The sequence below is a fragment of the Mesorhizobium sp. WSM4306 genome (assembly GCF_007003975.1).
GTDB lineage: Bacteria > Pseudomonadota > Alphaproteobacteria > Rhizobiales > Rhizobiaceae > Mesorhizobium.
The window spans coordinates 1-56,253 of record NZ_VFTC01000011.1 but is presented as its reverse complement, the minus strand read 5'-3'; the positions used below and the strand labels follow the sequence as shown (position 1 = coordinate 56,253).

General features: G+C 63.7%; 53 protein-coding genes (1 of these 53 only partly in view). 19 read left to right on the top strand and 34 right to left on the bottom strand.

All coding sequences use genetic code 11. From position 1 onward, the window contains the following. Positions 1-992: the 5' portion of a propionyl-CoA synthetase gene (locus FJV77_RS15095; protein WP_142867590.1), read on the bottom strand. Its footprint begins 910 nt before the window's first position; only the first 992 of its 1,902 coding nucleotides appear in the window; the start codon lies at positions 990-992; the stop codon falls past the left edge of the window. Positions 993-1,163: 171 nt separating this feature from the next. Here FJV77_RS15095 and FJV77_RS32925 point away from each other — a divergent pair, with 171 nt between their 5' ends. The 4 genes from FJV77_RS32925 (at position 1,164) to FJV77_RS15075 (ending at position 3,721) form a co-directional block, all read left to right on the top strand. Further along, on the top strand, positions 1,164-1,703 hold the full coding sequence (locus FJV77_RS32925; RefSeq protein ID WP_246691267.1) for a DUF2259 domain-containing protein: 540 nt from the start codon (positions 1,164-1,166) through the stop codon (positions 1,701-1,703). Between the two features lie 310 nt (positions 1,704-2,013). Further along, complete coding sequence (locus FJV77_RS15085; RefSeq protein ID WP_142867589.1) at positions 2,014-2,301, top strand: PqqD family protein; 288 nt, start codon at positions 2,014-2,016, stop codon at positions 2,299-2,301. Further along, positions 2,301-2,735 (top strand): lasso peptide biosynthesis B2 protein, encoded by a 435-nt coding sequence (locus tag FJV77_RS15080; protein WP_142867588.1) that lies wholly within the window; start codon positions 2,301-2,303, stop codon positions 2,733-2,735. The genes FJV77_RS15085 and FJV77_RS15080 overlap by 1 nt, the downstream gene beginning before the upstream one ends. Next, the gene (locus FJV77_RS15075; protein WP_142867587.1) at positions 2,732-3,721 is read left to right on the top strand and encodes a serine kinase; all 990 of its coding nucleotides are present in this window, start codon (positions 2,732-2,734) and stop codon (positions 3,719-3,721) included. The genes FJV77_RS15080 and FJV77_RS15075 overlap by 4 nt, the downstream gene beginning before the upstream one ends. Before the next feature lie 7 nt (positions 3,722-3,728). On the opposite strand, the gene FJV77_RS15070 is transcribed toward FJV77_RS15075, so the two are convergent. Beyond that, positions 3,729-4,736, bottom strand: coding sequence for a formyltransferase family protein (locus tag FJV77_RS15070; RefSeq protein ID WP_142867586.1), 1,008 nt, complete (start codon positions 4,734-4,736; stop codon positions 3,729-3,731). Beyond that, entirely contained in the window at positions 4,726-5,751 is a 1,026-nt protein-coding gene (locus tag FJV77_RS15065; protein WP_142867585.1) for a nucleotidyltransferase family protein, read from the bottom strand. The genes FJV77_RS15070 and FJV77_RS15065 overlap by 11 nt, the downstream gene beginning before the upstream one ends. Before the next feature lie 434 nt (positions 5,752-6,185). Here FJV77_RS15065 and FJV77_RS15055 point away from each other — a divergent pair, with 434 nt between their 5' ends. Beyond that, positions 6,186-6,278: a putative RiPP precursor gene (locus tag FJV77_RS15055; protein WP_142867583.1), complete on the top strand. Its 93-nt coding sequence runs from the start codon at positions 6,186-6,188 to the stop codon at positions 6,276-6,278. Between the two features lie 12 nt (positions 6,279-6,290). On the opposite strand, the gene dhaK is transcribed toward FJV77_RS15055, so the two are convergent. From dhaK to FJV77_RS14985, 14 genes are all read right to left on the bottom strand, one after another. Further along, positions 6,291-7,277, bottom strand: a complete 987-nt coding sequence (gene dhaK, locus FJV77_RS15050; RefSeq protein WP_142867582.1) for a dihydroxyacetone kinase subunit DhaK — start codon at positions 7,275-7,277, stop codon at positions 6,291-6,293. 22 nt (positions 7,278-7,299) lie between these two features. Beyond that, positions 7,300-7,725 carry a hypothetical protein gene (locus FJV77_RS15045; RefSeq protein WP_142867581.1) on the bottom strand — a complete coding sequence of 142 codons (426 nt, stop codon included), beginning with the start codon at positions 7,723-7,725 and terminating at the stop codon, positions 7,300-7,302. A gap of 11 nt (positions 7,726-7,736) precedes the next feature. Continuing rightward, a complete protein-coding gene (gene ptsP / locus FJV77_RS15040) occupies positions 7,737-9,323 on the bottom strand; it encodes a phosphoenolpyruvate--protein phosphotransferase (protein ID WP_142867580.1) in 1,587 nt (528 codons plus the stop codon). Continuing rightward, entirely contained in the window at positions 9,307-9,609 is a 303-nt protein-coding gene (locus FJV77_RS15035; protein ID WP_142867579.1) for an HPr family phosphocarrier protein, read from the bottom strand. The genes ptsP and FJV77_RS15035 overlap by 17 nt, the downstream gene beginning before the upstream one ends. A gap of 21 nt (positions 9,610-9,630) precedes the next feature. Next, positions 9,631-10,020 carry a dihydroxyacetone kinase phosphoryl donor subunit DhaM gene (gene dhaM / locus FJV77_RS15030; protein WP_142867578.1) on the bottom strand — a complete coding sequence of 130 codons (390 nt, stop codon included), beginning with the start codon at positions 10,018-10,020 and terminating at the stop codon, positions 9,631-9,633. Then, entirely contained in the window at positions 10,017-10,619 is a 603-nt protein-coding gene (gene dhaL, locus FJV77_RS15025) for a dihydroxyacetone kinase subunit DhaL (RefSeq protein WP_142867577.1), read from the bottom strand. Before dhaL ends, dhaM begins: the two co-directional genes overlap by 4 nt. A 70-nt stretch (positions 10,620-10,689) precedes the next feature. Further along, entirely contained in the window at positions 10,690-12,333 is a 1,644-nt protein-coding gene (locus FJV77_RS15020; RefSeq protein ID WP_142867576.1) for a dihydroxyacetone kinase subunit DhaK, read from the bottom strand. 60 nt (positions 12,334-12,393) lie between these two features. Then, positions 12,394-13,407 carry an ABC transporter ATP-binding protein gene (locus tag FJV77_RS15015; RefSeq protein WP_142867575.1) on the bottom strand — a complete coding sequence of 338 codons (1,014 nt, stop codon included), beginning with the start codon at positions 13,405-13,407 and terminating at the stop codon, positions 12,394-12,396. Beyond that, entirely contained in the window at positions 13,400-14,512 is a 1,113-nt protein-coding gene (locus FJV77_RS15010) for an ABC transporter ATP-binding protein (RefSeq protein ID WP_142867574.1), read from the bottom strand. The genes FJV77_RS15015 and FJV77_RS15010 overlap by 8 nt, the downstream gene beginning before the upstream one ends. Positions 14,513-14,514: 2 nt before the next feature. Further along, the gene (locus tag FJV77_RS15005; RefSeq protein WP_142867573.1) at positions 14,515-14,712 is read right to left on the bottom strand and encodes a hypothetical protein; all 198 of its coding nucleotides are present in this window, start codon (positions 14,710-14,712) and stop codon (positions 14,515-14,517) included. Positions 14,713-14,998: 286 nt separating this feature from the next. Then, positions 14,999-15,949 (bottom strand): carbohydrate ABC transporter permease, encoded by a 951-nt coding sequence (locus tag FJV77_RS15000; protein WP_112560588.1) that lies wholly within the window; start codon positions 15,947-15,949, stop codon positions 14,999-15,001. Next, positions 15,946-16,893 carry a sugar ABC transporter permease gene (locus tag FJV77_RS14995; protein WP_142867682.1) on the bottom strand — a complete coding sequence of 316 codons (948 nt, stop codon included), beginning with the start codon at positions 16,891-16,893 and terminating at the stop codon, positions 15,946-15,948. The genes FJV77_RS15000 and FJV77_RS14995 overlap by 4 nt, the downstream gene beginning before the upstream one ends. Before the next feature lie 105 nt (positions 16,894-16,998). Then, on the bottom strand, positions 16,999-18,330 hold the full coding sequence (locus FJV77_RS14990) for an ABC transporter substrate-binding protein (RefSeq protein ID WP_142867572.1): 1,332 nt from the start codon (positions 18,328-18,330) through the stop codon (positions 16,999-17,001). Between the two features lie 234 nt (positions 18,331-18,564). Further along, a complete protein-coding gene (locus tag FJV77_RS14985; protein WP_142867571.1) occupies positions 18,565-19,263 on the bottom strand; it encodes a PIG-L deacetylase family protein in 699 nt (232 codons plus the stop codon). 26 nt (positions 19,264-19,289) lie between these two features. Between FJV77_RS14985 and FJV77_RS14980 the strand changes: the two genes are divergently transcribed. The 5 genes from FJV77_RS14980 (at position 19,290) to nhaA (ending at position 26,500) form a co-directional block, all read left to right on the top strand. Then, entirely contained in the window at positions 19,290-20,180 is an 891-nt protein-coding gene (locus FJV77_RS14980) for a DMT family transporter (protein WP_142867570.1), read from the top strand. Positions 20,181-20,367: 187 nt separating this feature from the next. Then, complete coding sequence (hrpB, locus tag FJV77_RS14975) at positions 20,368-22,941, top strand: ATP-dependent helicase HrpB (RefSeq protein WP_142867569.1); 2,574 nt, start codon at positions 20,368-20,370, stop codon at positions 22,939-22,941. Between the two features lie 32 nt (positions 22,942-22,973). Next, complete coding sequence (locus FJV77_RS14970) at positions 22,974-24,299, top strand: ActS/PrrB/RegB family redox-sensitive histidine kinase (protein WP_185970330.1); 1,326 nt, start codon at positions 22,974-22,976, stop codon at positions 24,297-24,299. 86 nt (positions 24,300-24,385) lie between these two features. After that, positions 24,386-24,949 (top strand): ActR/PrrA/RegA family redox response regulator transcription factor, encoded by a 564-nt coding sequence (locus FJV77_RS14965; RefSeq protein ID WP_023672848.1) that lies wholly within the window; start codon positions 24,386-24,388, stop codon positions 24,947-24,949. 363 nt (positions 24,950-25,312) lie between these two features. Then, positions 25,313-26,500 carry a Na+/H+ antiporter NhaA gene (gene nhaA, locus FJV77_RS14960; protein ID WP_142867567.1) on the top strand — a complete coding sequence of 396 codons (1,188 nt, stop codon included), beginning with the start codon at positions 25,313-25,315 and terminating at the stop codon, positions 26,498-26,500. Here nhaA and FJV77_RS32920 read toward each other — a convergent pair. The 4 genes from FJV77_RS32920 to FJV77_RS14945 form a co-directional block, all read right to left on the bottom strand. Next, positions 26,497-26,847 carry a nuclear transport factor 2 family protein gene (locus FJV77_RS32920; protein ID WP_246691266.1) on the bottom strand — a complete coding sequence of 117 codons (351 nt, stop codon included), beginning with the start codon at positions 26,845-26,847 and terminating at the stop codon, positions 26,497-26,499. The genes nhaA and FJV77_RS32920 overlap by 4 nt on opposite strands. Next, positions 26,811-27,413, bottom strand: coding sequence for a sigma-70 family RNA polymerase sigma factor (locus FJV77_RS32915; RefSeq protein WP_246691265.1), 603 nt, complete (start codon positions 27,411-27,413; stop codon positions 26,811-26,813). The genes FJV77_RS32920 and FJV77_RS32915 overlap by 37 nt, the downstream gene beginning before the upstream one ends. Positions 27,414-27,569: 156 nt before the next feature. Next, complete coding sequence (locus FJV77_RS14950; protein WP_142867566.1) at positions 27,570-28,316, bottom strand: SDR family NAD(P)-dependent oxidoreductase; 747 nt, start codon at positions 28,314-28,316, stop codon at positions 27,570-27,572. Between the two features lie 188 nt (positions 28,317-28,504). Next, the gene (locus FJV77_RS14945; RefSeq protein WP_142867565.1) at positions 28,505-29,005 is read right to left on the bottom strand and encodes an MmcB family DNA repair protein; all 501 of its coding nucleotides are present in this window, start codon (positions 29,003-29,005) and stop codon (positions 28,505-28,507) included. Positions 29,006-29,174: 169 nt separating this feature from the next. On the opposite strand from FJV77_RS14945, the gene FJV77_RS14940 reads away from it, so the two are divergent. Then, on the top strand, positions 29,175-29,519 hold the full coding sequence (locus tag FJV77_RS14940) for an antibiotic biosynthesis monooxygenase family protein (protein WP_142867564.1): 345 nt from the start codon (positions 29,175-29,177) through the stop codon (positions 29,517-29,519). Between the two features lie 1,679 nt (positions 29,520-31,198). On the opposite strand, the gene cueR is transcribed toward FJV77_RS14940, so the two are convergent. Next, positions 31,199-31,615 carry a Cu(I)-responsive transcriptional regulator gene (gene cueR / locus FJV77_RS14935; RefSeq protein WP_142867563.1) on the bottom strand — a complete coding sequence of 139 codons (417 nt, stop codon included), beginning with the start codon at positions 31,613-31,615 and terminating at the stop codon, positions 31,199-31,201. A 239-nt stretch (positions 31,616-31,854) separates the two neighbouring features. Between cueR and FJV77_RS14930 the strand changes: the two genes are divergently transcribed. After that, positions 31,855-32,472, top strand: coding sequence for a L,D-transpeptidase (locus FJV77_RS14930; RefSeq protein ID WP_142867562.1), 618 nt, complete (start codon positions 31,855-31,857; stop codon positions 32,470-32,472). A gap of 176 nt (positions 32,473-32,648) precedes the next feature. Here FJV77_RS14930 and FJV77_RS14925 read toward each other — a convergent pair whose 3' ends face one another. The 6 genes from FJV77_RS14925 to FJV77_RS14900 all read right to left on the bottom strand — a co-directional run bounded on the left by FJV77_RS14925 (position 32,649) and on the right by FJV77_RS14900 (position 40,664). After that, the gene (locus FJV77_RS14925) at positions 32,649-33,218 is read right to left on the bottom strand and encodes a NifU family protein (protein ID WP_142867561.1); all 570 of its coding nucleotides are present in this window, start codon (positions 33,216-33,218) and stop codon (positions 32,649-32,651) included. Positions 33,219-33,494: 276 nt separating this feature from the next. Further along, positions 33,495-33,986 (bottom strand): universal stress protein, encoded by a 492-nt coding sequence (locus FJV77_RS14920; RefSeq protein WP_023672856.1) that lies wholly within the window; start codon positions 33,984-33,986, stop codon positions 33,495-33,497. Positions 33,987-34,143: 157 nt separating this feature from the next. Then, complete coding sequence (trpS, locus tag FJV77_RS14915; RefSeq protein ID WP_142867560.1) at positions 34,144-35,211, bottom strand: tryptophan--tRNA ligase; 1,068 nt, start codon at positions 35,209-35,211, stop codon at positions 34,144-34,146. Between the two features lie 115 nt (positions 35,212-35,326). Continuing rightward, positions 35,327-36,934, bottom strand: coding sequence for a murein biosynthesis integral membrane protein MurJ (gene murJ / locus FJV77_RS14910; protein ID WP_142867559.1), 1,608 nt, complete (start codon positions 36,932-36,934; stop codon positions 35,327-35,329). 58 nt (positions 36,935-36,992) lie between these two features. Then, positions 36,993-39,788, bottom strand: coding sequence for a [protein-PII] uridylyltransferase (locus FJV77_RS14905; RefSeq protein WP_142867558.1), 2,796 nt, complete (start codon positions 39,786-39,788; stop codon positions 36,993-36,995). A 33-nt stretch (positions 39,789-39,821) separates the two neighbouring features. Then, positions 39,822-40,664 (bottom strand): glycosyltransferase family 25 protein, encoded by an 843-nt coding sequence (locus FJV77_RS14900; protein ID WP_142867557.1) that lies wholly within the window; start codon positions 40,662-40,664, stop codon positions 39,822-39,824. Positions 40,665-40,851: 187 nt separating this feature from the next. Between FJV77_RS14900 and FJV77_RS14895 the strand changes: the two genes are divergently transcribed. The 3 genes from FJV77_RS14895 (at position 40,852) to FJV77_RS14885 (ending at position 44,740) form a co-directional block, all read left to right on the top strand. Further along, on the top strand, positions 40,852-43,365 hold the full coding sequence (locus FJV77_RS14895) for a heavy metal translocating P-type ATPase (protein ID WP_142867556.1): 2,514 nt from the start codon (positions 40,852-40,854) through the stop codon (positions 43,363-43,365). 43 nt (positions 43,366-43,408) lie between these two features. Beyond that, positions 43,409-43,795, top strand: a complete 387-nt coding sequence (locus tag FJV77_RS14890) for a DUF305 domain-containing protein (protein ID WP_142867555.1) — start codon at positions 43,409-43,411, stop codon at positions 43,793-43,795. Between the two features lie 99 nt (positions 43,796-43,894). Continuing rightward, positions 43,895-44,740 carry an aldo/keto reductase gene (locus FJV77_RS14885; RefSeq protein ID WP_142867554.1) on the top strand — a complete coding sequence of 282 codons (846 nt, stop codon included), beginning with the start codon at positions 43,895-43,897 and terminating at the stop codon, positions 44,738-44,740. 1 nt (position 44,741) lies between these two features. Here the strand turns inward: FJV77_RS14885 and FJV77_RS14880 are convergent, their stop codons facing one another. From FJV77_RS14880 to FJV77_RS14870, 3 genes are all read right to left on the bottom strand, one after another. After that, a complete protein-coding gene (locus FJV77_RS14880) occupies positions 44,742-45,302 on the bottom strand; it encodes a TetR/AcrR family transcriptional regulator (RefSeq protein WP_142867553.1) in 561 nt (186 codons plus the stop codon). An 8-nt stretch (positions 45,303-45,310) separates the two neighbouring features. Beyond that, a complete protein-coding gene (locus FJV77_RS14875) occupies positions 45,311-45,775 on the bottom strand; it encodes a nuclear transport factor 2 family protein (RefSeq protein ID WP_185970324.1) in 465 nt (154 codons plus the stop codon). 101 nt (positions 45,776-45,876) lie between these two features. Further along, entirely contained in the window at positions 45,877-46,467 is a 591-nt protein-coding gene (locus FJV77_RS14870) for a TetR/AcrR family transcriptional regulator (RefSeq protein WP_142867552.1), read from the bottom strand. Positions 46,468-46,739: 272 nt separating this feature from the next. Between FJV77_RS14870 and FJV77_RS14865 the strand changes: the two genes are divergently transcribed. Together FJV77_RS14865 and FJV77_RS14860 are read left to right on the top strand one after the other, a co-directional pair. Continuing rightward, positions 46,740-47,540 (top strand): DUF3313 domain-containing protein, encoded by an 801-nt coding sequence (locus FJV77_RS14865; RefSeq protein WP_246691264.1) that lies wholly within the window; start codon positions 46,740-46,742, stop codon positions 47,538-47,540. A gap of 70 nt (positions 47,541-47,610) precedes the next feature. Beyond that, positions 47,611-48,201: an isoprenylcysteine carboxylmethyltransferase family protein gene (locus FJV77_RS14860; protein ID WP_185970323.1), complete on the top strand. Its 591-nt coding sequence runs from the start codon at positions 47,611-47,613 to the stop codon at positions 48,199-48,201. Here FJV77_RS14860 and mutS read toward each other — a convergent pair whose 3' ends face one another. Then, complete coding sequence (gene mutS, locus FJV77_RS14855) at positions 48,202-50,931, bottom strand: DNA mismatch repair protein MutS (RefSeq protein WP_142867549.1); 2,730 nt, start codon at positions 50,929-50,931, stop codon at positions 48,202-48,204. 258 nt (positions 50,932-51,189) lie between these two features. Between mutS and FJV77_RS14850 the strand changes: the two genes are divergently transcribed. Then, a complete protein-coding gene (locus tag FJV77_RS14850) occupies positions 51,190-53,469 on the top strand; it encodes an NADP-dependent malic enzyme (protein ID WP_142867548.1) in 2,280 nt (759 codons plus the stop codon). A gap of 207 nt (positions 53,470-53,676) precedes the next feature. Continuing rightward, a complete protein-coding gene (locus FJV77_RS14845; RefSeq protein ID WP_142867547.1) occupies positions 53,677-54,750 on the top strand; it encodes a sensor domain-containing diguanylate cyclase in 1,074 nt (357 codons plus the stop codon). A gap of 98 nt (positions 54,751-54,848) precedes the next feature. Here the strand turns inward: FJV77_RS14845 and FJV77_RS14840 are convergent, their stop codons facing one another. Further along, a complete protein-coding gene (locus FJV77_RS14840) occupies positions 54,849-55,856 on the bottom strand; it encodes a porin (RefSeq protein WP_142867546.1) in 1,008 nt (335 codons plus the stop codon). Further along, a partial coding sequence (locus FJV77_RS14835; RefSeq protein ID WP_142867545.1) for a transposase occupies positions 55,816-56,253 on the bottom strand: 438 nt, incomplete at its 5' end. The genes FJV77_RS14840 and FJV77_RS14835, both read right to left, overlap by 41 nt.

The following is a 56,253-nucleotide window of genomic DNA, read 5'->3' as shown; positions in this document are numbered from 1 at the left end:
TGTTCGGCGATCACCCGCCAATAAGTGCCGGCGTCGGGCGTGCCGATCGGCTTGCCCTCGAACAGCACGCTTGTCGCGCCATGCAGCAGCGGCCCGTAGACGATGTAGGAATGGCCGACCACCCAGCCGACATCGGATGCCGCCCAGAACACCTCGCCCGGCTTGACGCCGAACTCGTTTTCCATCGTCCATTTGAGCGCGACCATGTGGCCGCCATTGTCGCGCACGATGCCTTTCGGCTGGCCGGTCGTGCCGGAGGTGTAGATGATGTAGAGCGGGTCGGTGGCGAGCACCGGCACGCAGTCGACATTGGCGCCTGCCGCGCGCTCGCGCGCAACCGCGTCGGCAAAATCGATGTCGTAATGGTCTTTTAGCTCGCAGCGCAGCTGGTCGCGCTGCAGGATCAGGCACGCGTCCGGCTTGTGGCGGGACATCTCGATCGCCTTGTCGAGCAGCGGCTTGTAGGCGACGACGCGTCCCGGCTCCAGGCCGCAGGACGCCGAAATGATCAGCTTCGGCTTGGCGTCGTCGATGCGGGTGGCAAGCTCGTGCGAGGCAAAGCCGCCGAACACGACCGAATGCACCGCGCCGATGCGGGCGCAGGCGAGCATGGCGATCGCCGCTTCGGCCACCATTGGCATGTAGATGATGACGCGGTCGCCCTTGACGATGCCGCGGTTCTTCAGCACCGACGTCAGCGCCACCACTTCCCGCTTCAGCTCGGCATAGGTCAATTTCTTGACCGTGCCGGTGATGGCGCTGTCATGGATCAGCGCGATCTGGTCCGCGCGGCCGCCGGCGACATGGCGGTCGATGGCGTTGTAGCAGGTGTTGCAGGTGGCGCCATTGAACCAGCGCCCGTAAACGCCGGCACTGGCATCGAACACGCTGGTCCACGGCGAATACCAGTCGATCGCCTCGGCGGCAGCGGCCCAGAACTGTTCCGGGTCGCGTTTCCAGCCGTCATAGACCTCGTGGTAGCGTGACGCCATTCATCCCTCCTCGGGAAAATTCCCTGTCTTGCAATAGCCTATGTGGGTTTTCGCGGCCATGTCTTCCCCCAAATGCCATGTGGCTGCCGAAATTCGGCGGATAGTCGCTCTCGCCTTGACCACAAATTGCAGGGACGATTGCCTGGGTTTGAAATCGGGGCATTGCGCGCAATGATGGTGCGATACGGGGTTGGATCTGCCGTTGGAGCAGCGCTGCTGTCGACGATCGTTTCCGCCGCCCAGGCCGGCGATGCCGCGGCGCGGCGCATGATCGGCTTTTCGCCCGACGGCAATTATTTCGCCTTCGAGCAATATGGCGAACTCGACGCCGCCGTCTCCGGCTGGTCGCAGATCGATATCATCGACACAAGAACCGACGAATTCGTCGGCGGCAAGCCGATCCTCGTCGTCGACGAATCGGAAGAGGCGACCACGACGGTGGACCAGGCACGGGCGCAGGCGGCAAAGCAGGCCGCGCCCATCCTGGCCACATATGCCATCGCCGCGGCAGGCAGCAACGGCTTATGCGCCCCGGTGGGCTCGTTTCGGATATCAGCTCTTAAAGCGGCAAGGCCGCCAGCATCAGGCCGACGCCACCTGCAATCAATATGGCGGCTGCCAATGCCTTCCGGTGGCGTTCGAACGCCGTCGGAGCACGCTCCCAATTGTAACGCATACCCAATGCTCTCCCAAAACCCCGGCGACTCCTAGCTTACTTAAGGTAAGGAAAGCAAGATCTTGACCTTGTCCGATAGCCGGCTTGACGGTTTGCGACAGTGATTTTCAGGTGCAACCACCGACTATTTCTGGAGTGCTTTCCTCTTTCTAGACCTTGTGGAACTTACCACAACTCAGGATTGGGTGTCCCCACCATGTTTTGGTTGCGTGTGTCATAAAGGTGTTGCCGTTGCCGGATTGCCACACATCGTTCGGACTGGCTTGTTCTGCCTCTCATCCGCGCAATGGACAGCGCCGCATCGCCGCGCTATCTGCTCTCGAGCAAAATGGTCTGGAGGGCGCCATGGCCCAAATCGCTTCTGAAATGGTCCTGCGGCTGGCGGACGACGCCTCGGTCCAGCATGTCGGCGACGGCGCTGTCGTGCTCTTGGCGCGCAGCGGCCAGCTTTACACCTGCAATGGCACCACCGAAGCCTTTCTCGACAAGGTCGACGGTGCCCGCAGCCTCGACCAGATCGTTGTCCTGCTTTCCGACGAGTTCGAGGTCGACAAGGATACGCTCGACCAGGACATGGCGGCGCTGGCCGCCGAACTGGTGAGCGAAGGCATTCTCGCCGACCCGGCTGTGTGATGGCGGACGGTATTCTCCTGCGCACCCTGTTTCGCGTCCATTTGTGGACAAGCGCGCGGCTGATGCCGGTCCTGATCGGCCGCCGCAGCTTCGAATCGGTGTTGAAATGGGCGCCGCTCAGCGCGCCTACCCCGTATCGCGGCCTGTCGTCCGCCTACATCGTGGCTGCCGTCAACCGCACCGTGCGGCACCCCTGGCTGATGCGCGATCGCAGATGCCTCAGGGAAGGCCTGCTCGCCCACCGCTTCCTGCGCCTTGCCGGCTTCGATCCGGATCTGCGCTTCGGCGTCGATCCAAAGTCGATGCAGGCGCCGCGCATGTCCGCCCATTGCTGGGTTTGCCTCGACGGCCGGCCGGTGGTCAGCGACAGCCTCCCCGGCATGGTGCAGATCTATCGCCATCACGCCGATGCCGGAAAGGCGCACGCTGCTTGACCGGTTCGGCGGCCACTTTCTGCTATGACCTCAAGGGCCAGGTCATCAGCATATCGGCCTCGCGGGCCGATCTCTGGCCGAGCTTCGACCTCATGCTCGGCACGTTGCGTGTGGCCGAACCCGTCGAGCCGGCTTTCCGCGTCAACATCGTCAAGACGTCGGCGCTGCAGGAATCACCTGCCGGCAACCTCGCTTTCGACGGCGAGGTGCCGGAGGAAGGTCATTGTCGGATGATCGACGGCGGCGGCATCGTTCACCTGATCTTTCCCGGCCTGCAGACCGCCTCGATCAACGCCGATGAGGGCTGGGCCGAAATCCGCGTTCATCCCGACGCCAAGGTCAAATGGACGTTGCTGATGATGGTGCTGGATGCCGCCCTCGATGCCGGCGGCCAGCATATGTTCCATACCGCCGGCCTGACATTGCCCGACCGCGAGGCGCTCGTGCTGATCCATGCGCCGAGCGGCACCGGCAAGTCGACGACCTCGCTGGCGCTGGCATCGCAAGGCTTCGGCCTGTGCTCGGACGACGTCATGATCCTCAAGCTTGCGTCCGACGGCGGTATCACGGCCTGGGGCTTGCCGCGCAAGGTGAAGGTCCACCGCAACACGGCGGCGATGCTGCCCTTCGTGGCCCCCTGTCTCGCCAACAAATGGGACGCCAATGGCGAGCAGGCAGTCTCGCTGGAACGTCTCGCCGAGATCATCCGCATCGAGGAGACAGTCGACCGGCCGGTCGTAGCATTGCTTCATCTCGCCCGCTCGGCGGACGCGCAAACCCGGCTGGTGCCGATGGCCAGAACCGACGCCATGGTGGCGCTCGCCGCCGACAATGTCAGGACCGGCATGACCGGCCTTTTGCCGGCGCAGAAGCGCCGCATGTCAACGATCGCGATGCTGGTCAAAGCCGTTCCGACATTTACGCTGGAAGTCGGTGCGAACCCGGCCGAGGCGTCAACATTGATCCGTGCCGCTCTGGTCGACTGAGCCGCACTCAATCCTCAGATCCAAATTTTCGTATCGGAAGCGCCGGCCTTCGCTGGCTCACGGACCCGAGCTTTCGCTGCAGTCGCATAAGCAGTCGGGTTAGCCGGTTGTAGGCCAGGTGAACAACGCGCCCGTCTGCGCAATCAAATGCCACAAGTCCCCATCGGTGCATCGACGCCTTGCCGGTCACGGGTCGGGGCCGCAGAACAGGCTGCGCCAGGCGAACCGGTTTTCCGTCTACCAGCACGTTGACCGCAACGCTGGGCCCTACGATGCGGCATAGCCTGGCGACATGGGCGCTCGACGAGTCGCCGCCAACGATCAGCGGGCTTCGCTCCAGCTGCGCCCAAACATACTCGCCGCTGGGCTGGGGCATACCGGTTAGCTTGCCACGGCAATGCTCCGGTGCGGCGTCCGCCACCAGCCTGGCCATTGCGCTGGCGGTAGCGGCTGAGACTGTCGCTGCCGAATGCCAATCCTCTGGGGATAGCGCGATCTGCGCCAGAATATCACCCTGGTCGAATGCCGGCGTCATCTTGTGAAGGGTCACACCGCCGTGGATTTCGTGATTGCCGTCGATGACCAGCCTGTGAATTGGATGAGGGCCGCGATAGTGCGGCAGCAGCGCCGGATGCAGGTTCAAGCCGCCTTTTGGAAACACTGTCAGCACCGTCTGCGGGATCAGCCCACGAAAACCGAAGCAGATCAGGAGATCGGCCTCGAGCGCAGCTAGCTGCCGCCCTAGCTCCGCCCAATCATAGGGCGGAGCGAATTCGATCAGCGCTGGGTGTCTGTGACTGAGATAGCGTCTTAAGATCGGCCCACGACGCCGGCGCCGCCGCCATGTGCTGAAGCTCGACTGCTTGCCCGACCGCGGGCCGGGAACGACAACGGCTGCAATGCGATGACCTTTCTCAACCCAGGCGGCCAGCATCGGTGCGGTGACAGAGGATATTTCGCTGACAAAGACAGCTGAGAGCGATGCGCCCGGATCCACAGCCTGCTCAGGCCGCATGGGGCTTGGATCGGGCAAGCCGCTGAACCCAGCGGAAGGCGTCGCGGCGCAGACGCGAATGCATCTTGTCCCTGGAATTGACGCCGAGCAGCGTATCGCCGGTGATGAGCCATTTGGCCAGACGTATCGGGAGATCGGGTTTGATGCGGTCGGCCAGTTCGATCGCGTGCGGTGCATTAAACAACCGCCCCGTCACATTGAGAACCGTCGCCAGTTCGAGCTCGATGCCGCTCACGCGCGCCGCCTCGAACAGCCGGTCCTCGTCCGCAGGCCAGCGCAGCGCGCGCACGCCTTGCAACACGTCCACGCAAAGCTGCAGCCGGTGGAACTTGTGCCCGCCCGCGGCATGCACGATGGCGATGGTCAGCAGCGCGGCCGGCGTGTCGACCTCGCCACCGTCGATGATCTGCAATTGGCGAAAACCTAGTGACAGCCGCCGCCGCATGCCGGAATCATGCACCAGATTGCCGTGCAGTTCGATCAGCAGGCTGGTATTCTCCCTCTCCAGCCATTTGAACTCCTGCAGATCCTGCGACTGCGCCTCGCCGCTCCAGAGCTCGAAGCCACATCCGGCAATCACAGTGTTGGCCTCGGCGATGCTGGCCGGCTCAACCAGAATGTCGATGTCGGTGAACGGCCGGTCGGCGGGGTGGCGATAAAGTTTGCGCGCGAAGACCGGCCCTTTGACGATGCGGGCAGGAACGCCCTTCGCCGCCAATGCCTTCATGATGCGATCGCCATGATACTGCAACAGCATCGACTGGCCGGTCGCCAGCGTCGACTGGTCGCGCAGTTCCGACAATTTCTGCTGCAAGGCGGCGTCCGCCGGCAGCTGGGCGTCGCCGATTTCCCGGAGCTTGCGCAGCATGATCGGCAGCACGCCGTGGAACTCGGCATTGGCGAGCAGTGCCAGCAAGGTTTTGGCAGCAACGTCGCCGCCAACAGCAGCCGACGCCTCCGGGTCAGCGAAGGTCAGCAGCAGTTTTTCATCGGCAGGCGCAAGAGATGGCAGCATTAATCCGGATGACGTTAGCCCACTGGAGCAATTCCAGGAAAAGTGTGAAGCGGTTTTCCGTCCGGAATTGCGTCAAAACAAGAAGCCAGAGCAGTTCGCCGTTTCGGTGAACTGCTCTGGGAGGGCGTATGTTGCAGAAAAGCATGCATGAAGCCAGCGCATGGTGCAGAACCGGCTCATGAATTGACTTTCCGCGGTTTCCATCCATTCTTTTGCATTGGAATCTGGAGGGTACTGGAATGACCAAGAAAAAGTATGAGGCGCCTGTGCTGCGCAAGGCGGGAAAATTGTCCAGTCTGGTGGCCGGCGGGCCGTCAAAGGCGGCTTAAGACTTCTGAGACTTAGGTGGGCCGAAGCAACGGGCCGGGTGTAGGCAGGTCACCAACAGGTCGCGGCAGCGCCCATATCGGGTTGGCGGCAAAGGGGGAACTGCGATGACCAGGAAACAATACGAGAAGCCGGTGCTGCGCAAGGCTGGCAAGCTGTCCAGCGTCGCCGCTGGCGGTCCGTCTGGCCCGGCCGGCTGACCCTTCTTTAGCCTATAACCCCCAGCGCAGCGCGGCCGTGTGCACGGGCGCGTCCCACAAGCCCGTCGTTTCGCCATCCAGCATGGTCAGCGTGATCGAGCAGCCGGCCATGTCGAGCGACGTGACATAGGACCCGACGAGCGAGCGGGTCACCGTCACGCCCTGCGCCTCGAAGATTTTGCGGGCGCTGTTGTACATCAGACAGAGCTCCATCAGCGGCGTGCCGCCAAAGCCATTGATGAACAGCAGCGCCGGGCCCTTCGCCCTGTCGCCGAGATCGCCCAGAATCGCGGCGCAGATCTCTTCGGCGATAGCATCGGCGCTTTTCAACGTGTCGCGACGCCGGCCGGGCTCGCCATGGATGCCGACGCCGAATTCCATCTCGCCATCGCCAATGTCGAAGGTCGGCCTGCCGGCCGCCGGCACGGTGCAGCTGGTCAGCGCCACGCCCATTGAACGCGTTGCAGCGTTGACGCGATCGCCGAGCGCCTTGAGATCCGCCAGCGCCATGCCTTGCTCGGCGGCGGCGCCGACGATCTTCTCGACCACCAGCGTTCCGGCAACGCCGCGCCGGCCGGTCGTATAGGACGAGTTTTCGACCGCGACGTCGTCATTGGTCACCACTTGCAGGATGCCGTCGGCCATCTCGGCCGCCATGTCGAAATTCATCACGTCGCCTTCATAGTTCTTGACGATGAACAGGCAGCCGGCGCCGGCATCGACGGCTGCGGCCGCCGCCAGCATCTGGTCCGGCGTCGGCGAGGTGAAGACCTGGCCGGGGCAAGCGGCGTCCAGCATGCCGTGGCCGACAAAGCCGGCATGCAGCGGCTCATGTCCCGAGCCGCCGCCCGAGATCAGCGCCACCTTCCCCGGCTTTAGCACCTTGCGGCGGATGAATTTGTGCTCGTCACCGAGCACTAGAATGTCGGCATGGGCGGAAACGAAGCCATCAAGGCTTTCGCTCAGCACCGTGTCGACGGAATTCATAAACTTCTTCATGTGTCCTCCCGACACGAGACGATCAGCCACCACTCCTGCCGGTGATGCTGGTGATCTTCTGGATGAATTCGTTGATCGCGCGGTCGAGCGCCGCATTCTGCTTGTCGTCGCCGAAATCGGGCACGATCAGCGAGACATGCCGCGTCTTGCGCATGCCTGCGGCGATCGACATCTTGCCGGGATGCGCCAGATGGTAGGCGGCGAGAAAGTGGTCGCGCTCGGCCGGGCTGAAATGGCAGACGGAAAAAATTGCCGGCAAATGTTTTGAAGGTATCGGGATCGAATAGGCCGGGCTGGAGATTTGCGTCACGAAGCTGCGGTGCTTGCCCAGCGCATCGGCAAGGCGCTGGCGCATGCCCGAGGGGCGCTGGTCGATGACCTGCGACAGGATCGTCTTGTAGGCGCGGATCGCCTCGTCGGAGCCGGGTTCTGGTGTCTTGTCGACCATCTCAGCCACGCCTAGACCGAAACATCTGAGATGGCCGCTTTGGCCATGGCGAGTTGGGCAGGGGCCACCGAGAGATCGCGCAGGCCGGCTTCGAGCAGCGCCGGTATTGAGGCCGGATCGCCGCCGGCATCGCCGCACAGGCTGACCGGGATTTTTGCGCGCAAGCCGAACGCGGTCACTTCCGCGACGAGCCGCAGCACGGCCGGATGTCGCACCGAATTGAGATGCGCCACCGCAGCGTTATCTCGGGCTGCCGCCATTACATACTGGGTCAGATCGTTGGAGCCGATCGAGAAGAAGGCGACATCGGCAAACGCCTCCGGCGCGATCGCCACCGACGGCACCTCGACCATGATACCGAGCGGCGGCATTTTTTGCGCGACGCCGCGCGCGATGAGCCCACCCTGCTCCTCCGCGAACAAAGTGGCGGCACGTAGGTACTCCTCCGTGACGGCGATCATTGGAAACATCACCTTCAGATTGCCGTGCACGGCGGCGCGCAGCAGCGCCCGGACCTGTACACGAAACACGTCCGGCCTTGCCAGTGACAGCCTGATGCCGCGCAGGCCTAGGAACGGGTTGCTCTCCTCGACGGTGAAGCCCGGCACCGGTTTGTCGCCGCCGGCGTCGACGGTGCGGATGGTCACCGGCTTGTCGCCGGCCCATTCCAGCACTTTGCGGTAGGCGCGGTATTGCGTCTCCTCATCCGGCGGCGCCCTCCCGAACAGGAATTCGGTGCGCATCAGCCCGACGCCGTCGCAGGTTGCGATGTCGATGCCATCGACCTCGGACGGATCGGCGATGTTGACCTGCACGCGCACCGTCGTGCCGGCCTTGGTCACCGCCGGCCTCGCCAGATAGGCTTCGGCCTTGTCGCGGCGTGCCGCAAACGAAGACGACGAACGGCGAAAGGTTTCGATCTCGGCCTTTGAGGGTGCCAAGACAATGCCGCCATGTTCGGCATCGAGCAGGGCCAGGCCATCGGGATTAGCCGGGGAAGAGCCAAGCCCCACCACCATCGGCACGCCGCGCGAGCGCGCCAGCATGGCGACATGGCTGGCGGTGCTGCCGGCCCTCAACGCGATGCCGCCGCCGGCGCTCCAGTCGGTTTCGAGAAAGCGCGTCGGGGCGATGTCCTCGCCATAGAGAATGGCCCCGGCTGGTGCCGCGTACTCCTGCTCCTCGGTCAGCGCGCGCAGTACCCGGTCCCTGATGTCGCTGATGTCGGCGGCGCGGGCGCGGAAATAGTCCTGGTCCGACGTTTCATAGCCGGCAATCTCGGCGTCCAACGCCTGCCGCCAGGCCATGTCGGCCGGCATGCCCGACGGGATCGCCGCAAAGGCCGGCCCGGTCAGGGCCTCATCCTCCAGCATCGCGAGTTGGAATTCGAGGATGCCGGCCGCCTCTTCATCGGCGGTTTCGATCAAGGTCGCGAGCCGGTCCGTCGCGCTGGCGAGTGCGGCTTCCAGAGCAGCCTTCTCCTCGCCGGCTGTCGCCTTGCCCGTGTAGCGCGCAGGGCCGCGGTCGAGATTGAACAGCGGCCCTTCGGCATAGCCGGCCGAGGCTGAAATGCCTTGCAGCCTAAGCGGTTCGGGCATGGCCCGCGCCCTCGTCGAAATCGCGCCGCACCAGCTCGGTCAGTGCGCTCACGGCATCATCGGCGCCGTCGCCGCTGGCCCTGATATGCAGCATGGTGCCTTTCGGCGCCTTGGTTGCCATCACCTTGACGATGCTCTTGGCGTCGAACCACGGGCCGTTGGCGGCGAGCGCTATTTCCACTTCGGCGGCAAAGCTCTTGGCGAGCTTGGTGAACTTCACCGAAGGGCGCGCATGCAGACCCACCTCGTGGGTGATCAGGACGGTTGCTTCGGCAAATGCGGACATGCGCTCAAAATTCCCGTTCACTCACGACGGCGACAATTCATGCGCCGTCGCCACCACTTCCTTCAGCGAGGCGCCGCCGGACGCCTCCGTCGCGGCCATCACAGCACCTTCGACGATCGGCGCGTTGCAGACGACAATCTTCTGCGCTCGCGGCTCGCCGATCATTTCCACCGCCATCTCCGAGTTGGTCTCGGCACCGCCGAGATCGACCAGTATGGCGACTCCGGCCTCCGACCACGCCTTTTCGATGGCGCCCATGATCGCCTCGACACTGGTGCCGAGCCCGCCATGGCCGTTTCCGCCGCACCATGCAAGCGGCACTTCGTCGCCCACCATCTGGCGCACCATGTCGGCCGTGCCTTCGGCGACCAGCGGCGAATGCGAGACGATGACGATGCCGACATTGCTCATACGCTTTCCCCGATGGTTTCGGCGACGGTCCGCACCAGCAGCGCAGTCGAACGCGCGCCCGCATCCATATGGCCGATGGAGCGGTCGCCGAGGAATGAGGCGCGCCCGCGCAGCGCCTTCATCGGAATGGTCGCATCGGCCGCCGCGTCAGCGATATTAGCGATCTCAGAACCTGTCTTTCCATCCGCAAGCGCGTCATGCACCGGCTGCAGCACGTCGAGCATCGTCTTCTGGCCGACCTGCGACTTGCCTCTGGCGGCCACCGCTTCGATCGCCTTGCCGAAGGCAGCCGTCAGGTTGGCGCGGTCGGGCGCAGCCGAGATCTCCTTGCCAAGCGCCATGAACAGCGTGCCGAACAGCGGCCCGGACGCGCCACCCACCGTCATCACCAGCTTGGTGCCGATCGCCTTCAGGGCCTCGGGCAACGGTTTGGCCGAAAACGCCTCTGCCTCGGCCCGCACGGCTTCAAAGCCGCGCTTCATGTTCAGCCCGTGGTCACCGTCACCGATCGCCTGGTCGAGCGCGGTCAACTCCTCGGCGTGAGCGGCAATCGTGTCCGCAGCGGCCGTGATCAGCCTGGCAAGATGAAAGACCGCCATATCCAAATTCCCGGTTTCGGTCCTGCCGGCAGTATCGAAAGAATTTTCATTCGACAACTGAAGCATGCCGTCAGGCCGCTGCATACAGCGCGGCGGCGGCCGCGAACACTTCGGCAACCGCATGTGCGCCGGGGTCGACCACGCCCTGCAATTTGGTGCCGACATAGGCGGAGCGCCCGGCTTTCGCCTTCTCCATGGCGGCCGTGGCGTCGGCGCCATGTCGGGCCGCTGCCGCCGCAGTGTCCAGGTCCTTGGCGTCGAGCGCTTTCAGCGCCGGCTCCAGCGCATCGACCATGGTGCGGTCGCCGACCATGGCACCGCCGTAGAAGGTCATGCGGTCAAGGCCGGAAAGCAGCGCCCTGGACAGGGACGCACCGGTACTCGAAGTCTGAGCTGCCGCGGTGAAGAATATCGACAGCAGCACGCCTGAGGACCCGCCCATGGCGACACCCAGGAGATCGCCCACTGCCGCCAGCGTGGCGGCCTGATCGGCCAGCGGCAGCGCATCGAGATTTTCCAATACGCTGCGCGCGCCGGTCGCCACCGTCGAGCCGGTATCGCCGTCGCCCGCCTTGGCGTCCAGCCCGTTCAAGGCCTCTTCGAGTGCAATCAGCCGTTCGCAGATCGTGACGACAAGCCGCCTGGTGCGCGCATCCTCACTGGGCTTGCGCGCCGCGCTTTGTCCGGATGCCTTCGCCATCGGAACGACGGCCGGCGCGGCAACGGCCTTTGCCGGCATCCAGGCGTGTGGGCCGACGGGCGCCAGCAGGGCCGCTTCGCGCGCGGCATCGAGCTTGATCAGCGACAGCGAGAAGCCGTTCATGTTGAGCGCCGTCATCAGCGGCCCGGGGCCGATCGCAAGCTTCACGGTCTTGGCCAGCGGCGAGGCCAGCACAGCATTGGCGACCAGCGACATTTCGAGCGGCGGCACCGAACCGAGATTGTTGATCAGGAGAGCGTGGCTGGCCTTCGGGTCGAGCCTTGCGGCAAGCCGCTCCGCCATGATCGCGACCAGCCGGTGGGCGCTTTGCACTGCGATCCGCTCGACACCCGGCTCGCCATGGATGCCGAGGCCGAGTTCGCCATCGTTTTCGCCGAACCGCTCTTCATGCGGTTGGCCGGGAATCGAGCAGGACGACAGCGACATGCCAAGCGAGATGATGTCTTTTGCCGCCGCGCGTGCCGCTGTCGCGATCGCTATCAGATCGCTTCCGGTCTCCGACAGATGGCCGGCGATCTTGTGCACGAACAAGGTGCCGGCGACGCCGCGTGGTTGGTTGATATCCGGCAAGGCGATGTCGTCGGCGACGATCGCCATCTCCACGCGAAACCCCTCGGCGCGCGCCTTCTCGGCTGCAAGGCCGAAATTGAGCCGGTCGCCGGTGTAATTCTTGACGATCAGCAGGCAGCCGGCCGGACCGGTGACCGCGCGGATCGCCGCCAGCACGGCCTCGACGCTTGGCGAGGCGAAGATCTCGCCTGATACCGCCGCCGTCAGCATGCCCTTGCCGACGAAACCGGCATGCGACGGCTCGTGCCCGGCGCCGCCACCGGAGACAACGGCGACCCTGGTCTTGTCCCAGTCGGCGCGCAACACGACCTTGATTTCGGGATAGCCGTCGAGGCGCGCGAGATCGCCGGAACCGATGGTCCGCAACAGACCGTCCAGCGCCTCGGTGACGATCGTTTCCCTGCGGTTGAAAAAGTGCTTCATCGAATTCGTCCCGTATTCGCAATCGTCAATCGGAAGCCGGCGTGTAAACCGTCGAAAACCTCACATCAGCCTCTGCCCATCCGCGCCGAAATAAAGCGGCGAGCGGTAGCGGATCACCACTTTGTCGCCTTGCGCCAGATCCGTGTCGGGGTCGGTCAGCGTCACCAGTTTCTTCGGGCCCACCGTCACATGCAGATGGTTCTGGTCGCCGAGATGCTCGACCCAGTCGACGATGCCGTCGGCGTGGCCGTTCGCGGCCTTCTCGATCGACAGATGCTCGGTGCGTGCGCCGATCGTCTTGGTGCCGGTCGGAGCGCCGCCATCGGGCAGCAGTCCGGCCGGCAGAAGATTGATCGCCGGCTGGCCGAGCCGTGCCGCGACATGAAGATTTGCCGGCTCGGAATAGATCGTGCGCGGCGTGCCGATCTGCACCAGCACGCCATCGGCGAGGATGCCGATGCGGTCGGCCATGGTCATCGCCTCGATCTGGTCATGCGTGACATAGAGCATTGTGGCGCCGAGCTCGGCCTGGATGCGCTTCAGCTCGAGCCTGAGATCGGCGCGGAGCTTGGCGTCCAGCGACGACAGCGGCTCATCCATCAGATAGATCGACGGTTTGCGCACCAGGGCGCGGCCGATGGCGACGCGCTGCATCTCGCCGCCGGACAGCTTGGTCGAGCGGTTGTTCAGCTTGTGGTGGATGCGCACCATTTTCGCCACTTCTTCGACGCGGCGGCGGATCTGCTCCTCCGGCATTTTCCGCGCCGGCGAGCGCAACGGGAAGGCGAGGTTGTCGTAGACCGACAGATGCGGATAGAGCGAATATTGCTGGAACACGAAAGCGGTGTCGCGCTCGGCCGGCGACAGCACCGTCGCATTTTGGCCGCCAATATGGATCGTGCCGCTGTCGGGCCGCTCCAACCCGGCGATCAGGCGCAGCGTGGTCGTCTTGCCGGCGCCGGTCGGCCCGAGTAGCACGACGAACTCGCCATCCTTGATCTGGAGGTTGAGATTGCTGACGGCGGCGTGGTCGCCAAAAGTCTTGGTCACGCCTTTGATGTGTATGTCAGCCATGCTGCACTCTCCCTTGAGAGGCCGTATCGTGGATCGCGGTGCGCACGGCGCGGCCCGATCCCTTGTCGAACAGTGACAGCCGCGCGCTGTTCAGGGTCAGGCCGACATGATCGCCGGCAGCGAGCCGGATTTCGGCCGGCACCCGCGCCTTGATGATGCCGTCCGCCGTCTCCACCGCGACGATCTGCGTGGTGCCGAGATATTCCGTGCCGTAAATCGCGCCGCGCAGTTTCGACGCATCGTCGAAGCGGATGTGTTCGGGACGGATGCCAAGCGCCATGTCGGCGGGCGCGATGTCCTCCCGCACCTCCGGCACCGCAACCTTAGCGCCCTGGACGATGATTTCCTTCGCCCCTTTGGCCAGTCCGCCGCCAAACCCCAAAAAGTTCATCGGCGGCGAGCCGATGAAGTCGGCGACGAACATTGTCGCCGGGCGGTCGTAGATCTCGCGTGGGCTGCCGAACTGTTCGATGACGCCATGGTTCATGACAGCGATCTTGTCGGCCATCGACATCGCTTCCATCTGGTCGTGAGTTACATAGACCGTGGTAGCGTGGATGCGGTTGTGCAACTCGCGCAACTCGTGGACCATGAGGTCACGGAACTCCGTATCGAGCGTGCCGAGCGGCTCATCCATCAAGAAGCATTTGGGCCGCCGCACGATGGCGCGGCCGAGCGCCACGCGCTGGCGGTCGCCGCCGGCGAGGCCGGAGACCGATTTGTTGAGCAGATGGTCGATGCGCAGCAGCTTTGCCGTCTCTTCGACGCGTTGACGGATTTCGGCCGACGGCATGCCTTGCGCCAAAAGCGGGAAGCCGATGTTCTTGCGCACATTCATGTGCGGGTAGAGCGCAAACAGCTGGAAGACGAAGGCGATGTCGCGTTCCCGTGCGCGGCGCATGGTGACGTCCTCGCCGCCGAGCAGGATCTGACCTCCGGTCGGCAGTTCGAGCCCGGCGATCATGCGCAGGGTCGTCGTCTTGCCGCAGCCCGACGGCCCGAGCATGACGAAGAATTCGCCATCCTCGACGACGAAGCTCGAATCCTGCACGGCGACGAAATCGCCGAAGGCCTTTCTCAGGTGTTGGACGCGGATCTCGGCCATGACTATTCCGGGAATTTCGAGACGATGATGAACATCACCGTGCCGGCGAGCATGGTGATGAAGGAGTAGGTGTAGAGCGCCAGTGCGAAGGGCTGGAACAGCATCAGGAAGCCGATGGCGATGATCGCCGTCGCGATGTTTTCCAAGAGGCCGCGCCTAGCCCAGCGCGGCCACTTTCTGGAGATAGCCGGGCGCGTCATGTGTGGCTCCTTTCCCTCTGCCCCTTCACGGGGCGAGACGGTTGCCAGGTAGTTCCCCCACTCCGTCGCCGCATCGCGGCGCCACCTCTCCCCCCTCCGGAGGGAGAGGAAGGGAGTCTGGCTGAATGAAGTTCGCGCCCTTCCTCTCCCCCGTCGATCGGGGGAGAGGTGTCGAGCGAAGCTCGACGGAGTGGGGGTCGACCTGGCGTAGCGCGAGACGGTACCTGCTTGCCATGCACGCTATCGCCAAACGTCAAGCACCGTCGGTTTCGTATTCCCACATCAATCATTTGCGCACCGCGCCGAAGGTGATGCCGCGCAGCAATTGTTTGCGCAGCAGGATGGTGAAGACCAGGATCGGCACCAGGAAGATCGTCGTGCCCGCCGCCACCGCCGGCCAGTCCTGGCCGCCTTCGCCGATGATGGTCGGGATGAAGGGCGGTGCCGTCTGCGCGGTGCCCGAGGTGAGCAGGGCTGCGAACGCATATTCGTTCCAGGCGAAGATCAGGCAGAAGATCGCGGTCGCGGCAATGCCGGTAGTCGCCTGCGGCAGCACGGTGCGCCAGAAGGCCTGCAGCCTCGTATAGCCGTCGATCATCGCCGCTTCTTCGTACTCGCGCGGGATCTCGTCGATGAAGCCTTTCAAGAGCCATACCGCCAGCGAGACATTGACCGCCGTGTAGAGCAGGATCATGCCGAGCGCGGTGTCGGAGAGGCCGAGCTCGCGGTACATCAGGTAGATGGGAATGGCGACCGCGATCGGCGGCATGAAGCGCGTCGACAGGATGAAGAACAGAAGGTCATCGGCCAGCGGCACCTTGAAGCGCGAGAAACCATAGGCCGACAGCGTACCGAGGAAGACGGCGCAGAAGGTCGAACCGAAGGCGATGATCAGCGAGTTGACGAAGCGCGGCAGGAAGTTCGACGGGCCGGCAATCACCATGTTGCGCTTGCGCACCGTCTCGTCGCAGAAGCCGGTCGCCGGCCCCAGCGAGTTGATGTATTCCGGCGTCTGCCGGGTGCGCGTCGTGAACAGGTTGCAATAGCCTTCGATGCTCGGCTGGAAGACGATCTTGGGCGGATAGGCAATCGAATCCGGTGGCGTCTTGAAGCTGGTGGCGAAGATCCACAACAGCGGCACGATCGAGATCAGCGCGTAGGCGACGATGATCGTGCCGGCGATGCCTTTTGCTGTTCCCGAAGGGGCAACGACGGAATGGGCGGTGGTCAGGCTCATCTCTGCTTCACCTTGTTGAGCGCCTTGACGTAGATGTTGGCCAGCCCGAACACTGCGACGAACAGGATGATGGCGAAGGCCGAGGAATAGCCGGTGCGCCAGCTCTCGAAAGCCTGCCGCTTCAGCGTGATCGAGGCGACTTCGGTGGTCGAGCCCGGCCCGCCGCCGGTCAAGAGAGTGACCATGTCGAACATCTTGAAGTTTTCGATGCCGCGAAACAGCACCGCCAGCATGATGAAGGGCAGCGCCATCGGCAGTGTGATCGACCAGAACTGCCGCCAGTTTGAGGCGCGGTCGACCTCGGCCGCCTCATAGATGTATTCGGGGATGGAGCGCAGGCCGGCGAGGCAGATCAGCATCACGTAGGGCGTCCACATCCAGGTGTCGACGATGATGATCGACCATGGCGCCAGCGACACGTTGGACAGCATCTGGATGTCGGTTGGCGGGATGCGGGTGACGAACGAGACAGCGTAGGAGAACAGCCCGATCTGCGGTTCGTAGAGGAAGCGCCAGAAATTGCCGACGACCGCCGGCGACAGCATCATCGGCACCAGGATGATGGTCGTCCAGAAGGCATGGCCGCGGAATTTCCTGTCGATCAGCCAGGCCAGCGTAAAGCCGATCAGCGTCTGCAACAGAATGGTCCAGAACACGAAATGCGCCGTGGTCTGCATAGCAATCCAGATATCCTGGTCGCCGAGGATGCGCTGGTAATTGGCGAGGCCGAGGTTCTTGACCACCTCATTCGGCCGGTTGGCGCGGAAGTTGGTGAAGGACAGATAGATCGCCCAGAACAGCGGGAAGATGTTGATGGCCAAGAGCAACAGGATCGTCGGCGAGATGAACAGCCAGGCGAGGCCCTTGTCGCTGATGCCCCGGACCTTGCGGGCCAACGGCTCCGGGGTCGCCCGGGCAACGTTCTCCGCAGTCCGATTGAGCATGGTGAGTCCTGCTTCGGTCACGTCAAGTCTCGACAATGGAATTTATCTGAACTGCGTCCCGTGCCAAGGGCGGCACGGGACGCTTCGGTTTAGCTCGGGAGGAGCTTACATCTTGCCATCGTCCTGGAAGACTTGCGTCCAGTCCTTGACCAGGCCGTCGAGTGCGTCCTTGGATGACCCCTGGCCGGCGACGACATAGTCGTGGAAGCGCTTCTGCGACGCCTGCAGCAGCGGTGCGTAGCTCGGCTCGGCCCAGAAGTCCTTCACGATGGCCATCGAGTCGAGGAAGGTCTGCGCATAGGGCTGGCTGGCCGGGAAGGCCGGATCCTTGACCACCGCGTTCAGGCAGGAATAGCCGCCCAGCGACCACCACTTGGCCTGCACGTCCTTGTTGGCAAACCATTTGATGTATTTCAGCGCCGATTCCTGCTTGTCGGAATAGGACACAACCGAAATGCCCTGGCCGCCGAGCTGGGCGAACTGGTCGCCGTCCGGACCCTTCGGGTTGACGAAGTAGCCGATCTTGTCGCCGCCGACATTCTCGTCCTTCTGCAGGCCGGGCCAGGTAAAGGCGAAGTTCATGTGCATGGCCACCTGGCCGGATTTGAAGGCGTCGACGCCTTCGCCCATGTAGCTGTTCGACGCGCCGGGCGGGGTGCAGCAATCATAGAGCGCCTTGTAGAATTCCAGCCCCTTCACCGATTTCTCTGAGTTGACGAAGCCTTCCATTTCGTAGGGCTTCTTCGGGTTTTCATACTGGAAGCCGAAGCTGTAGAGCACGTCCATGGCGCCCATGGTGATGCCTTCCGAGCCACGCTCGGTGTAGATCGAGGCGCCATAGACGGTCTTGCCGTCGATCTCGCGCTTCTGGAAGAATTCGGCGATCTGCTTCAACTGGTCGAAAGTGGTCGGCGGGCCGAGATCCCAGCCATACTTTTCCTTGAATTCCTTCTGCAGCTCCGGCTTGGAGAACCAGTCCTTGCGGTAGGTCCAGCCGACGACGTCGCCCATGGCCGGCAGCGCCCAGTAATTCGGCGTGTTCTTCGGCCATTCGGAATACCCGACAACGGTTGCCGGCACGAAGTCGTCCATGCTGATCTTCTCCTTGTCGAAGAAGTCGTTCAGCTTGACGTAGTGGCCGTTCTCGGCCGAGCCGCCGATCCACTGGCTGTCGCCGATGATGAGGTCGCAGAGCTTGCCGTGTGAGTTGAGTTCGTTGAGGAAACGATCGGCATAGTTGGTCCACGGCACGAACTCGAATTTCATGCCGATGCCGGTTTCCTTGGTAAAGTCCTTGGACAGTTCGACAAGTGCGTTGGCCGGGTCCCAGGCGGCCCAGCACAGCGTCAGGTCTTCAGCGTGCGCAACGTTCGAGACGGCTGTCGACGCGGTAATCGCCGAAGTCAGTCCCAACGCCAGTTTCAAGCTCGATTTCATGCCTTCCTCCCATTTGCGAAACGCGCCCGGATGGCGGTTTCAAGAGCCCTCAACCCTCGCTCCTCCGAGGGCCTAAACATGGCGGCGCGGTGCGTCGCAGATGTTTAGTAATTTGTTTAGTGATGCAATTTTTACTAAACAAGGCAAGCGAATTCGTTGCTGCGCCGCAGCATTGCGAAACGAGGATTGAAATCGTTGGGAAAATGATTGTGTGGGGGTTCGCCCGAAAGTTGCTTAGCCGGCGTCGCTTGCAATTTTTATCTGTGGCGTCACTGGTCGGACAGGCGGCGCGGGCGGCAGCAATGCGCGTATATCGGCGAAGGGAAAAGTCGGCTCGAAGCGAAAGGCCTCGGCCAGCGAACCGGGGACGGCGTTGCATTGACCGGCGCGAAACGCGTTCTGGACGCGCGCCCGTTCGACATACTGTTCCGGCAGCTGCGAGCGATGGGCGCGGATCGCCTGGATTTTGACATCGTGGTAGGCGGAAATGTCCACATAGTGCGTCGGCGAAAATCCGGTTCCGCCCATCGTGTCGGTATGCAGCACCGGCACAGCGAAGGAGGCCGCGATGCGCACGCCGTCCGACAGCGCGCGGTGGTCGGCGTGATAGTCGTTGGGCGCATGCGTGATCACCAGATCCGCTGTTGTCTCACGTATCAGCCCTTTCAGCGAACCGATCAGCGCTGCATCGGCCATCAGTTCGCCGTCGGGAAAGTCGAGGAAGCGCGGGGTCGCGCCGAGCAAAGCCGCAGCGGCAGCCGCTTCCTCGCGCCGGACACGAGCCAAAACGCTTGGGTCGCCCTTGCCGCCCTTGGCGCCATCGGTGGCTATGGCAAAAGTGAGTTCTGCGCCTTGCGCCGCATAGGCGGCCATCGTACCGAACATGAATATCTCGATGTCGTCCGGATGCGCGCCGAGCGCCAATACCTTCACCGCACTCTCCCCGGAAATGGAAAAACGTGACGAACGGAATCCTGCTCGCCCTCATCGCCTATGCAAGCTATTCGTGCAGCGATGCCGTTATCAAGAGCCTTGGCGGACAGTTCACCGTCTTCGAGATCGCCTTGTTCGTGACGCTGTTTGCCGGCTGCTTCCTGTTTTTCAGCCGGCCGGCCGATGAGCGCTGGCGTGGTTTCTGGCGCACGAAGCGGCCGTGGGCGGTGCACGCCCGCGCCTGGGCCGGCATGGCATCGGGCCTGCTCAGCGTCTATGCCTTCACCACCATTCCGCTGGCTGAAGTCTATGCACTGGTCTTCCTGGCGCCGCTCTGCGTCACCATTCTGTCGATGCTGGTGCTCAAGGAAAAGGTCGGCCCCTGGCGCTGGCTGGCGGTGGTCGCGGGCTTTGCCGGCGTCATGCTGGTGGTGCGGCCGGGTTTTCGCGAATTGCAACTCGGCCACCTTGCCGCCTTCGCTGTCGCCTTCCTGGCCGCCTCCAACATCATCCTGACCCGCTCGCTGGCGCAGCAGGAAAAGCGCACCACCATGCTGGGCGTGCTGGTTGGCTATGGCCTAGTGTTCAACGGCATAGGCGTCGCCGCCACATCGTTTACCCTTCCCAACGCGATGCAGCTGCTGTGGCTGGTGATGGCGGGCGCGTTCGCCGCTTGCGGACAGTTGCTGCAGCTGCTGGCCGCCAGATACGCGCCCGCCAACCGCATCGCGCCGACACATTATTCGCAAATCGTCTGGGCGGTGATCCTCGGCGCGCTGTTCTTCCAGGAATATCCCGACTGGCTGTCCCTGGTCGGCCTCGCCGTCGTCGGCGCTTCCGGCCTGCTGACCATGGTGCGAGAGGAGGTGCGGTTGGGTACGGTGCGCTGGAACCCGCTTGCGCGCACCAGGCTCTGAGAGACCGTTTCGAAATTCGCTGCGGCGAGTCATATGGTGGTGGTTTCGAGAACCGGAGCGGAGCGGACATTTGGGTCCGTGAGCACCGGAAGCGCAGAAAACGCCATCAGATCGCCGCCGGAGTAGAATTTCCAAACGGTCTCTAAGCCGGTTGCACGGTTGTGGTGACCGCTGATATGCGGACGCGATGACGACAAGACCCTTGCCGGAGCTTCCGGTGTCCGCCGTACTGCCGGCGCTGAGCGAGGCGCTCGGCGCTGGCAGCAGCGCCGTGCTGGTGGCGCCGCCCGGGGCCGGCAAGACGACGCTGGTGCCGCTGGCGCTGCTCGATGCGTCGTGGCTGGGTACCGGCAAGATCATCCTGCTTGAACCGCGGCGGCTCGCCGCCCGCGCTGCCGCCCGCCGCATGGCGCAATTGCTCGGCGAGGAGCCCGGTGCCACCGTCGGCTATGCCATGCGCATGGAAAACCGCACCTCGGCCCGGACAAGAATCCTGGTCGTCACCGAAGGCGTGCTGGCGCGCATGATCCTCGACGATCCGGAGTTGCTCGGCGTCTCCGCAGTGATTTTCGACGAGTTCCATGAGCGTTCGCTCGACGGCGATTTCGGCCTAGCTTTGGCGCTCGATGTGCAAGGCGCGCTGCGGCCGGATTTGCGGCTGCTGGTGATGTCGGCGACGCTCGACGGCGCGCGCGTTGCGAAACTCTTGTCCGGCGCGCCGGTGATCGAAAGTCAAGGCCGGGCCTTTCCCGTCGACATCCGTTACGACGAGCGGCCGGCTGGTGTTCCCGTCGAAGACGCCATGGCCAAGGCAATCCGTTCGGCGCTGGTCGAGGAGAGCGGCAGCGTGCTCGCCTTCCTGCCGGGGCAGCGCGAGATCGAGCGCACCGCCGAGCGGCTGCAGGACCGCTTGGGAGCCGACACCGACATCGTGCCGCTCTACGGCCAGCTCGACAACAGGGCGCAGGACGCCGCCATCAAGCCGGCGCCGCCCGGCCGCCGCAAGGTGGTGCTGGCGACGTCGATCGCCGAGACCTCGATCACCATCGACGGCGTGCGCGTCGTCATCGATTCCGGCCTGTCGCGGCTGCCGCGCTACGAGCCGGCGAGCGGCCTGACCCGGCTGGAGACGGTCCGTGTTTCCAGGGCATCGGCCGACCAGCGCGCCGGCCGCGCCGGGCGTACGCAGCCCGGTGTCGCCATCCGCCTGTGGCGGGCCGAACAGACGGCAGCACTTCCTGCCTTCACGCCGCCCGAGATCCTCGAAGCCGATCTGTCCAGCCTGCTGCTCGATTGCGCCGCTTTCGGCGTCGCCGATCCGGCGAGCCTGTCCTTCCTCGACCCACCGCCTGCCCCGGCCCTCAACGAGGCGCGGGCGCTGCTCAGTGCGCTGCACGCCATCGACGCGACCGGGCGGCTGACCGAGGCGGGCGGCGCGATGCGCAAGCTGGCGCTGCCGGTGCGGCTAGCGCACATGGTCGCTGAAGCCGCCAGCAGCGGCAACGCGCTCGAAGCGGCGACGTTGGCAGTGCTGCTCACCGAGCGCGGCCTCGGCGGCGACGGCGCCGACCTCGAACGCCGATTGATGCGCTTTCGCAGCGAGAAATCGCCGCGCGCCGTGGCGGCAAGGCAGCTGGCTGAGCGGTTGGCGAAGCAGGCCTCTTCACCCTCCCCCTTGTGGGGAGGGTCGATCCGCGAAGCGGAGCGGGGTGGGGGTCCTCGTGGGGCGCTACCCCGTCTCTCTCGCCTTGCTGCGCAAGGCGCGCTCGCCGACCCTCCCCACAAGGGGGAGGGTAGCAGTGCCGGCGCTTTGCTCATCCACGCCTGGCCGGATCGCGTCGCCAAAGCGCGCGGCGAGCGCGGGCGTTTCGTGCTCGCCAACGGCTCCGGCGCCATGCTCGACGCCGCCGATCCGCTTGCTGGCGAGAGCTGGTTGGTGGTCGCCGATTTGCAGGGCAAGGCGCAAAACGCCCGCATCACGGCGGCGGCGGCCGTCGACGAGGCCGACATTCGTGCTGCACTTTCCGACAGGATCGAGACCCGCCGCGAGGTGAGTTTCGACCGCGCGCGGCGCTCGGTGCGTGTGCGTGAGACCGCCAGGCTCGGCGCCATCACTTTGTCCGAGCGCATGCTCCCGGCGCCTTCCGGCATTGACGCCGACCGCGCCATCCTGGATGCGTTGCGCGAACACGGGCTCTCTCTGCTAGAGTGGGGCAAGGAGGGGGAGACGCTACGCCAGCGCCTTGGCTGGCTGCACCGCGGCCTCGGTGCGCCCTGGCCCGATGTTTCGGACATGGCCCTCATCGAACGCCTCGACGACTGGCTGCTGCCGTTCCTCACAGGCAAGGCGTCCTTCGCCGCGATCGATCCCGGCGCGCTGTCTTCAGGCCTGATGGCGCTGGTGCCGCATGAATTGCAGCGCAAGATCGGCACACTGGCGCCGACCCATTTCGATGCGCCGTCCGGCAGCCATGTGCCGATCCGCTATGACGGCGAATGGCCGGTGCTGGCGATCCGCGTGCAGGAGCTGTTCGGCCTTGACCACCATCCCTCTATCGCCAACGGCACCGTGCCGCTGACGCTCGAGCTGTTGTCGCCGGCGCACCGGCCGATCCAGACGACGCGCGACCTGCCCGGCTTCTGGCGCGGCTCTTGGGCCGATGTGCGCACCGACATGCGCGGCCGCTATCCTCGCCATGTCTGGCCGGAAAATCCGCTGCTCGCCGCCGCCACAGCGCGGGCAAAACCGCGCGGCACCTAGCGTTTCTGGTTTCCCGGCTATAATCCTTGGCCATGATCAATATCCTGCATGCGCCCGACTTCCAGCAAAGCCAGCGGCTGCGCCTCAACACGCTGATCCGGCTGCGGTGGTTGGCCATCGTTGGCCAGAGCCTGACCGTGCTGGTCGTCGCCTATGGGCTGAAATTCCCGCTGCCGGTCAGCCTCTGTTTCGCGCTGATCGCATGTTCGGCCTGGCTGAACCTGGTTCTGACCTTCCGCTATCCGGCGGCGCACCGGCTGACGCCGTTTTCGGCCTTCGTCATCCTGACCTTCGACAGCCTGCAGCTTGCCGGCCTGCTCTACATGACCGGCGGTCTCACCAATCCGTTTTCGCTGCTGATGACTGTGCCTGTCGTCGTCTCGGCGACATCGTTGCCACTGCGGCTGACCGCCATTCTCGGCGGGCTGGTGATAGTGGGAGCAAGCTTGCTGGTGTTCTTCCATCTGCCGCTGCCCTGGTACGAGGGCGCGCCGCTGCCCATGCCGTTTATCTATGTCGCCGGCATATGGATGGCGGTGTTTTCCTCGATCGCCTTCACCGCCATCTATGCCTTCCGCGTCGCCGAGGAAGCCCGCCTGCTCGCCAACGCGCTTGCCGCCACCGAACTGGTGCTGCAGCGCGAGCAGCATCTGTCGGCGCTGGATGGCCTGGCTGCCGCCGCAGCACACGAGCTCGGCACGCCGCTCGCCACCATCGCCCTGGTCTCCAAGGAGATGGAAAAGGCGCTTGGCGACGACCCGAAATTCGGTGAGGACGTCAAGCTGCTGCGGTCGCAGAGCGAGCGCTGCCGTGAGATCCTGAAACGCCTCACCAGCCTGTCCTCGGAGGGCGAGGCGCATCTCTCGCGGCTGCCGCTGACCTCGCTGGTCGAGGAGGTGACGGCGCCGCACCGCGATTTCGGCATCTCGATCAAGCTGCGGCCGGGCGAACGCATTGGCCCCGAACCGGTCGGGCGACGCAATCCCGGCGTTATCTACGGTCTCGGCAATCTGGTCGAGAACGCCGTCGACTTCGCCCGCAAGACCGTCACCGTAAGCTGGAGCTGGGACGAACTCGACGTCACCTTCTCGATCATCGATGACGGGCCGGGCTTTCCGCCCGAAATCATCGACCGCATCGGCGAGCCCTACATGTCGACGCGCCAGGGCAACGAAGCCGGCGGCGGCCTGGGTCTCGGGCTGTTCATCGCCAAGACCTTGCTCGAACGCTCCGGCGCCACGCTCGACTTCCGCAATTCGAGCGGACTGGGCGAGGGCGCCATCGTGCAGATATCGTGGCCGCGCACCGTCTTCCTAAACCCGCAATCGGTGGGAACCTCGATGTTCGACACCGCCTGAAGCTTTGGCCGCAGCCGGCAAAATTGGACAATGGCGTTCAGGAACTATATCTGCGTAAAATTAAGGCAGCAGGATTTTTTAAGACGATGACTGGCGAAGAAGCAATTGGTGCAATGGTTGAAGGCGAGGACACCTCGCTGCTGATCGTCGATGACGACAAGCCGTTCCTGACGCGGCTGGCCCGCGCCATGGAAACCAGGGGTTTCGTGGTCGAGACGGCCGAGAGCGTCGAGGAGGCGGTGGCCAAGGCGCGCGCCCATCCGCCGGCCTATGCGGTGGTCGACATGCGGCTTGGCGACGGCAACGGCCTCGACGTCGTCGCCGCCATTCGCGAGAAGCGCGACGATGCCCGCACGGTCATCCTCACCGGCTATGGCAACATCGCCACTGCGGTCACGGCGGTGAAGCTCGGCGCCATCGACTATTTGTCGAAACCCGCCGATGCCGACGATGTGTTTGCGGCGCTTACCCGCACCGCCGGCGAACGCGCCGCCCCGCCCGAAAACCCGATGTCGGCCGATCGCGTGCGCTGGGAACACATCCAGCGCGTCTACGAAATGTGCGACCGCAACGTCTCGGAGACGGCGCGCCGGCTCAACATGCATCGCCGCACGCTGCAGCGGATACTGGCCAAGCGCGCGCCGCGCTGAGGTTCACGCGGCGCAGGCCGCCAATTGCCGAACGTCAGCGCTGCCCCTCACCGGCCTGCCGGCATCCTCTCACCGTATAGAGACGGGGAGAGGGGCGCTCTCATCGCTGGCTTCGCCAATCGCCGGCGTTGCAGGAAACGACGGCTAGGCTGAAGCTGCCCCTTTCTCCCCGTCACTATACGGGAGTTGAGGAATGGTCCGCGAAGCGGACGAAAAGCCAACTGCTTGGCTTTTCGAATGACGAACGTCCGGCAGGACAATGAGGGGCGGCGCCAACGCTGAAAAGAGTTGCGCTTGCCCGGCCGCAAAGCTTTGCGCATCATCGCAAACAACGCCGACCGAGAATCCGGCAACGGAGAACACATGCGCGACGAGCGGCCACAATCCATCCTTCGCGAATTCCTCGATGGCGAGGCGGCGGGCGGCATCATCCTGATGGTGGCGGCCGCCCTTGCGTTGATCGTCGCCAATTCACCGCTGGCCGAAACCTATTTCGCCGCCCTCCACGCCTATCTCGGCCCGCTCAGCCTCTCGCACTGGATCAATGACGGGCTGATGGCAGTGTTCTTCCTGCTGGTCGGCCTCGAGATCAAGCGCGAGATGCTCGACGGCCAGCTCTCGACCTGGCCGCGCCGTGTGCTGCCGGGCGTCGCCGCCGCCGGCGGCATGCTGGTTCCGGCGCTGGTCTATGTCGCCATCAACCGAAACAATGCGGCCGCGCTCTCCGGCTGGGCGATCCCGACCGCCACCGACATCGCCTTTGCGCTCGGCGTGCTGTCGCTGCTCGGCAATCGCGTGCCGGCGTCGCTGAAAATCTTCCTCACCGCGCTCGCCATCATCGACGATCTCGGCGCTGTCATCATCATCGCCATCTTTTACACAAGCGGACTGTCGCTCGCCTATCTCGCCGCCGCCTTCGCCGTCATCGCCGTGCTCGTCGTGCTCAACCGCATGCGGGTGACGGCGCTGACGCCTTACCTCGTGCTCGGCGCCATCCTGTGGGTGCTGGTGCTGAAATCGGGTGTGCATGCGACGCTGGCCGGCGTCGCGCTGGCGCTCACCATCCCGCTCAAAGTGTCTCCCGGCAGCGGCCACGATCTCGACCATTCGCCGCTGCACCGGCTCGAACACGGTCTGCACAAGATCGTGCCTTTCATCGTCATTCCGATCTTCGGCTTTGCCAATGCCGGCGTGTCGCTGGCCGGCCTCAGCGCCGCCGCTTTGGCCGAACCGCTGACGCTCGGCGTCGCCGCCGGCCTCGTGGTGGGCAAGCTGGTCGGCGTCTTTGGCTCGTCGGCGCTGGCCATCCGGCTCGGCTTCGCCGACCTGCCGGTCAATGCCGGCTGGCTGCACATGATCGGCATTTCGCTGCTCTGCGGCATCGGCTTCACCATGAGCCTGTTCATCGGCCTGCTCGCCTTCGCCAATGACGTGGCGCTGCAGGACGCGGTCAAGGTCGGCATCCTGGCCGGCTCGCTGATTGCCGCACTGCTGGGTGCTGCCGTGCTGCTGACGGCGCCGGCCGCGGGTGAGGCTACTGACGAGGATTAAGGCCAGACAGGCGGCAGGGCGAAGGCCTTGAACAAGTCCTGGCCGAGCGGACCGACATAGACCGTCAGCAAGGCGATCCTGTCATCGGCAGCCTCGATGACATGCAGAGATTGGGCTCGCCACACGGGATCCTGGTGGCGGCGCGCGTAGACCGCAACCGCGGGCTGACCGTTGGCGCCGGTGGCGACCGCATGGTAGCCGGCGAAATTGCCCCAGACGGTCTCGAAGAAACCCCGGATAGCCTCACGTCCCCGGTACCAGTCCCGCCATGGAGGCATGTGATAGGTGGCATCCTCGCGCAGCAGCTCGATCAGGCCGTCGAGACTGGCGGCCTGCCAGGCCTGCATGTAACGCTCCAGCAGCTGGGCCTCTTGCCGGTTGGGCTGCGATCGCTGCAGCGGACGCCCCTGAGGATATCGCGCGCCAAGCGTCGCGCGCGCCCGCTGCAGGGCGCTGTTGATCGAAGCGGTCGACCCGCCCAGCAATTGAGCCGTCTCGACACCCGACCACCCAGCACGTCGCACAGCAAAAGGGCGGCCCGCTGCCTGGGCGGCAGAAGCTGGATCGCGGCGACGAAGGCCAGTTGCACGGCCTCGCGCGTTTCATAGCGCGTTTCCGGACCGGGCTCGCCGTCAACGAGGTCGGGCAGCTCCGCGTCCGGATAAGGCTCCAGCCAGGTGAGCTCGGCGGCGGGCCCGCCTGTGGCGCGCCCGCTGGAGGGGGATCGCTCGGGTTGCTGGAGAATGCGATGCGCCGTCGACCTCGCCTTGATGGCGTTGAGGCAGCTGTTGGTGGCGATCGTATAGAGCCAGCCGCGCACCGAACCTCGCCCATCGAATTGCGATCTGCCGCGCCATGCCCGCAGAAACGTATCCTGGACAAGGTCGTCCGCCTCGTGCAGCGAACCCATCATCCGGTAGCAATGGAGCTTGAGCTCGCGGCGGTGGGCTGCTGTCAGACGCTCGAAGGCCGGCCGATCGAGGATCGGTCGGCCCAGTGGCTCAAGAGGGCCAGGAGCGTCTGTCATATGGAGCCCGCGGTGCTGAAATCGCCTTGCATCCTGAGCGCCTCAGGCCGCTGCCGCAAGTCCGCTGCCGCTGACGGTGAAGGAGCTGCCTTCCGATTTGCCGGTGGCGAGCGCGACCACCGCGCGGCCGACATCGGCCGGCGTCTGCAAGTCGGTCATGCTCGCGAGGACGTCTGCAGGCTGGATGCCCAAATAAGCCGCAAAGCCATCGAGCCCGGCATCGCCTATCCCGGTCCCTGGCATGATGCGAGCCGGCGCAAGCGCCATAAAGCGCAGGTCCAGTCCAAGTCGATCCGATTCCTTTTGGCAATGACCGGCCAGGAACATCTGCATGCGTTTTGCGCCCGCATACCCGCCGGCGAACGGCGGTCCGCCGGTCAAGGCTGCGCCACTGGAGATCAGCACAACCCGGCTCCCCGGCTTGAGCGGAGTGTTGAGCGCGGCCTTGCAGAACAGGAATGCCGCCTTGACGTCAGTTTCCCAGTTTGCGGAGAAGACCTCCCAGCTTTGTTCCTGCAAAGGCGCGGAGGGGGCAAGGGCGCCGGCGCAGATCACCAGCACGTCCGGCGCAAGTGTGTCGAAAACCGCTTCGGGTGCGGTCTCCACCGTCGCGTCCACCGCAAGCGTCTTCACGTCTGGTCTTTCCCAGGAGAGCTCTTTCAGGGCCGCCGCGCCACGGGCAACGGCAAGCACTGTCGCGCCCTCGCCGAGTGCAGCCTCCACGATTGAGCGGCCGACACCCCGGCTGCCTCCGACGACGACGACATTTTGACCTAGTAACGATCGCATGGATCACCTCGCTTTCCGGTCACTGGACCATCCAGCGCCTATTGATCAGGACAGCGCAGGGGAGTGGAAATCATCGGTGCGGGATAAAATATCTTCGCGACTGTCGGCAGCGCCCGCGCAAAAAACCTTGACCGGGCGAAAATCGGCAGGCGACACGGCGACGGCGCGGCGCACATTTGCGCCCGGGCCTACTCGCTCTCCCCTTCCAGCGCCGGCACCGCCACGCCCGCAAGCTCCGCCGCCAGCAGCCGCGCAGCACCGGCGCGTGCAATCCGCAGCATCAGCGCCTTGCGCGTTGCCGCCGCCATGCGGTGCTCCCGCGCATCGCGCAGGATCTCGGCGCCGTAGCCGTCGGAGAGGATGAAGCCGCATTCCTCGGGGAAGATTTCGGATGGCACGCCGGGATGGGTGGCGAAGAAGAAGCGGTCGGAATGCAGCCGGTAGTCAGGCCATTTGCGGTCGACGCGAAAATCCTCGATCGACGATTTGATCTCGATGATCCAGATGTCGCCTTGCCGTGTCAGCGCCACCAGATCGGCGCGCCGGCCGGTGGCCAGCGACAGTTCAGGCAGAACATGCATGCCCATCTGCATCAACAGCCGCTGCACGCCACGCCGCACCAGCATGGCGCGTTCCGACTGGCGGCCATCGATCAGGGGATTGAGGGGAATCGGGGAAATAATCGGCATGGCGGCACCATGCCAGATTTTGTTCACGGTTTGAACCTGTTTTTGGAAGGCGATTGTATGGTTGACAAACCCAAGGTGAATAGGATTCCTCGACAGCCTGGCTGCAATTTGACTCGCAAATTTGTAGGCAAGGAGTACGCTTTCTCCCAGTGATGCGCGGGGGGCCGTGGTGATAGCTGTCGTCTCGGAACTGTGGCCTTATCCAGACCGGCGTGACGACTATATCGCGTTGGCAAAGGAGATACGCCCGCTACTTGAAGCTATTGACGGCTTCATATCGGCAGAGCGATTCGAGAGTTGCAGTGAGCCAGGAAAGTACCTGTCATTCTCACTTTGGCGCGACGAAGCCGCGCTGGCTCGCTGGCGCAATCTTGAAGAACATCGCGTGATTATGGCTAAGGGCCGTGGCGGTATACTCCGCGACTATCACATACGGGCGACCAGCGTCCTCTGGGATTATAGTTTAGAAAACCGAACAGAAGCACCTGCGGACTCTCGCACATTGTATGGCTAACGGGTTCGTGGCCTAATCCTTGGCCTCATTCCGCTTCCGCCGCACCAGTTCCTTTATCCGTCAAGCCGACTCTAGGGGCTACCAAGCCGTAGGGCAAAAGCCGGCGCAGTTCCCCAACGCCAAACTGCACCGGCCAAGCGAGCCAAGAAGCGCCGCTCTGAATTCAACTTACCGCACATGAGCAATCTCTCAAGCAAGACTGAGTGCCCAAGGTCGATGGGCACAAAGGTGCAAGGCACGCCCTGAGGGAATAGCCGGTACGGCCCGGGGCTATCGTTGGGGGTGCAGGCCGCACCGGCCACTGCGGGTTATGATTGGATCGTCCCTCCCGCACTGCCTAAGGTATTTCATATTAGCAATTGCGCAACTAAGCGTTTTGGAGCTACCCAGCCGTGGGGGAATGGCTACGGCTCTTGGGAGCGCTGGCGTCGAGCTGGTTCTTTTATCTGTTCGCTGGTGAGCTTCGGCGCCTTGGCTATCTTATTCACCGCGCCCTCAAACGCGGCGTCTGACTGATCGGTTTTCAGTTCGCGCGCCGCGCCTCGCATATCGCCAGTAAGGCAATTCGAGATGAATCGGCTTTCCGAAATGCGTCCGCTTCTTGGAGGGCGACTATATACTTCACAGACCCTACTCGATCACCACAGTGACTCAAACAGTGGTGCTCGCTGTGGTAGGCCAGCCAAGAGGGGACCGACGATGCTCCTGTGCAGCGCTTCGTCCTCGACAGGCCGGCAATCATTCGGAGCTTTCCCTATTAGTTAGCTAGGACTAATATGCTGACTTCTCCGGGTTGTGAGGGCCGCGTGCATGTCGGATCGAGATGCTTCAGCTCCCGCTACAATCGTGCCAACCACGATGCCGATCCCCATTTGCCTTGGCGTCGCCCCTGAAGGGCCTTGGGTGGAAGCATTCCAAACCGATGAGGATGTCCGCCAGTATTGGCGAGGTTATGCCCTTGGGGGCGCGGTGTGCGCCGTTTTGCTGATCATCGAGCTTCTGGCAATTCACCTGCTGCTCTGAACTGGCGTGCCTTCCACAAGGCGGGTCGTTGGCGTTAGGCTTGCAGTTCCGGCTTGGGGGAGGGGGACTATGTTTTCGCGAGGAGTCGTAGTTGATCTAGTCGTCACGGCTGCAGCGGGCATCGCTACTATCGTGTGCGTGCTCTTGTCTCAAAGGTACAAGTTCACGCCATCATTTCTTGTCCGCTTGTTTTTCTTGATTATGTTTGCGACGATCTTGCTGGAAATGCAGGTGGCAGTCGCTCTCGGGGTTTATGTTCCAACCCGTTAGTTTGCCGGTCCTGTCCCGTTTCCAGCGATGATTGCACATTGGTACGGGCTGGTTGATCAGAACGTTGATCCCAGCATCAGCGCCTCATTGGTTGGCCAACCAGGGGCGACTGCTTGATCCGAGCGCCTTCCGCGATCGCACCATATTTGATCTGGACGCAGTCTGGTACTGATCCGCAGCGGCCCTATGTCGTGTCAAACAACTTCCGTTCTTATCTATAAGACGGCAGGACTAAAGTCTTGCGCCGTGAACGCAAAGGTCTGATGTAACCGCTTTGGTTCCGTTATTGTCCATTGGACGTTCCGTATTTTAGCCAAACGAGATATTAGACCTTTAGCGAAGTTTTCGTCCGCGTCCGACGTCCAGTCTATTCCGGCGCCAGCCTTTCAAGCCGAGGCCGCCCTGTCTCCGGTCAGCGCCGATCCCGCAATGTCATCCAAAATCGGGCAGTCCGGCCGGTCATCGCCATGGCAGGCGTGGATCAGCTTCTGCAAGGTCGTGCGCATCGACTGCAGCTCGCGCACCTTCTCCTCGATGGCGCTGACATGGGCGGCGGCGATCTCGCGCACGTCGTGGCTGGCGCGGCTGCGGTCGCGGTAGAGGGCCATCAACTGGCGGCAATCCTCGATTGAAAAGCCCAGGTTGCGGGCGCGGCGCAGGAAGGCCAGCCGGTGGATGTCGTCGCTGGAATAATCGCGATAGCCATTGCCGGCGCGCGCCGGCGCGATCAGGCCGATCTCTTCATAGTAGCGGATGGTCTTGGCCGGCAGGCCGGACCGTGCTGCGGCATCGCCAACATTCATAGTGCTTCCTCGATGTGGTTCCCTGAATCTGGGCTATCCGATGGGACCGCCCATTGTTTTTCCTTCACAATCCCGTGACCCCTGTTGCCGAAATGCCATAGTTGACGGCTTACCGGCACGTAAGCTCTTGCATATAGGCATCGCACCCTTGGCAAGCAAAGCAAATGCCAGCATGAATGATTTCAGGAAAAGCGGCCGCGACGTGCCGCTCGATTCTGGGCGGGGCATCGGACCATTTCATGCGCATGAAGTCATTTGCAATCGTTGCTGCACTTGCGTTGTCGACCGCGATCTCGGGTTGCAGCACGATCGGCTCGCAGCTCTTCACCAACAACTACGGCGCGGTGAACGATGCAGGCTATCAGCTGCCGCGCATCCCGATCGAGAAGGTGCCGCTGAAGTACCACCGGCAGGAGGTGAACTACGACACCTCGGAAAAGCCGGGCACCATTGTCGTCGATACGCAGAACAAGTTTCTCTACTTCGTCGAAGGCGACGGCCGGGCGATCCGCTACGGCATCGGCGTCGGCCGCGAAGGTTTTGAATGGCACGGCACCGCCCACATCGCGCTGAAGCGCGAATGGCCGACCTGGACCCCGCCGCGGCAGATGATCCAGCGCCAGCCGGAACTGGCCAAGTTTGCCGGCGGCATGGAGCCGGGCCTGAAGAACCCGCTCGGCGCGCGCGCCATGTACCTGTTCAACAAGGGCGGCGACATGGGCTACCGCCTGCATGGCAGCCCGGAGTGGAATTCGATCGGCAAGGCGATGTCGTCGGGCTGCATCCGGCTGATGAACCAGGACATCATCGACCTCTACGACCGCACGTCGGTCGGCGCCAAGGTCATTGTGATGTGAGACATGATCCCGAACCGGAGGTCCGCGTAAGCGAAAAGTGGATACCGGTTTTCGGGAAAGATCATGGTCAACTAGAAGTTTTATGACGCGGACCGTCTAGGCAACAACGGACGTCCCAAACAGAAAACCGGGCAATTTGGCCCGGTTTTTTGTTTTTGGTCCGATGGGAAAAGTCTTTAAGAGACCTGCTCGACCTGCTGCACTTCCGGCACGAAGTGCCGGAGCAGGTTCTGGATGCCGTGCTTCAGCGTCGCGGTCGAAGACGGGCAACCGGCGCAGGCGCCCTTCATGTGCAGGAACACGGTGCCGTTCTCGAAGCCGCGGAAGGTGATGTCGCCGCCATCCTGGGCAACCGCCGGGCGCACCCTGGTATCGAGCAGTTCCTTGATGGTAATGACCAGTTCCTCGTCGGCCTTGTCGTAGAATTCGCCGGTCTGGCTGGTCTCGGCGGCGGGGCCGGCATTGACCATAACAGGCGCGCCCGACATGAAATGCTCCATGATGGCGCCGAGGATGGCCGGCTTCAGATGCTGCCAGTCGGGGCCGTCCTTGGTCACGGTGACGAAGTCATAGCCGAAGAACACGCCGGTGACGCCGGGGATCTCGAACAGCCGGCCGGCCAGCGGCGAGGCGCTCGCCGCACTGTCGGCGTCGCGGAAATCGGCGGTGCCTTCAACAAGCACTTCCTTGCCGGGCAGGAATTTCAGCGTTGCCGGGTTCGGCGTCGATTCGGTCTGGATGAACATGGCCGTCTCCGTGCCCCAGTCGGGCAACTAGTTTGGAATAGTTCTAAATAGGCTCAATCGGCTGGACATTCAAGCGAAACGCACCGCTCAAATGGCTGGCTGGCGGAATGTTTTTTCGAGCCTGGCGCCGACTGAGATGTGTTGAGATTCAGCTCAGGTCGAGTCGAAAATGGTGGATTTCGAGAACCGGAGCGGAGCGTACTTGAAGTACGTGAGCACCGGAAGCGCAGAAAGCCACCATTTGCAGGCCGGCATCACCCGAATATCAATACACCTTCAAGCGAGGCTGTCGATCTCCTCATCCGACAAATTCTGCGGCACTACTGTGACCGGAATGGGGAAGGCCGCGCCCTTGCCGGCGACAGCGCCGACCAGCGGTCCGGGCCCTTCCTTGCCGGCGCCTGCCGCCAGCACCAGGATAGCGATATCCTGGTCTTCCTCGATCAGTTTGTGGATCTCTTCGGTCGGCTTGCCTTCGCGCACCACCATTTCGGGCTCGATACCGAGCTTCTGGCGCACCTTGTTGGCATAGCCGTCGAGCGCTGCGCGCGCCGTGGCGTTGGCTTCCTCGCGCATGATCTTCTCGACGCCCAGCCAGTGCTGAAAATCGTCCGGTGTGATGATGTAGAGCAGCACCAGCGTACCACTGGTACTCTGCGCCCGCTTCGAAGCGTAGGCGACGGCGCGCTCGCACTCCGGCGTGTCGTCGATGATCGTCAGGAATTTCCTGCGATGGCCGGCTTCGCGACTGAGGCGTTTGGAGACCATGTCTATCTACTCGATGCTATTTCGGCCGCAATCTGCCACCACGGCAGACCGGCGGCAAGCCACCGGCCTTGTGTCAGTGTGGTGCAGTGCACTGTGACGGCTAGAGCATGATGCCGAAAAGTGTGAAGCGGTTTTCGGACGACATCCGGCTCGAGGCTCAGCCCTGCAGCAGTCCGATAATGTCGCGCACGGTCTTCATCGTGGTCTCGGCCAGCACGCCGGCGCGTTCGCCGCCGTCCCTCAGCACCGCATCGACATAGGCGCGGTCGCCCTCGATGCGGCGCATCTCGCCGGCGATCGGCGCCAGTTTTTCCACGGCAAGGTCAGCCAGTGCCGGCTTGAACACCGAAAACTGCTGGCCGCCGAATTCCTTCAGCACGTCGGCCTTCGACATTTCGGCCAGCCCGGCATAGATGCCGACCAGGTTTTCCGCTTCGGGTCGGCTTTCCAGTCCGTCGACCTCGCTCGGCAAGGCCTCCGGGTCGGTCTTGGCCTTGCGGATCTTCTTCGAGATGGTGTCGGCATCGTCGGTCAGGTTGATGCGCGACAGGTCGGACGGGTCCGACTTCGACATTTTCTTGGAGCCGTCGCGCAGGCTCATGATGCGCGCCGCCGGGCCGCCGATGACCGGTTCGGTGATCGGGAAAAAGCCGTTCACGGTCTCTTCGCCGACCTGCATCTCGACGCCGACGCCAAGGCTGGCGATGCGGCTCGAAAAGTCGTTGTTGAATTTTTGCGCGATGTCGCGGGTCAGCTCCAGATGCTGCTTCTGGTCCTCGCCCACCGGCACATGGGTGGCGCGATAGAGCAGGATGTCGGCCGCCATCAGCGAGGGATAGGCGAGCAGACCCAGCGAGGCATTCTCGCGGTCCTTGCCGGCCTTGTCCTTGAACTGCGTCATCTTGTTCATCCAGCCGATGCGCGCCACGCAGTTGAAGATCCAGGCAAGCTCGGCATGCTGCATCACCCGCGACTGGTTGAAGACGATGTGTTTCCTCGGGTCGATGCCGGAGGCGAGGAACGCGGCGGTGATCGAGCGGGTCTGGTCGGCGAGATCGTCATGGACGAGCTGTGCGGTCAGCGAATGCAGGTCGACGACGCAATAGATACAGTCGGATGTATCCTGCAGGGCGACGAATTTCTTGATGGCGCCGAGATAGTTGCCGAGATGCAGATTGCCGGTCGGCTGGACGCCGGAAAAGACGAGCTGTTTGAAGGCGGTCATGATGTCCTCATGGCTTGTGGAGGGCCGTTTCGCACGCGGCGAAAGTCTTGCGACGGCGCGCTTATGGACGAAGACGCAACTGCGATCAAGACGGCGCCATTGCCGGAACGAAGCTCTATTCGTCCAGATCGGCCTTTGGCGTCGGCGGTGCCGCCTTGCCCGATCCGCGTTTCACGTTGCGGCGGATCATGCCGAAATCGGCGCCGCCGGTGGCGAAAGCGGTGACGAAATAGAGCAGAGCCCCGCCGGCGACCAGCGCTAGCAGCGTCGTCGCCTTGATCACCAATGGCGAGCCGGGGCCGAGCCTGACGGCCAGCCAATGCTCGGCGAAATAGAGCACCACCGCCATGACCGCCGCCGACAGCACCAGGCGCGGGATGCGCTTCAGCAGTGGCACGTCGCGGCCCCAATGGCCGCGCCGAATCAAGACGGCAAGCAGCATCATCGCATTGACCCAACCTGCCACAGCCGATGCCACGGCAATGCCGGGCGCACCCATCCTCGGAAACAGCGTCAGCGCGGTCGCGACGTTCACGCCCACCGAAATGGCGGCGAAGATCATCGGCGTGCGCGTATCCTCGCGGGCGAAATAGCCGGGGGTGAAGGCCTTGATCAGCACGAAGGCCGGCAGGCCGAGGCCGAAGATCGCCAGGATCGCCGCCACCGTCGGTGTCGAGCCGTTGGCGGCAAAGGCACCGCGCTCATAGACCAGCCGCACGATCGGCTCGGACATCACCCACAGTGCCGCCGCTGCCGGCAAGGTCATGAACAGCGTAAACTCGACCGAGCGGTTCTGCAGATTGGCGGCCTCGACCAGATTGCCTGATTTCAGCGCCCGCGACAGTTCCGGCAACAGCACAATCGCCACCGCGACGCCGACGACGCCGAGCGGCAGCTGGTAGATGCGGTCGGCATAGGCGAGCGAGGACACTGCACTGTCCTGCGCCGACGCGATCGCCGTGCCGATCAGCTGGTTAATCTGGGTGATGCCACCGGTGATCGCCGCCGGCAGTGCCAGGATCAGCAGACGCTTGACGTTGGGCGTCAGCTTGGGCCGGCGAAAACCGAGCACGATGCCGGCATTGCGCACCGCCACCCAGACGATGGCGAGTTGCACGATGCCCGCCGCGAGCACGCCCCAGGACAGGCTGAAGCCGACGTCATGCGCATCCATGCCGTGGTACCAGGCGTAGCCGAGCACACTGATCAGGATGATGTTGAGGAAGGCGGGTGCGACGGCAGCCGCGAAATAGCGACGCAGCGAGTTCAGCATGCCGGCCATCATGGCCGCCAGCGACATGCAGATGAGATACGGGAACATGATCGTCGCGAGCAGGACGGTTGTCTCGAATTTGCCCGGCGTGTCGGCAAAGCCCGGCGCCACCAGATAGCGCACGATCAGCGGCATCGCCAGTTCCATGACGATGGTCAGCGCCAGCAGCGCCGTGAACAAGACGCCGAACACTTCCTCGGAAAAGCGCTTGGCGCCGTCGGTGCCGTGGGTCTCGATCTCCTTGGCAAACAGCGGGACGAAGGCGGCGTTGAAAGCGCCTTCGGCAAACAGCCGGCGGAACGTGTTGGGAAACTGGAAGGCGGCGTTGAAGGCGTCCGCCACCGGCCCGGTGCCGAGTGCGGCCGCCATCAGCATCTCGCGGCCAAAGCCGAGCGCGCGGCTCATCAGCGTGCCGGACGCAACCGTGGCGAATTTCTTGACGAGGCTCATGCGCGGGGAGATTGCCTAGGTGATTGGGACAAACCAGCTGATTGGGACAAAGTGATGGTCACTCGGCCGCCGCCTTGGCCTTGCCGCCGCGTTCCGGGGCGACGCCCTCGAGTGCGGCGATCAGCCTGGTGTGGATGGCGGCGCTGCGCGCCGGGCTGTCGATCTTCTGTCCTGTCAGGTCGGTGACATAGAAGGTGTCGATGACCTTCTCGCCGAAGGTGGTGATGTGGGCCGAGGCGATGTCGAGCGAGAGGTCGGACAACGCACTGGTGATCTCCGACAACAGGCCCGGCCGGTCCAGCCCCTCGACCTCGATCACCGAAAAACGGTTCGACAGCGTGTTGCGGATTTCGGCGCGTGGCGGGATTTTGAACACCTTGGCGCCGCGCCGCGGCTTGGTGCGCTTCTCGATCATCTCCGGCAGCCAGCTCTTGCCCGACAGCACGTCCTCGATCAGCCGGCCGACGCGCTCGGCGCGCCGCCGCTCGTCCTCGTCGCGGTCGAATTCCCTCGAGATCAGGATGATGTCCAGCGCGCGGCCGTCGGAGGTGGTGAAGATCTGTGCGTCGACGATGTTGCCGCCAGCGCCCGCACAGGCTCCGGCAATGACAGAGAGCAGGCGCGGATGGTCCTGCGCCAGCACGGTGATTTCGGTCACCGCCTCGAACTGGTGGGTCCTGACCACGGTTGCCAGCTTCTTGCCCGCCGCGTCGGCTTCGCGGATGAATTCGGCATGGCGCAGCTGATCGGCAAGATCGACGGTCAAGAGGTAATTCTCATAGTGCAGGCCGACATAGCGCTTGCGCGCCTTGTCCGGCCAGTCGGCCAGCGCCTCGGCCAGCCGTTCGCGAGATGCCGCCGTGCGCTTGGCGCGCGACACTTCCGAAAAACCGCCGGTCAGCAGCAGTTCGGTCTCGTAGTAGAGCGTGCGCAGGAGCTGGCCTTTCCAGCCGTTCCACACGCCCGGCCCGACACCCCTGATGTCGCAGACGGTGAGGATCAAAAGCAGCTTTAACCGTTCGACCGACTGCACGATCGCGGCGAAATCCTCGATCGTCTTGCGGTCGTTGAGGTCGCGCGTCTGCGCCGTCATCGACATCACGAGATGGTTCTCGACCAGCCAGGCGACGGTCTCTGTGTCGGCCGCCGACAGGCCCATATGCGGGCAGATGCGCCGCGCTATCCTTGCGCCGGCCTCGGAGTGATCCTCCGGCCGGCCCTTGGCGATGTCATGCAACAGCACGGCGACATAGAGTGCCTCGCGGCTTTTCTTCAGCCCCGGCATCAGCGTGTGCGACAGCGGATGCACCTTCTCGCCATCACCGCGCTCGATCTCGGCCAGCACGCCGATGCAGCGGATCAGGTGCTCGTCCACCGTATAGTGGTGGTACATCGAGAACTGCATCATGGCGACGATCTTGCCGAAATCGGGGATCAGCTTGCCGAGCAGGCCGGCCTCGTTCATGCGCCGCAGATTGAGCTCGGCGTTGCGGTCCGAGGTCAGGATGTCGAGGAACAGCCGGTTGGCCTCCTCGTCGCGCCGCAGCGACTTGTTGACCAGACCGAGCGAACGGGTGAGCAGCTTCAGCGCATCGGGGTGGAATTCCAGTCCGTGCTTGTCCGCGAACCAGAACAACCTGAGCAGATTGACCGGGTCGCGCTCGAACACTGTGTCGTCGGCGACGTTGATGCGGTGGTTGTCGACGATGAAATCGGACGTGCCGGCCAGCTTGCGCTTGCGGCGCTGGAAGGTGAGGAAGATGCGGTTGAAGCCCGGCACGTGCTTGGCTTGCTCTTCCTCAAGCGCGGCGCAGAAGATGCGGGTCAGATCGCCGACATCCTTGGCGACGAGAAAATAGTGCTTCATGAAGCGCTCGACCGCCGACAGGCCGGGATGGGTGGTGTAACCGAGACGCTCGGCGATTTCGCGCTGGATGTCGAAATGCAGCCGCTCCTCGGGCTTGCCGGTGAGGAAATGCATGTGGCAGCGCACCGCCCACAGAAAGTCCTCGGCCTTGAGGAACTCCCTGTATTCGGCCTCGGTGAAAACGGCCTTGTCGACCAACTCCTCGCCGGTGCGCACGCGATAGAAGTATTTCGCGATCCAGAACAGCGTCTGCAGATCGCGCAGGCCGCCCTTGCCGTCCTTGACGTTGGGCTCGACCAGATAGCGGCTTTCGCCGGCCTTGGCATGGCGCTCGTCGCGTTCGGCGAGCTTGGCCTGCACATATTCCGGCCCGGTGGTGCGGACCACTTCATGGTCGAAGCGGGTCAGCAATTCGTCAAAGAGCTTTTGCTCTCCCCACAGGAACCGGGCCTCCAGGATCGAGGTGCGGATGGTGATGTCGCTACGCGACAGCCTCAGGCACTCGTCGATGTTGCGCGTTGCGTGGCCGACCTTCAGTCCGAGGTCCCACAGCATATAGAGCATGTATTCGACGATCTGTTCGCCCCACGGCGTCTGCTTGTAGGGCAGCAGGAACAAGAGGTCGATGTCGGAACCCGGCGCCAGCGTGCCGCGGCCATAGCCGCCGACGGCGACGACGGCCATGCGTTCGGCAGTCGACGGGTTTTTCACCCGGTAGACGTGGGTCGCGGCGAACTCGTAGAGGGCACGGATGATCTCGTCCATGAGATGCGACAGCCGGGCAGCACAGGCCGCGCCGCTGCCATCGTCCATCAGCATGCGCTCGGCGATCTTGCGGCCCTCGGTCAGGCGTCCCTTCAACAGCTTGAGCGCGCCGACGCGCGCGCCGGACTCGGCGCCGTTGCCGGCCGAGGTCAGCGCCGTCATCTCGCGGCGCAGCGCCTCGCTATCGATCAGCTCATCGAGCTTGAGGGAGATTTTTGCCATAAGTTACCGTTTGGCCTCGCCTTTCGGCGGCGTCTATAGCGCGTTTTCACGATGCTGGGTATGGGGCGGACGGACGCGTCGGCCGCGATACTCGAACGGGATGATTTTCTCCCGCCGTAACCGGAAGAGATCGGTGATCTGCCTCGCTAGCCGCCTTATCTCGATCCCTACCTTGGCCGCAATCGGCTTGTGGCGTTTCTTGCCCATCCCGCTTGCGGCCCATTCCTCTTGGCGCTCCTGCTTGAGCAGGCTCGGCAATTGCACCGATCCGCCGCCAAGGAACTGAGCCTGCAGGCACAAAGCCGGCACAAGCTGATAAATGACGTCGCGGGACGAGGTCGCAAAACGCGGATTGAAGACGAGATGATCGACGGGGATAGCGATCTCATTCGTCGCCTCGATGAGGTCTCGTGCAGCCTGTCTCGACACGATGTACCCGGCCGTGCCGATGTGGACGGCGTGCAGCCTGCTCGCAGAAAAACCGTGGCCACAGGCAACCCCCTTGCGTGAAATCACGGTTCGATTGAAGAACGTTTCCAGCTTGACGATGTCGGCATCGGCGGGAATCCAGCCGGCACCGGCAAGCAATGGGCCAGCCTTGTCGGCGAAGACGATGTCGTCCTCGAAGATGGCGCCATAGGCGTCATCGCCTGCCGCGATCATCGACCAGCACTGTCGGTGGCTTAGCAGGCAAGCAATCTCGCCGTCGGCCATACGCAAATGCTTCTTGCGCTGCGGCATTTCGGCCAGATCCGGCCGGTCGCGCGCGTCGACGGCGGTGACCCGTTCAAAGGCAACGCCAATGCGGGCGAACTCGGCCGAGACATGGGCGAGGCGGTCGCGGGACCGATCGAGATTGATAACCAGGCATTTCATGTGGGTGGGTTCGATGCAGCGGATGCAGGTGGTCGCGTCCATAACATAGGAAAGAAATTGCGTAAGCGATTTTTCCCTCGATGCCGCGCGCTGGCGGCCATGATCGAAAAGTGAAAATCGCCCCTTGACCTTCCAGTCACTGGAAGCACTACCTCCGCACCCAGACAGACATGAAGGCATTTATTCGATGGCGCATTCCGAGCATCACCACCACGCGCACACGGCCGATGGCGGATGCTGTGCGGCAAAGGCGGCTGCGCCGACCGCCGAGGCGGCGGTGCGCGATCCCGTCTGCGGCATGAGCGTCGATCCGGCAGCGGGCAAGCCGTCGGTCGAGCATGGCGGTCGCCTCTTTCACTTCTGCAGCGAGAACTGCCGCACGAAATTCGTCGCTGAGCCTGAAAAATACCTGACCGCCACGGACCCGGTCTGCGGCATGAGCGTGGATCGTGCCACAGCCAGGCATTTCTTCCGCCACGAAGGCCAGGGTTTCTATTTCTGCTCGGCCGGATGCCAGGCAAAGTTTGAGGCCGAGCCGCAAAAATATCTCGGCGACAGGCCGGCACTGCTGCCAATGCCGAAAGGCACGCAATACACCTGTCCGATGCATCCCGAGATCATTCGCGACAAGCCCGGCTCCTGCCCGATCTGCGGCATGGCGCTGGAGCCGATGGGCGTTCCCACCGGCGATGAGGGCCCGAATCCCGAACTGGTCGACTTCACCAGGCGGTTCTGGGTCAGTACGGTGCTGTCTGTGCCGCTGCTGATCGTCGCCATGGCGCCGATGCTCGGGCTGACCTTCCAGGCCTTTGTCGACGATCGCACGATGGTTTGGTTGGAACTGGCGCTGGCGAGCCCCGTCGTGCTGTGGGCGGCATTCCCGTTCTTCCATCGCGGATGGGATTCACTGGTCAACCGCAGCCCCAACATGTGGACGCTGATTTCGCTGGGCGTCGGTGCCGCCTATCTCTACAGCGTCGTGGCCACACTGTTTCCGGACATCTTTCCGCATCAGTTCCGCGGTCATGGCGGCACCGTGCCGGTCTATTTCGAGGCCGCCGCCGTCATTGTCGCGCTGGTGTTTCTCGGTCAGGTGCTGGAGCTGCGGGCGCGTGAAAAGACCGGCTCGGCGATCCGCGCGCTGCTCGACCTGGCGCCGAAGACGGCCAGACTGATCGGGGCGGACGGGTCCGAGACCGACGTGTCGCTCGACACGGTCAAGACCGGCGACCGGCTGCGCATCCGTCCGGGCGATGCCGTGCCGGTCGACGGCATAGTGCTTGAAGGCCGGTCCTCGATCGACGAATCGATGATCTCGGGCGAGCCGCTGCCGGTCGAAAAGACCGAGGGCGATGCCTTGACCGGCGGTACGCTGAACAAGAACGGCTCGCTGATCATGCGCGCCGAAAGGGTCGGCGCAGAGACGACGCTGGCGCGCATCGTCGAACTGGTTGCCAAGGCGCAGCGCTCGCGCGCGCCGATCCAGGGGTTGGCCGATCGCGTCTCCTTCTACTTCGTGCCCGCTGTCGTGCTGGTCGCGCTTGCTGCCCTTGCCGCATGGGCGGTCTTCGGCCCCGAGCCTAGCCTGATCTACGCCATCGTCTCGGCCGTATCGGTGCTGATCATCGCCTGTCCCTGTGCACTCGGCCTGGCGACGCCGATGTCGATCATGACCGCCACGGGGCGCGGGGCGCACGCCGGCGTGCTGATCAAGGAGGCGGCGGCGCTCGAGCGCTTTGCCTCGGTCGACACGTTGATCGTCGACAAGACAGGCACTTTGACCGAAGGCAAGCCTCGCTTGACCGATGTCGTCGCGGTCGAAGGCTTGTCGGAGAATGAATTGCTGACGTTCGCCGCCGGCCTGGAAAAAGGTTCGGAGCATCCGCTGGCCGAGGCTGTTGTCGGGGGCGCCGGCGAACGCGGCCTGACGCTCAGTGAGGCCACGGGCTTCGAAGCCGTCACCGGCAAGGGCGTCTCCGGCACGGTGTCAACCCGCAAGGTCGCGCTCGGCAATGCCGCCATGATGGCCGATTTTGGTATCGATATCGCGTCCCTGTCGGCCAGGGCCGAGGCGCTGCAGGCCGAAGGCAAGACCGCCATGTTCGTTGCCGTCGACAAAAAACTGGCCGGCATCGTCGCTGTCGCCGATCCGGTCAAGGCAACGACGGCCGAGGCGATCCGGGCACTGCACGACAGGGGACTGAAGATCATCATGGCGACCGGCGACAATGAGCGCACGGCGCGCGCCATCGCCAAAAGCCTCGGCATCGACGAGGTGCGCGCCGGCCTGCTGCCGGAGCAGAAGGCGGCATTGGTCGAGGAACTGCGTGCCAAGGGCACCGGCGTCGCCATGGCCGGCGACGGAGTCAACGACGCACCCGCACTTGCCGCCGCCGATGTCGGCATCGCCATGGGCACCGGTGCCGACGTCGCGGTCGAGAGCGCCGGGATCACGCTGGTCAAGGGCGATCTCAACGGCATCGTCAGGGCGAGAACGCTGGCCCAGGCGACGATCCGCAACATCCGCCAGAACCTGTTTTTCGCCTTCCTCTACAATGTGCTTGGCGTGCCGGTTGCCGCCGGCGTGCTCTATCCGCTGACCGGCATGCTGTTGTCGCCGATGCTGGCGGCGGCGGCGATGAGCCTGTCTTCGGTTTCCGTGATCGCCAACGCGTTGCGGCTGCGGACGTTGAAACTCTGAGCAAAGCCCCCAAATACGAAATCCAATCAACAGGAGATCATGGATGACCTTGGCTAAAAAGATCGTGCTTTTGCTGATGGCGGCGGGAATGCTGCTTGCCGTTTTCCTCGAAAGCGTTCCGGCTCAGTCCGAGGAAATGAAACACGACATGGCCGGCATGGGCGCGCAGGGTGCTTCGACCGAAGGCTACAAGGCGGCGATGGACAAGATGCACGCCGACATGATGGCCTCGCAATATACCGGCAATGCCGATGTCGATTTCGTGCGCGGCATGATCCCGCATCATCAGGGCGCGATCGACATGGCCACAGTGGAACTTGCCAATGGCAAGGATCCTGAAATCCGCAAGCTCGCCGAAGGCGTCATCGCCGCGCAGGAAGCCGAGATCAAGCAGATGCAGGACTGGCTCGCCGCGCATCCCGCAAAGTAGGGCGGCGGCCGCCGCGAAGGAGAATCCAGGAAACCTTTATGGATTTCTCCCTGTGTTTGTGATGCCATCCCCATGGACCGCACCACACCGGGAGCCCCCATGCCATCGACGATAAGAACCACCACGCTGCCTTCTGGCGAATCCGTCCAGGTGCTTGGACAGGGCACATGGAAGATGGGCGAGGACAGCCGCCGCCGTGCCGGCGAGGTCAATGCCTTGAAGCTCGGGCTGGACCTCGGCATGACGCTGATCGATACCGCCGAAATGTATGCCAGCGGCGGCGCCGAGGAAGTGGTGGCGGAAGCCATTGCCGGGCGCCGCGACGAACTCTTCCTCGTCTCCAAGGTACTGCCGTCCAATGCCTCGCGCACCGGCGTGCCGGCGGCTTGCGAGAAAAGCCTGAAGCGGCTGCGCACCGACCGCATAGACCTCTATCTCCTGCACTGGCCGGGCAGCGTGCCGCTGGCGGAGACGGTCGACGCTTTCGAGGCCCTGAAGAAGGCCGGCAAGATCCGCCACTGGGGCGTCAGCAATTTCGACACCGACGAGATGGAGGAACTGACCGGGCTGCGCTCGGGCGGCAATGTCCAGACCAATCAGGTGCTCTACAATCTGTCGCGGCGCGGCCCCGAATTCGACCTTGCACACTGGAGCCGGCAGCGCGGCGTTCCGATCATGGCCTATTCGCCGGTCGAGCAGGGCGCGCTGGCGCGCAATGCCAGGCTGGAGGCCATCGCCGCCCGCCACAACGCCACGGCAGCCCAGATCGCGCTGGCCTGGGTGATGGCACAGCCCGGCGTTATCGCCATCCCGAAGGCCAGCAGCCAGGAGCACGTCCGCCAGAACGTCGCTGCTCTCGACATCAAACTGACGGCTGAGGATTTCGCCGAGCTCGACCGCGCCTTCCCGCCGCCGACCCGCAAGCGCGGGCTGGAGATGATCTAGACTAATTCGCCGAGAGCGCCGCTCGCGCCCGTTGCAATGCACGCGAAAACACCGCCGTATCGTCGAAGGCGCGCGCCAGGGTCAGAGCGCCCTGGATGGCGCCGACCGTCTCTTCGGCGAGTTCATCTGCCTTGGCCGGGCTGTGGCCGGCGCGGGTCAGCGCTTCCGAGAGATGCGTCACCCAGCGGGTGAAATAGCTTTTGATCGCCTTGGCAAAAAGGTCGCGCGACTCGTCCAGCGCGAAGGCGCCGATCAGGCACACCCGGCGGCCGGAGCGGAAATAGCGGTCGGTCGCTTCGAACATCCGCTCGATGCCCACGCGGGGCTCGGAGGCGTCCTGCAACGGCACGAAGACATTCTCCTCGAACCAGCCGTCGATATGGGCAATGACGGCCCCTGCCATCTCTTCCTTGCCGCTGGGGAAGAAGTGGTAAAGGCTTCCCTTGCCCAGCCCCGTCGCCGCGCCGATCAGCGCGATGCTCGCGCCCTCATAGCCGTGTTCGCGAAAGACCTCAGCCACCATCGCCAGCAGCTGGTCGCGGTCGGGTGCGATGCGCCGCATTAGCGACTTTACAGCCCGAGTTCGGTCAGGCTCGGATGGTCGTCCGGCCGGCGGCCGAGCGGCCAATGATACTTGCGCTCGGCTTCAGTGATCGGCAGGTCGTTAATGCTGGCGACGCGCCGGCGCATCAGCCCGGCGGCGTCGAACTCCCAGTTCTCATTGCCGTAGGAGCGGAACCAGTGGCCGCTGTCGTCGCGCCATTCATAGGCAAAGCGCACGGCGATCCGGTTCTCATTCCAGGTCCAGACCTCCTTGACCAGGCGGTAGTCGAGTTCACGCGCCCATTTGCGCGTGAGGAAGCCGACGATCTCACTCCTGCCTGAGACGAATTCGGCACGGTTGCGCCAAGTGCTGCCCTCGGTATAGGCGAGCGAAACCCGCTCGGGGTCGCGGCTGTTCCAGGCGTCCTCGGCCAGGCGCGCTTTTTGCGCTGCCGTTTCGGCCGTGAATGGCGGCAAGGGCGGGCGGCTCATGAAAATCTCCTCGGCTCCGATCTTCGATGATCGATATTGTACCGATCGGTACAATGAGTCAACACAGCTGTGTCCGTTGCGACGGCTTCAGTTGGCTGGACTTATCGAATCTCGGCTTTCAGGTTTTCAAAGGCATCCTGGACATATCCTGCCAGCGGATGCCTGGCGTTTTGCTGCTGAAATGTTTCGACGGCCAGGCGAAACGCCGCGACTGCTACCAAGGAGACCAGTCGCAGACTGTTGCGTGCCTTGTCCGGCCGCAACTCGCATAAGCCATCGAAAATGGCTTGCTCGAACTGCAGGTAGCCCGTGTGCCTGCGCGAGCGCAGCGTCTTGCTTTCCCGCATGACCTTGGCCGTCGCCATCATTTCTGCACCCTGGAAGCTGCCGACAAGATTGAGCAATGCATCACGGGCGATGTCGATTGCCGTTCCGGTTGGTGGCTCGGCAAGGACCGACGCTTTGACCACGCTGGCGTAGTGGCTCAGAGACGCAAACAGAACCTCGTCCTTGCTCTTGAAGTAGTGGAAGAACGTCCGGCGCGAGATGCCGGCGGCTGCAGCTATCTCGTCAAGCGTGGTCGCGTCGTAGCCACTGGCCAGGAAGGCGTTCAGGCCGGCTTCGGCGATGCGGCGGGATGTTGCTCGCCGCTTTCGCTCGCGCAGGCCTTCTGGTTTTGGCGCGTCGTTCATGGAGCGCTCCTGCCATGACCATTTCTCAAATGCGATATGAAATTTGGTGCAGATTCAAGTCCCGTCATCACGCTGCCATAATGACGCCATCAATTATTGCACTGAGTGCAATAATTGGCGATTCCCAACGCGCCCCGCCGGGCGACCCAGAGGCATCCATGGCAGCTTGCTTGCGCTCCCGTCGCGAGGCTCACATCAGTCGTGGCCGGTTCGATCCGCGCGCGTGTCGCGCGGACCACCACATAATATGGCCGTTTGTGCTGGTCCTGAGCATGCTTGCAGTCGGCTGCGCGTCCGCGCCCCTGGATCAGGTAGGCTCGCTGCAATCCTATGACGAGTTGAAACCGTCGGACGGTTTGTTGGCCCGCTCACTGATGCGGGTGAGCAAGGACGACGTGCTTGCGGCAAAAACCGTTCGGATCATTCCGACGGGCTTTTCGCAGCCCACTGCCGGAAAATCGACATTGACACCGGCGCAGCGCGGCCTGATCACGAATGCCATCGACAGGACCCTTTGCTCCGGCCTGAGCCAGCGCTTTCAAGTGGTCGCCCTGACCGAGCCGGCCGACCTGACAGTCCACGCGATGGTAACGCATGTGACGCCGACGAATGCGCTGGCGGTAGGCGTTTCGAAAGTGGCGTCCACGGCGGTTTCCGTCGCGCTGCCCGAGATGCACATTCCGGTTCCGCGCCTGCCGATCGGATTGGGCAGCCTGTCGCTTGAAGCCGAAGCGATTGATGACAACGGCGAGCAGTCGGCGGCCATGATCTGGGGACGTGGCGCGAACGCCCTGCTGGATTCCGGCCGAGTCGCCCGAGAGGGCGACGCCTACGACCTGGCGGCCAAGTTCGGCCACGATTTCAGCAAACTCCTGATCACCGGGAAAACGCCCTTCGCCAAGGTGCCGTCGCTCCCGACCAGGGCGGAATTGCGCGCCATGTTCGGCGGCGGGCCGAAATATCCGGCCTGCAAGGCATTCGGCAAATCGCCCGGACTGGTCGGCTTCCTCGGTGATCGGATGGGATTGCCGCCGGCCTGGACCGACAAGGGAGCCACGGTGCGCGACGACTGAGGCGGTGACGCAAATGCAGAGGAAGTCCCCGATGCCGCTTTCCCCAATGGCTGTTCAACAGGGCAGAAGGATGCGTTTCCTTTGGCTGGTCGCTCCCGTCCTCCTGGCGCCGGCCCTGCTTGCGGAGAGTGGGTGGCCGCAAGGCAGCACCTTTCGCGAAATGCTGGAATTTGCGGGTACCGTGCTGATCCTCATCTGTATCGGCGGCCGCTGCTGGGCGTCGCTGTATGTTGGCGGACGCAAGAACCGCGAACTCGTCACAAGCGGCCCCTATGCCTATACGCGCAACCCCCTCTATCTCTTCTCGGCCCTTGGACTGGCTGGCGTCGGGCTGACATTCGGGTCGCTGATCCTTTCGGCGTTTCTCTTTGCCTTCACCTGGCTGGTCTTTTCCTATGTCGCGGCGCGCGAAGTGGTCGCGCTGGATGCGATCTTTGGCGAGGCCTATCGGCGCTATCGTCGAAGCGTGCCGGCCTTCTTTCCCCGTCTGCGGCGCGATTACGACGGCGTCTTGGATCCGTCTCCCGTCACGTTCGAATCGGCGGCGCTGAAGCGGACCGCTATCGACAGCTCTTACTTCCTTGTGGCGATACTGGCGGTCGAATTGCTCGGCTGGCTCCAGTCGGCAAGGCTGGTGACCCCGATCTTCCGATTGCTTTGATTACCGGCCCGCCAGCCCCTTCAGCCGGTAGAGCGCCTCCAGCGCCTCGCGCGGCGTCATCTCGTCGGGGTTGATCTCGCCGATTGCAGCGCCCAGCGCGTCGTTTTTCACCGGCTTTGGCGCCTCTCGCTTCACCGCCACCGAAAACAGCGGCAGATCGTCGACCAGCCGGTTGGCCTTGCCGGAAACCTCGCCTTCCTCGAGCTGATGCAGCACTTCCTTCGCGCGGCCCACCACCGCTTCCGGCAGCCCGGCAAGGCGCGCCACCTGCACGCCGTAGGAGCGGTCGGCGGCACCCTTGCCGACCTCGTGCAGGAAGACCACGTCGCCTTCCCATTCCTTGACCCGCATGGTGACGTTGGAGAGGCGCGGCAGCTTGCCGGACAGCGCCGTCATCTCATGGAAATGGGTGGCGAAGATTGCCCGGCAGCGGTTCTTTTCATGCAGGTACTCGACCGCCGCCCAGGCGATCGACAGGCCGTCGAAAGTGGCGGTGCCGCGGCCGATCTCATCCAGGATCACCAGCGCCCGTTCGCCGGCCTGGTTGAGGATCGCCGCCGTCTCGACCATTTCGACCATGAAGGTCGAGCGGCCGCGCGCCAGATCGTCCGAGGCGCCGACGCGCGAGAACAGCCGGTCGACGACGCCGATATGGGCCGATGTCGCCGGCACGAAGGAGCCGGTCTGGGCGAGGATTGCGATCAGCGCATTCTGCCGCAGGAAGGTTGACTTGCCGCCCATGTTAGGGCCGGTCAAGAGCCAGATGGCGCCGGCCTTGGCGCCGCCTTGCGGCGACAGATCGCAATCATTGGCGACGAACGGCCCTTCGCCCGAATGCCGCAGCGCCTGTTCCACCACCGGATGGCGTCCACCTGAAATTTCGAAGGCAAGGCTGGAATCGACCAGCGGCCGGCACCAGGCTTCGCTCTCCGACAACAGCGCGAGCGCTGCCGACACGTCGAGCACGGCGAGCGCATCGGCGCCGGCGCGTATCTTTTGCGCCTCGCCTACCGCTTCAGCCGTCAGCGTGTCGAAAGCGGCAAGCTCGATGCTCAGTGCCCGGTCGGCAGCATTGGCGATCTTGGTCTCGAGCTCTGCAAGCTCGGTCGTGGTGAAACGCATGGCATTGGCCATGGTCTGGCGATGGATGAAGCGCGCCTTGGCGCCATCGCTGCCGGTCATGATCGAATGGTGGTTGGCGGTCACCTCGATGTAGTAGCCCAGCACATTGTTGTGCCGGATTTTTAGCGAGCGGATGCTGGTCTCCTCGATCAGCGAGCGCTCCAGCCCGGCTATGACCTTTCGCGACTCATCGCGCAGCGCCCGCATCTCGTCGAGTTCGGCATGGTAGCCGCCACGCACGAAGCCGCCGTCACGCCTGAGCAATGGCAGCTCGTCGCCAAGCGCTTGCGTCAGATGCTGGGCAAGTGCCCCAGGTAACGCTTGAATAGCAGCAAGTGCTTTCGCCAACTCATGTGGCAAACTAGCGGTCGCAACGATTTCGGCAATCGCGCCTGCCGCCTCGAAGCCGGCGCGCAGCGCGCCGAGGTCGCGCGGCCCGCCACGGTTGAGGGCCAGCCGCGACAGTGCGCGCGGCATGTCGGCGACGCTCTTCAGGCTTGACCGCACCGCCTGGCAGAGCCGTGTTTCGGCGCGGAAAAACGACACCGAATCGAGCCTGGCTGCAATCGCCGCCGGATCGGTCAGCGGCGCCATCAGCCGGTCGGCCAGCAGCCTTGCGCCGCCCCCCGTCACCGTGCGGTCGATCGCCTTGAACAGCGAGCCGTCGCGGCTGCCGGACAGCGTGCGCAACAGCTCCAGATTGCCGCGTGTCGCCGGATCGATGAACAGCGTCGAGCCCTGCTCCTCGCGTTCCGGACGCGACAAAGACGGCCGCTCGGCCTTCTGGGTCTTTTCGACATAGGCAATGGCGCCGGAGATGGCCGAAAGTTCGGCGCGCGAGAAGGCGCCGAAACTGTCCGGTGTCGCCACCTCGAAGAAACGCGCGATCCTGCCTGCGGCCGAGGCCGAATCGAACAGCGACGGCGGCTGCGGACTGGCGACGCGGCCGATGACATCGAACACCGCCTTCAGCTCGGGATCGTAAAACACCGGCTCGGCGACAATCAGCTCGCGCGGATCGACGCGAAACACATCGGCCAGCAGGCGGTCGGCAGTGGTTTCGGCGACGCGGAAGACGCCGGTCGAGATCTCGATCCAGGCCAAGGCGAAGGCGTGATCGCTGCTGCCGCCCTTCACCCGCCCCAACGCCATCAGGAAGCTCGATTCCGACGGCGCCAGCAATTTGTCTTCGGTGATGGTGCCCGGCGTTACCAGTCGCACCACGTCACGGCGCACCACCGATTTGCCGCCGCGCTTCCTGGCTTCGGCCGGATCCTCGATCTGCTCGCAGACGGCAACCCGAAAACCCTGGCCGATCAGCTTCTGCAGATAGTCGTCGGCCGCATGCACCGGCACGCCGCACATCGGAATGTCATGGCCCTGGTGCTTGCCGCGCTTGGTCAAGACGATGCCCAGCGCCCGGCTCGCCTTCTCGGCATCGTCGAAGAACAGCTCGTAGAAATCGCCCATGCGGTAGAACAGCAGCGAATCCGGGTTCGCCGCCTTGATCTCGATATACTGCTCCATCATCGGCGTGACGCTGCCGGAGGTGGGCGCCGACGGTGTCACCTCGGGGGCGTCGGTTTCTGCTGAAGTGTGCATGTTCATGCCGCCACGCTAGCAGATGTGGATGCGGGGTTTAATGCCGGCGGCTCGAAAAGCAGGGGACGACCGGGCCTCAGTGACGGCTTGCGGCAAGTCTGTGCCGCCGCCAACTCGACGTTGCCCGAGTTCGAGAGATTTAGCGCAGGCCGGGCGTGAAGATCGCTTGGCGGTTTACAGCGGTGGCGTGTAGCCTTAATCCGGAAGGTCAAAAACACGCACCCGTCTCAAGGGTCCGGCACCGGCGAGGAAATCAAGAGCATCATGGCCAAGAAAACCGAAAACAGCGGCCCGTCCGTCAGCGCCCAGGAGGCGCTGGAATTCCACGCCATGGGCCGCCCCGGCAAGCTGGAGGTCGTCGCCACCAAGCCGATGGCGACCCAGCGCGATTTGAGCCTCGCCTATTCGCCCGGCGTCGCGGTTCCGGTCCTGGCCATCGCCGAGGACCCCAGCCGCGCCTTCGACTACACGACGCGCGGCAACATGGTCGCCGTCATCTCCAACGGCACCGCCATTCTCGGCCTCGGCAATCTCGGCGCATTGGCCTCCAAGCCGGTCATGGAGGGCAAGGCGGTGCTGTTCAAGCGCTTCGCCGATGTCGATTCCATCGACCTCGAGGTCGACACCGAGGATGCCGACGAATTCATCAATTGCGTGCGCTTCCTTGGGCCGTCCTTCGGCGGCATCAACCTTGAGGACATCAAGGCGCCGGAATGCTTCATCATCGAGCAGCGCCTGCGCGAGCTGATGGATATTCCCGTCTTCCATGACGACCAGCACGGCACCGCCATCATCTCTGCCGCCGGATTGATCAACGCGCTGGAAGTCACCGGCCGGGACATGAAGACGACGAAGATGGTCTGCAACGGCGCGGGTGCGGCCGGCATTGCCTGCATCGAACTGATGAAGGCTATGGGATTTTCGCCCGACAACATCATCCTGTGCGACACCAAGGGCGTGGTCTTCCAGGGCCGCACCGAGGGCATGAACCAGTGGAAGTCGGCGCATGCGGTCAAGACCAAGGCGCGCAGCCTCGCCGAGGCGCTGGATGGCGCCGATGTCTTCCTCGGCCTCTCCGCCAAGGGCGCATTGACCACCAAGATGGTGCAGTCGATGGCCAAGAACCCGATCATCTTCGCCATGGCCAATCCCGACCCGGAGATCACGCCGGAGGAAGTGGCCGAGATCCGCACCGACGCCATCATGGCCACCGGGCGTTCGGATTATCCAAACCAGGTCAACAATGTGCTGGGCTTCCCTTACATCTTCCGCGGCGCGCTGGATGTCAGGGCCACCACCATCAATGACGACATGAAAATTGCCGCAGCCCGAGCGCTGGCCGAACTGGCGCGCAAGGACGTTCCTGACGACGTCGCCGCCGCCTATCAGGGCAACCGGCCGAAATTTGGTCCCAACTACATCATCCCGGTCCCGTTCGATCCGCGCCTGATCTCGGCCATTCCGCTCGCCGTGGCCAAGGCGGCGATGGAGTCAGGCGTCGCCCGCAAGCCGATCCTCGACCTCGACCGCTATGCGCAGGAGCTGTCCGCCCGCCGCGACCCGATCGCCTCGACCTTGCAGCGCATCTACGATCGCGTCCGCCGCCAGCCCAAGCGCATCGTCTTTGCCGAAGGCGAGGAGGAGCAGGTGATGCGCGCCGCTGTCTCCTATGTGAACCAGAAGCTCGGCACGGCAATCCTGCTTGGCCGCGACGATGTCATCAAGGAGAATGCCAGGCACGCCGGCATCGACTTGAACAAGCAAGGCATCGAGATCATCAATGCCAGGCTGTCGCGCCGCAACGGCATCTACACCGACTTTCTCTATGAGCGGATGCAGCGCAAAGGCTTCCTGTTTCGTGACTGCCAGCGGCTGATCAACAACGATCGCAACCACTTTGCTGCCTGCATGGTGGCGCTGGGCGATGCCGACGGCATCGTCACCGGTGTCACCCGCAACTATTCGACGGCACTGGACGACATCCGCCGCATCATCGACGCCAAGCCCGGCCACCGCGTCATCGGCGTGTCGATCGTGCTGGCGCGGGGCAAGACCGTGCTCGTCGCCGACACCGCCGTGCACGACATGCCCAATGCCGAGCAGATCGCCGACATCGCCGAAGAGGCGGCCGGTTTCGCCCGCCGCATGGGTTACGAGCCGCGGCTTGCCATGCTCGCCTATTCCACCTTCGGCCATCCACAGGGCGAACGCTCCGAGCGGGTGCAGGAAGCGGTGCGCATCCTCGACAAGCGCCGCGTCGATTTCGAGTATGATGGCGAGATGGCCGCCGACGTCGCGCTCAACGCCCGCGCCATGGCGCAATACCCCTTCATCCGGCTCACCGGCCCCGCCAACGTGCTGATCATGCCGGCGTTCCACTCGGCCTCGATCTCGACCAAGATGCTGCAGGAACTCGGCGGCTCGACGGTGATCGGCCCGCTGCTGGTCGGGCTGAACAAGCCGGTGCAGATCGTCTCGCTGAACGCCAAGGACAGCGACATCGTCAACATGGCGGCGATCGCGGCCTATACGGCGGGGGCTTGACGAGCGGTTCGCGCCGCGGACGGTCTTTTTCTTGCTTGGGCAGAGTCGCTGGCTTTGGCAGCGGCTCGTGTCGCCGAACGCTTGCACCGACGGCCTATCCGCGCCGCCCCATAAGAGATTGATAATATTCAGCTGATATAGAACCCTCTCGCCGACTTGCCGCTACGGCATCTACGGCGCGCTCAGACCGCTAACGGGGGTGCGGCCATGAAGCATGACGGGTTTTCTGCATCCGCGGTTGGCCAGGGGGTCTACCACGACGAGCGGCTGGACGCGCTGCTCAGCATCACCGGCCGCATGGACGGTTATCTCTACCGTTGCCGCAACGATGCGTCCTACACCATGCTCTATATCAGCGACGGCATTTTCACCGTCAGCGGTTATCGGCCGAGCGATTTCATCCACAACGCGGTGCGCGACTACGTCTCGGCCATCCATCCGGATGATCTTGCCGCCGTCTATGCCGCCGTCGACACCGCGCTCGAGGCGCGCTGCAACTGGAATGTGGACTACCGCATCGTGCCGCAGGTCGGCGAGCCGCTCTGGGTCCGCGAGATCGGCGGCGGCGTCTGGGACGAGGCCGGCGAACTGGAATTCCTGGAAGGCTTCGTCGTCGACATCAGCGACCGTAAGGTCGTCGAGGATCTCAACGCCGAGCTGCTTTTGGAACTGAAGGCCGCCAATGAGGAGCTCTCCGCGCAAAAGCGCGAGATCGAGCTCGCCAAGCAGCAGAGCGACCATTCAGCCAACCACGACGCGTTGACCGACCTGCCCAACCGGCGCGCCTTCCACAACGAGCTGAAATCGGTGATCGACCGTTGCGCCGGCTCCGGCGACGCGGCGGGCCTTCTGTTCATCGACCTCGACCGCTTCAAGGAGGTCAACGACACGCTCGGCCACGAGGCCGGTGATGCGTTGCTGCAGCGTGTGTCGGACAAGCTTCGCGCCATCCTGCGCAGCGCTGATTTCGTCGCGCGCCTTGGCGGCGACGAGTTCGCCTTCCTGTTTTCGGGGAACGCGGAGAAGGCCAGGGAGAAGGCCGTGCGCGTGGCGGAGCGCGTGCTTGAGCGGCTGCGCATCAAGGTTCCCGCTCCGGGTGGCGACATCCATGTCGGCTGCACTGTCGGCGTTGCGATCTATCCGACGGAGGCTGCCGACCCGGACGCGCTGGTCGCGCTCGCCGACCGGCTCATGTACATCGGCAAGAAAAACGGTCGCGACCGGCTGGTCACCACCGACGCTTTGGGGTCCGAAGCCGGCGAGCTTCGCCAGTCCGCCTGAACGAAGCGCTCATCGCGACGACACAGCAACGCCCTGTGCTCGAATGAAAAAGGCCCGCAGCGTGCGCTGCGGGCATTTTCCTATGATGGGTCGATCGATCAGAACGAGCGCTGGAAGCGGACGATGCCGCCGACGCTGTTCTTCTTGTCGGCCTTCGTCCAGTTGAAGTCGTCGGCGTCGCCGAACTTGCCGTCATGGACATAGTCGACTTCGGTCGTGACCGTGAGGCCGGGAACGACCGTATAGGCGATGTTTGCCGCAATGGCGAAGTTCTTGTCGTCGTCAGCCGAAACCTGCGTATTGAACGAGGCCTTGTCGGTGAACTTGTAGGTGCCGCCGCCCCAGACAGCCCAGTTGCCGCCCCAAGGCTTGTAAAAGCCGCGACCACGACCCGGGATCGCGTAGGACGGATCCGACAGGTTGTCGTCGGTGCCATAGCCGCCCATGATGAACAGCGACAACTCCTTGCTGACATTCACGTCCAGGCGAACCTTGCCGGCCACTTCCTCGTAGTTGCTGTCATAGGCGACAACGCCGGTGATCGCACCCCATTCACCCTTGTACTTCAAGCCGCCGACGACATGCGGGACATAGCTGTCGATTGTGCCGTGAATGGCCGTAGCGCCCGTCGAATCGGAACCCTCTTCGAGCGAGATAACGCCGGTGAAGCCGCTGCCAGCGTCGAAATAGTAGCTGACAACATTGGTGTCTTTCTGGCCGTAGTGAATAAGCGTGTCCTGGATGACGTTCCCGGCATAGCCGATGAACGCGTCATAAGGCGTTTCGTCCTTGCCGACACGCAGTCCGCCGAGCTGGATATAGGCGAAGCTCAGCGACACACTCGTAGGGCCGCCATTCGGATAGTTGAACTTGGTCTCGGTATAGGTTTTCAACGTTCCGAGTTCGGTTTCCTGGCCGGTCCACGTCTTCAGGTTGAAGCGGGCGTTCTTCTTCCAGGTGTCTTGCGAGTCGCCGTCCTCGACGTCGGTGGCCGTGCGGCCGTCGAGGCTTTGTTTTGAGGTTTGAGGTGGGTGTTTGGGCCAGTCGGCCTGGCTTTGGGCGCACCTATCCCGTGATGGCAGCCCATCGGCGCATGTTGAAGGCAATCGCCGCCATCGTCACCTGACCGGCTGCCTTGGCCAGTCCGACATAGCGGATCCTGGTCAGCTTCATGCGGTTCTTGAGCGTGGCGAAAGTGGTCTCCACCGCCGCCCGACGCCGGCCAATCAGTTGGTTGTAGCGCTTGAGCCGTGCCGTCAGCGCATGGTGCTTGTTGGGACGGCGTGCAATGCGCACCTTCTTGCCTTCGGCTTTGAGCCGGGCACGACGAGCGTGCGTGTCGTAAGCGGCATCCGCCCATACCGTCTTCTCGTCGCCACAGATCAAGGCATCGGCCATCACCGTGTCGTTGACGTTGGCCGGTGTCGTGATCACCGTACGGATCAGCCCGGAGCCTTCATCCACGCCAACATGGGCCTTGTAGCCGAAGGTGAAGCCGTCCTT

Excerpts from the sequence above, each read along its gene's own strand:
- FJV77_RS32925 (WP_246691267.1), top strand. The coding sequence starts at position 1,164 with ATGATGGTGCGATACGGGGTTGGATCTGCCGTTGGAGCAGCGCTGCTG.
- FJV77_RS15085 (WP_142867589.1), top strand. The coding sequence starts at position 2,014 with ATGGCCCAAATCGCTTCTGAAATGGTCCTGCGGCTGGCGGACGACGCC.
- FJV77_RS15080 (WP_142867588.1), top strand. The coding sequence starts at position 2,301 with ATGGCGGACGGTATTCTCCTGCGCACCCTGTTTCGCGTCCATTTGTGG.
- FJV77_RS15070 (WP_142867586.1), bottom strand. The coding sequence starts at position 4,736 with ATGCGGCCTGAGCAGGCTGTGGATCCGGGCGCATCGCTCTCAGCTGTC.
- FJV77_RS15065 (WP_142867585.1), bottom strand. The coding sequence starts at position 5,751 with ATGCTGCCATCTCTTGCGCCTGCCGATGAAAAACTGCTGCTGACCTTC.
- FJV77_RS15055 (WP_142867583.1), top strand. The coding sequence starts at position 6,186 with ATGACCAGGAAACAATACGAGAAGCCGGTGCTGCGCAAGGCTGGCAAG.
- dhaK (WP_142867582.1), bottom strand. The coding sequence starts at position 7,277 with ATGAAGAAGTTTATGAATTCCGTCGACACGGTGCTGAGCGAAAGCCTT.
- FJV77_RS15045 (WP_142867581.1), bottom strand. The coding sequence starts at position 7,725 with ATGGTCGACAAGACACCAGAACCCGGCTCCGACGAGGCGATCCGCGCC.
- ptsP (WP_142867580.1), bottom strand. The coding sequence starts at position 9,323 with ATGCCCGAACCGCTTAGGCTGCAAGGCATTTCAGCCTCGGCCGGCTAT.
- FJV77_RS15035 (WP_142867579.1), bottom strand. The coding sequence starts at position 9,609 with ATGTCCGCATTTGCCGAAGCAACCGTCCTGATCACCCACGAGGTGGGT.
- dhaM (WP_142867578.1), bottom strand. The coding sequence starts at position 10,020 with ATGAGCAATGTCGGCATCGTCATCGTCTCGCATTCGCCGCTGGTCGCC.
- dhaL (WP_142867577.1), bottom strand. The coding sequence starts at position 10,619 with ATGGCGGTCTTTCATCTTGCCAGGCTGATCACGGCCGCTGCGGACACG.
- FJV77_RS15020 (WP_142867576.1), bottom strand. The coding sequence starts at position 12,333 with ATGAAGCACTTTTTCAACCGCAGGGAAACGATCGTCACCGAGGCGCTG.
- FJV77_RS15015 (WP_142867575.1), bottom strand. The coding sequence starts at position 13,407 with ATGGCTGACATACACATCAAAGGCGTGACCAAGACTTTTGGCGACCAC.
- FJV77_RS15010 (WP_142867574.1), bottom strand. The coding sequence starts at position 14,512 with ATGGCCGAGATCCGCGTCCAACACCTGAGAAAGGCCTTCGGCGATTTC.
- FJV77_RS15005 (WP_142867573.1), bottom strand. The coding sequence starts at position 14,712 with ATGACGCGCCCGGCTATCTCCAGAAAGTGGCCGCGCTGGGCTAGGCGC.
- FJV77_RS15000 (WP_112560588.1), bottom strand. The coding sequence starts at position 15,949 with ATGAGCCTGACCACCGCCCATTCCGTCGTTGCCCCTTCGGGAACAGCA.
- FJV77_RS14995 (WP_142867682.1), bottom strand. The coding sequence starts at position 16,893 with ATGCTCAATCGGACTGCGGAGAACGTTGCCCGGGCGACCCCGGAGCCG.
- FJV77_RS14990 (WP_142867572.1), bottom strand. The coding sequence starts at position 18,330 with ATGAAATCGAGCTTGAAACTGGCGTTGGGACTGACTTCGGCGATTACC.
- hrpB (WP_142867569.1), top strand. The coding sequence starts at position 20,368 with ATGACGACAAGACCCTTGCCGGAGCTTCCGGTGTCCGCCGTACTGCCG.
- FJV77_RS14970 (WP_185970330.1), top strand. The coding sequence starts at position 22,974 with ATGATCAATATCCTGCATGCGCCCGACTTCCAGCAAAGCCAGCGGCTG.
- FJV77_RS14965 (WP_023672848.1), top strand. The coding sequence starts at position 24,386 with ATGACTGGCGAAGAAGCAATTGGTGCAATGGTTGAAGGCGAGGACACC.
- nhaA (WP_142867567.1), top strand. The coding sequence starts at position 25,313 with ATGCGCGACGAGCGGCCACAATCCATCCTTCGCGAATTCCTCGATGGC.
- FJV77_RS32920 (WP_246691266.1), bottom strand. The coding sequence starts at position 26,847 with ATGCAGGCCTGGCAGGCCGCCAGTCTCGACGGCCTGATCGAGCTGCTG.
- FJV77_RS32915 (WP_246691265.1), bottom strand. The coding sequence starts at position 27,413 with ATGATGGGTTCGCTGCACGAGGCGGACGACCTTGTCCAGGATACGTTT.
- FJV77_RS14950 (WP_142867566.1), bottom strand. The coding sequence starts at position 28,316 with ATGCGATCGTTACTAGGTCAAAATGTCGTCGTCGTCGGAGGCAGCCGG.
- FJV77_RS14945 (WP_142867565.1), bottom strand. The coding sequence starts at position 29,005 with ATGCCGATTATTTCCCCGATTCCCCTCAATCCCCTGATCGATGGCCGC.
- cueR (WP_142867563.1), bottom strand. The coding sequence starts at position 31,615 with ATGAATGTTGGCGATGCCGCAGCACGGTCCGGCCTGCCGGCCAAGACC.
- FJV77_RS14930 (WP_142867562.1), top strand. The coding sequence starts at position 31,855 with ATGCGCATGAAGTCATTTGCAATCGTTGCTGCACTTGCGTTGTCGACC.
- FJV77_RS14925 (WP_142867561.1), bottom strand. The coding sequence starts at position 33,218 with ATGTTCATCCAGACCGAATCGACGCCGAACCCGGCAACGCTGAAATTC.
- FJV77_RS14920 (WP_023672856.1), bottom strand. The coding sequence starts at position 33,986 with ATGGTCTCCAAACGCCTCAGTCGCGAAGCCGGCCATCGCAGGAAATTC.
- trpS (WP_142867560.1), bottom strand. The coding sequence starts at position 35,211 with ATGACCGCCTTCAAACAGCTCGTCTTTTCCGGCGTCCAGCCGACCGGC.
- murJ (WP_142867559.1), bottom strand. The coding sequence starts at position 36,934 with ATGAGCCTCGTCAAGAAATTCGCCACGGTTGCGTCCGGCACGCTGATG.
- FJV77_RS14905 (WP_142867558.1), bottom strand. The coding sequence starts at position 39,788 with ATGGCAAAAATCTCCCTCAAGCTCGATGAGCTGATCGATAGCGAGGCG.
- FJV77_RS14900 (WP_142867557.1), bottom strand. The coding sequence starts at position 40,664 with ATGAAATGCCTGGTTATCAATCTCGATCGGTCCCGCGACCGCCTCGCC.
- FJV77_RS14895 (WP_142867556.1), top strand. The coding sequence starts at position 40,852 with ATGGCGCATTCCGAGCATCACCACCACGCGCACACGGCCGATGGCGGA.
- FJV77_RS14890 (WP_142867555.1), top strand. The coding sequence starts at position 43,409 with ATGACCTTGGCTAAAAAGATCGTGCTTTTGCTGATGGCGGCGGGAATG.
- FJV77_RS14885 (WP_142867554.1), top strand. The coding sequence starts at position 43,895 with ATGCCATCGACGATAAGAACCACCACGCTGCCTTCTGGCGAATCCGTC.
- FJV77_RS14880 (WP_142867553.1), bottom strand. The coding sequence starts at position 45,302 with ATGCGGCGCATCGCACCCGACCGCGACCAGCTGCTGGCGATGGTGGCT.
- FJV77_RS14875 (WP_185970324.1), bottom strand. The coding sequence starts at position 45,775 with ATGAGCCGCCCGCCCTTGCCGCCATTCACGGCCGAAACGGCAGCGCAA.
- FJV77_RS14870 (WP_142867552.1), bottom strand. The coding sequence starts at position 46,467 with ATGAACGACGCGCCAAAACCAGAAGGCCTGCGCGAGCGAAAGCGGCGA.
- FJV77_RS14865 (WP_246691264.1), top strand. The coding sequence starts at position 46,740 with ATGCTTGCAGTCGGCTGCGCGTCCGCGCCCCTGGATCAGGTAGGCTCG.
- FJV77_RS14860 (WP_185970323.1), top strand. The coding sequence starts at position 47,611 with ATGCGTTTCCTTTGGCTGGTCGCTCCCGTCCTCCTGGCGCCGGCCCTG.
- mutS (WP_142867549.1), bottom strand. The coding sequence starts at position 50,931 with ATGAACATGCACACTTCAGCAGAAACCGACGCCCCCGAGGTGACACCG.
- FJV77_RS14850 (WP_142867548.1), top strand. The coding sequence starts at position 51,190 with ATGGCCAAGAAAACCGAAAACAGCGGCCCGTCCGTCAGCGCCCAGGAG.
- FJV77_RS14845 (WP_142867547.1), top strand. The coding sequence starts at position 53,677 with ATGAAGCATGACGGGTTTTCTGCATCCGCGGTTGGCCAGGGGGTCTAC.